The 57,671-nt window shown below is 41.6% G+C and carries 55 protein-coding genes and 2 pseudogenes; 46 read left to right on the plus strand and 11 right to left on the minus strand.

Features of this window, described 5'->3' with window-relative positions; translation table 11 throughout:
* Positions 1-286: 286 nt before the first annotated feature.
* Positions 287-988 carry a phage tail protein gene (locus TI10_RS14785; RefSeq protein ID WP_049584189.1) on the minus strand — a complete coding sequence of 234 codons (702 nt, stop codon included), beginning with the start codon at positions 986-988 and terminating at the stop codon, positions 287-289.
* Positions 989-1,915: 927 nt separating this feature from the next.
* Between TI10_RS14785 and TI10_RS14790 the strand changes: the two genes are divergently transcribed.
* The 5 genes from TI10_RS14790 (at position 1,916) to tadA (ending at position 6,444) form a co-directional block, all read left to right on the plus strand.
* The gene (locus TI10_RS14790; RefSeq protein ID WP_244161608.1) at positions 1,916-3,172 is read left to right on the plus strand and encodes a hypothetical protein; all 1,257 of its coding nucleotides are present in this window, start codon (positions 1,916-1,918) and stop codon (positions 3,170-3,172) included.
* A complete protein-coding gene (locus tag TI10_RS26055) occupies positions 3,163-3,522 on the plus strand; it encodes a hypothetical protein (RefSeq protein WP_074525117.1) in 360 nt (119 codons plus the stop codon). The genes TI10_RS14790 and TI10_RS26055 overlap by 10 nt, the downstream gene beginning before the upstream one ends.
* 21 nt (positions 3,523-3,543) lie before the next feature.
* Positions 3,544-4,560: a hypothetical protein gene (locus TI10_RS14795; RefSeq protein ID WP_040152451.1), complete on the plus strand. Its 1,017-nt coding sequence runs from the start codon at positions 3,544-3,546 to the stop codon at positions 4,558-4,560.
* A 530-nt stretch (positions 4,561-5,090) separates the two neighbouring features.
* Positions 5,091-5,687, plus strand: coding sequence for a gp53-like domain-containing protein (locus TI10_RS26060; RefSeq protein ID WP_244161609.1), 597 nt, complete (start codon positions 5,091-5,093; stop codon positions 5,685-5,687).
* A 247-nt stretch (positions 5,688-5,934) separates the two neighbouring features.
* A complete protein-coding gene (gene tadA / locus TI10_RS14805) occupies positions 5,935-6,444 on the plus strand; it encodes a tRNA adenosine(34) deaminase TadA (RefSeq protein ID WP_074525118.1) in 510 nt (169 codons plus the stop codon).
* A gap of 11 nt (positions 6,445-6,455) precedes the next feature.
* On the opposite strand, the gene TI10_RS14810 is transcribed toward tadA, so the two are convergent.
* Positions 6,456-8,762, minus strand: coding sequence for an Orn/Lys/Arg family decarboxylase (locus TI10_RS14810; protein ID WP_053093454.1), 2,307 nt, complete (start codon positions 8,760-8,762; stop codon positions 6,456-6,458).
* Positions 8,763-8,891: 129 nt separating this feature from the next.
* Positions 8,892-10,304 (minus strand): membrane-bound lytic murein transglycosylase MltF, encoded by a 1,413-nt coding sequence (gene mltF, locus TI10_RS14815; RefSeq protein WP_049584191.1) that lies wholly within the window; start codon positions 10,302-10,304, stop codon positions 8,892-8,894.
* A gap of 266 nt (positions 10,305-10,570) precedes the next feature.
* Here mltF and purL point away from each other — a divergent pair, with 266 nt between their 5' ends.
* Positions 10,571-14,458 (plus strand): phosphoribosylformylglycinamidine synthase, encoded by a 3,888-nt coding sequence (gene purL, locus TI10_RS14820; RefSeq protein ID WP_049584192.1) that lies wholly within the window; start codon positions 10,571-10,573, stop codon positions 14,456-14,458.
* A 345-nt stretch (positions 14,459-14,803) separates the two neighbouring features.
* Here the strand turns inward: purL and TI10_RS14825 are convergent, their stop codons facing one another.
* The gene (locus TI10_RS14825) at positions 14,804-15,403 is read right to left on the minus strand and encodes a short chain dehydrogenase (RefSeq protein ID WP_049584193.1); all 600 of its coding nucleotides are present in this window, start codon (positions 15,401-15,403) and stop codon (positions 14,804-14,806) included.
* A 511-nt stretch (positions 15,404-15,914) separates the two neighbouring features.
* On the minus strand, positions 15,915-16,322 hold the full coding sequence (locus TI10_RS14830; RefSeq protein ID WP_074525119.1) for a hypothetical protein: 408 nt from the start codon (positions 16,320-16,322) through the stop codon (positions 15,915-15,917).
* A gap of 835 nt (positions 16,323-17,157) precedes the next feature.
* Here TI10_RS14830 and TI10_RS14835 point away from each other — a divergent pair.
* The 24 genes from TI10_RS14835 (at position 17,158) to TI10_RS14945 (ending at position 34,907) form a co-directional block, all read left to right on the plus strand.
* A complete protein-coding gene (locus TI10_RS14835) occupies positions 17,158-18,597 on the plus strand; it encodes a sensor histidine kinase (RefSeq protein WP_049584195.1) in 1,440 nt (479 codons plus the stop codon).
* A gap of 3 nt (positions 18,598-18,600) precedes the next feature.
* A complete protein-coding gene (qseG, locus tag TI10_RS14840) occupies positions 18,601-19,443 on the plus strand; it encodes a two-component system QseEF-associated lipoprotein QseG (RefSeq protein WP_049584197.1) in 843 nt (280 codons plus the stop codon).
* Complete coding sequence (gene glrR / locus TI10_RS14845; RefSeq protein ID WP_049584199.1) at positions 19,440-20,777, plus strand: two-component system response regulator GlrR; 1,338 nt, start codon at positions 19,440-19,442, stop codon at positions 20,775-20,777. The genes qseG and glrR overlap by 4 nt, the downstream gene beginning before the upstream one ends.
* A gap of 66 nt (positions 20,778-20,843) precedes the next feature.
* Positions 20,844-22,466, plus strand: a complete 1,623-nt coding sequence (locus TI10_RS14850) for an NAD+ synthase (protein WP_049584200.1) — start codon at positions 20,844-20,846, stop codon at positions 22,464-22,466.
* Between the two features lie 15 nt (positions 22,467-22,481).
* A complete protein-coding gene (gene glnB, locus TI10_RS14855; protein WP_049584201.1) occupies positions 22,482-22,820 on the plus strand; it encodes a nitrogen regulatory protein P-II in 339 nt (112 codons plus the stop codon).
* 668 nt (positions 22,821-23,488) lie between these two features.
* Positions 23,489-23,830: a contractile injection system protein, VgrG/Pvc8 family gene (locus TI10_RS26365; protein WP_053093455.1), complete on the plus strand. Its 342-nt coding sequence runs from the start codon at positions 23,489-23,491 to the stop codon at positions 23,828-23,830.
* Positions 23,820-25,523, plus strand: a complete 1,704-nt coding sequence (tssI, locus tag TI10_RS14860) for a type VI secretion system tip protein TssI/VgrG (protein ID WP_053093456.1) — start codon at positions 23,820-23,822, stop codon at positions 25,521-25,523. Before TI10_RS26365 ends, tssI begins: the two co-directional genes overlap by 11 nt.
* A 2-nt stretch (positions 25,524-25,525) precedes the next feature.
* A complete protein-coding gene (locus TI10_RS14865; RefSeq protein ID WP_049584202.1) occupies positions 25,526-26,023 on the plus strand; it encodes a DUF4123 domain-containing protein in 498 nt (165 codons plus the stop codon).
* Positions 26,020-26,361 (plus strand): hypothetical protein, encoded by a 342-nt coding sequence (locus TI10_RS14870; protein WP_049584206.1) that lies wholly within the window; start codon positions 26,020-26,022, stop codon positions 26,359-26,361. Before TI10_RS14865 ends, TI10_RS14870 begins: the two co-directional genes overlap by 4 nt.
* A 1-nt stretch (position 26,362) precedes the next feature.
* Positions 26,363-27,136: a restriction endonuclease fold toxin 5 domain-containing protein gene (locus TI10_RS14875; protein WP_049584207.1), complete on the plus strand. Its 774-nt coding sequence runs from the start codon at positions 26,363-26,365 to the stop codon at positions 27,134-27,136.
* 12 nt (positions 27,137-27,148) lie between these two features.
* Positions 27,149-27,871, plus strand: coding sequence for an Imm52 family immunity protein (locus tag TI10_RS14880; RefSeq protein ID WP_049584208.1), 723 nt, complete (start codon positions 27,149-27,151; stop codon positions 27,869-27,871).
* A gap of 47 nt (positions 27,872-27,918) precedes the next feature.
* Positions 27,919-28,047, plus strand: coding sequence for a PAAR domain-containing protein (locus TI10_RS26370; RefSeq protein WP_279615326.1), 129 nt, complete (start codon positions 27,919-27,921; stop codon positions 28,045-28,047).
* Between the two features lies 1 nt (position 28,048).
* Positions 28,049-28,822: a restriction endonuclease fold toxin 5 domain-containing protein gene (locus TI10_RS14890; RefSeq protein WP_049584209.1), complete on the plus strand. Its 774-nt coding sequence runs from the start codon at positions 28,049-28,051 to the stop codon at positions 28,820-28,822.
* A 12-nt stretch (positions 28,823-28,834) separates the two neighbouring features.
* On the plus strand, positions 28,835-29,557 hold the full coding sequence (locus tag TI10_RS14895; RefSeq protein ID WP_049584210.1) for an Imm52 family immunity protein: 723 nt from the start codon (positions 28,835-28,837) through the stop codon (positions 29,555-29,557).
* A 47-nt stretch (positions 29,558-29,604) separates the two neighbouring features.
* The gene (locus tag TI10_RS26375) at positions 29,605-29,733 is read left to right on the plus strand and encodes a PAAR domain-containing protein (protein ID WP_279615327.1); all 129 of its coding nucleotides are present in this window, start codon (positions 29,605-29,607) and stop codon (positions 29,731-29,733) included.
* Position 29,734: 1 nt separating this feature from the next.
* Positions 29,735-30,508: a restriction endonuclease fold toxin 5 domain-containing protein gene (locus TI10_RS14905; RefSeq protein WP_049584211.1), complete on the plus strand. Its 774-nt coding sequence runs from the start codon at positions 29,735-29,737 to the stop codon at positions 30,506-30,508.
* A 12-nt stretch (positions 30,509-30,520) separates the two neighbouring features.
* Entirely contained in the window at positions 30,521-31,243 is a 723-nt protein-coding gene (locus tag TI10_RS14910; protein ID WP_049584212.1) for an Imm52 family immunity protein, read from the plus strand.
* A gap of 47 nt (positions 31,244-31,290) precedes the next feature.
* A complete protein-coding gene (locus tag TI10_RS26380; protein ID WP_279615327.1) occupies positions 31,291-31,419 on the plus strand; it encodes a PAAR domain-containing protein in 129 nt (42 codons plus the stop codon).
* Between the two features lies 1 nt (position 31,420).
* Positions 31,421-32,176 carry a restriction endonuclease fold toxin 5 domain-containing protein gene (locus TI10_RS14920; protein ID WP_049584213.1) on the plus strand — a complete coding sequence of 252 codons (756 nt, stop codon included), beginning with the start codon at positions 31,421-31,423 and terminating at the stop codon, positions 32,174-32,176.
* Positions 32,177-32,193: 17 nt separating this feature from the next.
* Positions 32,194-32,916, plus strand: coding sequence for an Imm52 family immunity protein (locus TI10_RS14925; protein ID WP_049584214.1), 723 nt, complete (start codon positions 32,194-32,196; stop codon positions 32,914-32,916).
* 47 nt (positions 32,917-32,963) lie between these two features.
* Entirely contained in the window at positions 32,964-33,092 is a 129-nt protein-coding gene (locus TI10_RS26065) for a PAAR domain-containing protein (RefSeq protein ID WP_336431717.1), read from the plus strand.
* A gap of 1 nt (position 33,093) precedes the next feature.
* The gene (locus TI10_RS14935) at positions 33,094-33,858 is read left to right on the plus strand and encodes a restriction endonuclease fold toxin 5 domain-containing protein (protein WP_049584215.1); all 765 of its coding nucleotides are present in this window, start codon (positions 33,094-33,096) and stop codon (positions 33,856-33,858) included.
* A 12-nt stretch (positions 33,859-33,870) separates the two neighbouring features.
* A complete protein-coding gene (locus TI10_RS14940) occupies positions 33,871-34,593 on the plus strand; it encodes an Imm52 family immunity protein (RefSeq protein WP_049584216.1) in 723 nt (240 codons plus the stop codon).
* 47 nt (positions 34,594-34,640) lie between these two features.
* Entirely contained in the window at positions 34,641-34,907 is a 267-nt protein-coding gene (locus TI10_RS14945) for a PAAR domain-containing protein (protein ID WP_049584217.1), read from the plus strand.
* A gap of 210 nt (positions 34,908-35,117) precedes the next feature.
* On the opposite strand, the pseudogene hmpA reads toward TI10_RS14945, so the two are convergent.
* Positions 35,118-36,311 (minus strand): annotated as a pseudogene (gene hmpA / locus TI10_RS14950) (NO-inducible flavohemoprotein); the annotation flags it as partial.
* Between the two features lie 364 nt (positions 36,312-36,675).
* Between hmpA and glyA the strand changes: the two are divergent.
* From glyA to treC, 5 genes are all read left to right on the plus strand, one after another.
* On the plus strand, positions 36,676-37,929 hold the full coding sequence (glyA, locus tag TI10_RS14955; protein ID WP_049584219.1) for a serine hydroxymethyltransferase: 1,254 nt from the start codon (positions 36,676-36,678) through the stop codon (positions 37,927-37,929).
* Positions 37,930-38,243: 314 nt separating this feature from the next.
* Positions 38,244-39,389 carry a 3-phenylpropionate MFS transporter gene (locus TI10_RS14960; protein WP_049584220.1) on the plus strand — a complete coding sequence of 382 codons (1,146 nt, stop codon included), beginning with the start codon at positions 38,244-38,246 and terminating at the stop codon, positions 39,387-39,389.
* Between the two features lie 72 nt (positions 39,390-39,461).
* Entirely contained in the window at positions 39,462-40,409 is a 948-nt protein-coding gene (gene treR, locus TI10_RS14965; protein ID WP_049584221.1) for a trehalose operon repressor TreR, read from the plus strand.
* A gap of 148 nt (positions 40,410-40,557) precedes the next feature.
* Positions 40,558-41,979: a PTS trehalose transporter subunit IIBC gene (gene treB, locus TI10_RS14970; RefSeq protein ID WP_049584222.1), complete on the plus strand. Its 1,422-nt coding sequence runs from the start codon at positions 40,558-40,560 to the stop codon at positions 41,977-41,979.
* Positions 41,980-42,189: 210 nt separating this feature from the next.
* A complete protein-coding gene (gene treC, locus TI10_RS14975) occupies positions 42,190-43,851 on the plus strand; it encodes an alpha,alpha-phosphotrehalase (protein WP_049584223.1) in 1,662 nt (553 codons plus the stop codon).
* Positions 43,852-43,953: 102 nt separating this feature from the next.
* On the opposite strand, the gene suhB is transcribed toward treC, so the two are convergent.
* A complete protein-coding gene (suhB, locus tag TI10_RS14980; protein ID WP_049584224.1) occupies positions 43,954-44,757 on the minus strand; it encodes an inositol-1-monophosphatase in 804 nt (267 codons plus the stop codon).
* Positions 44,758-44,890: 133 nt separating this feature from the next.
* On the opposite strand from suhB, the gene trmJ reads away from it, so the two are divergent.
* The 11 genes from trmJ to TI10_RS15035 all read left to right on the plus strand — a co-directional run bounded on the left by trmJ (position 44,891) and on the right by TI10_RS15035 (position 53,211).
* Positions 44,891-45,616 (plus strand): tRNA (cytosine(32)/uridine(32)-2'-O)-methyltransferase TrmJ, encoded by a 726-nt coding sequence (gene trmJ, locus TI10_RS14985; protein ID WP_049584225.1) that lies wholly within the window; start codon positions 44,891-44,893, stop codon positions 45,614-45,616.
* A gap of 87 nt (positions 45,617-45,703) precedes the next feature.
* Positions 45,704-46,198 (plus strand): Fe-S cluster assembly transcriptional regulator IscR, encoded by a 495-nt coding sequence (iscR, locus tag TI10_RS14990; RefSeq protein ID WP_049584226.1) that lies wholly within the window; start codon positions 45,704-45,706, stop codon positions 46,196-46,198.
* A 49-nt stretch (positions 46,199-46,247) separates the two neighbouring features.
* The gene (locus TI10_RS14995) at positions 46,248-47,462 is read left to right on the plus strand and encodes an IscS subfamily cysteine desulfurase (RefSeq protein WP_049584227.1); all 1,215 of its coding nucleotides are present in this window, start codon (positions 46,248-46,250) and stop codon (positions 47,460-47,462) included.
* A 24-nt stretch (positions 47,463-47,486) separates the two neighbouring features.
* Complete coding sequence (iscU, locus tag TI10_RS15000) at positions 47,487-47,873, plus strand: Fe-S cluster assembly scaffold IscU (RefSeq protein WP_049584228.1); 387 nt, start codon at positions 47,487-47,489, stop codon at positions 47,871-47,873.
* A 103-nt stretch (positions 47,874-47,976) separates the two neighbouring features.
* Positions 47,977-48,300: an iron-sulfur cluster assembly protein IscA gene (gene iscA, locus TI10_RS15005; protein WP_049584229.1), complete on the plus strand. Its 324-nt coding sequence runs from the start codon at positions 47,977-47,979 to the stop codon at positions 48,298-48,300.
* 37 nt (positions 48,301-48,337) lie between these two features.
* Positions 48,338-48,859 (plus strand): co-chaperone HscB, encoded by a 522-nt coding sequence (hscB, locus tag TI10_RS15010; protein WP_049584230.1) that lies wholly within the window; start codon positions 48,338-48,340, stop codon positions 48,857-48,859.
* Positions 48,860-48,870: 11 nt separating this feature from the next.
* Entirely contained in the window at positions 48,871-50,721 is a 1,851-nt protein-coding gene (gene hscA / locus TI10_RS15015) for a Fe-S protein assembly chaperone HscA (RefSeq protein ID WP_049584231.1), read from the plus strand.
* Between the two features lie 2 nt (positions 50,722-50,723).
* Complete coding sequence (gene fdx, locus TI10_RS15020) at positions 50,724-51,059, plus strand: ISC system 2Fe-2S type ferredoxin (protein WP_036779209.1); 336 nt, start codon at positions 50,724-50,726, stop codon at positions 51,057-51,059.
* A gap of 18 nt (positions 51,060-51,077) precedes the next feature.
* Positions 51,078-51,278, plus strand: a complete 201-nt coding sequence (gene iscX, locus TI10_RS15025) for a Fe-S cluster assembly protein IscX (protein WP_049584232.1) — start codon at positions 51,078-51,080, stop codon at positions 51,276-51,278.
* 179 nt (positions 51,279-51,457) lie between these two features.
* The gene (gene pepB / locus TI10_RS15030) at positions 51,458-52,753 is read left to right on the plus strand and encodes an aminopeptidase PepB (RefSeq protein ID WP_049584233.1); all 1,296 of its coding nucleotides are present in this window, start codon (positions 51,458-51,460) and stop codon (positions 52,751-52,753) included.
* A gap of 35 nt (positions 52,754-52,788) precedes the next feature.
* A complete protein-coding gene (locus tag TI10_RS15035; RefSeq protein ID WP_049584234.1) occupies positions 52,789-53,211 on the plus strand; it encodes an enhanced serine sensitivity protein SseB C-terminal domain-containing protein in 423 nt (140 codons plus the stop codon).
* 951 nt (positions 53,212-54,162) lie between these two features.
* On the opposite strand, the gene TI10_RS15040 is transcribed toward TI10_RS15035, so the two are convergent.
* The 4 genes and pseudogenes from TI10_RS15040 to TI10_RS26500 form a co-directional block, all read right to left on the minus strand.
* Positions 54,163-55,959 carry a DUF2326 domain-containing protein gene (locus tag TI10_RS15040; protein WP_049584235.1) on the minus strand — a complete coding sequence of 599 codons (1,797 nt, stop codon included), beginning with the start codon at positions 55,957-55,959 and terminating at the stop codon, positions 54,163-54,165.
* The gene (locus TI10_RS15045) at positions 55,946-56,197 is read right to left on the minus strand and encodes an ABC-three component system middle component 8 (RefSeq protein WP_049584236.1); all 252 of its coding nucleotides are present in this window, start codon (positions 56,195-56,197) and stop codon (positions 55,946-55,948) included. The genes TI10_RS15040 and TI10_RS15045 overlap by 14 nt, the downstream gene beginning before the upstream one ends.
* Positions 56,181-57,143, minus strand: a complete 963-nt coding sequence (locus tag TI10_RS15050; RefSeq protein ID WP_049584237.1) for an ABC-three component system protein — start codon at positions 57,141-57,143, stop codon at positions 56,181-56,183. The genes TI10_RS15045 and TI10_RS15050 overlap by 17 nt, the downstream gene beginning before the upstream one ends.
* Positions 57,140-57,268, minus strand: a pseudogene (locus TI10_RS26500) (hypothetical protein); the annotation flags it as partial. The gene TI10_RS15050 and the pseudogene TI10_RS26500, both read right to left, overlap by 4 nt.
* Positions 57,269-57,671 lie beyond the last annotated feature (403 nt).

A 57,671-nucleotide genomic window follows, 5' to 3' on the forward strand; every position in this document is an offset into this window, starting at 1 on the left:
GTTATTATATTTGTTTTATGTTATGTTCCATAAGTATAGAGGATATATCCAGTATTAACTTAGTGGTAATATAATCGGGTGTAAACTTGGTCTTCAAATTCTGACTTTCTTCATATTTTTCTTGGCTCATATTATACTTCTCAAGTTAAGTGATAAACTTTATAAATAGCATATGGAATTATTGTGAAAATAATTCCATATCTAATATACTGAATACATGGGGTTTATTGTTTATAATTTTCCGCTAATTTTAATGAAGTAATTGTAGTGGTTTGATTTTATTAAATTAATATCCTACTGCTCTAAAATATGTCAGAACATAAGGTTGGTTGTCATTTATGCCTCTATAACATTTGAACTGCTGTTGATTTTCTACGATTACTGAAAATACGCCTGCTGACTGAGGACCATAACCATAATGAGTTAATGTGACATTAAGACATTGATTTGGAAACGGTATTGGAAAATTATTCAAATATCCACCATAAGAAGCATTACCCATTCCCCACATTTCAATTAAACCTGACGGTAATTTTTGCCAGCCATTCTGAGTTAAATTTGCAGTGAAAGACGACATATTTGGAATCTGATTAATTCTATCATTTATATCGGAGACAAGTTTCTGAGTTGCAGCCAATGTATTACTATTGCCAACCACATTTGTAAGTTGAACAACACCTTTCTGTACTAATGAGGCATCGGGAATTTGTGTTGTAATTTTTTGTTCTAACGCTTTATTTAATTGGATAGTGAGTTTAGCGGTATCGCCATCATCGAGAATATCACTGCCAGATTGTGTCGCGATGAAATTAGCCACAATAGACGCTATTGTTGACGATTGACGTAGTACTTTATTTAATAAATGAGTGGGAACATTATCTGGAGGAAATCCAGAATACAAACTCAGGCTTTCTTCGTATCTTTCTTGGCTCACTACGTTAGCATTACTACTAGTAGAAAAAGCTTTAAAATCATTCTTGGGGCTCATATATTTTCCTCGAGTTAAATGATGTATTTGATGATTTGTACATTGAATTGTTGTAGAAATAGTTTCCTACCATTTATAGTCTAGTTCGTAAAAAGAATAATGAAATACTTTTATAACTCAGAATTCTGACTATTTATGTGTATTATGTGTGGTTGGTAGTAATAAATATTCAATATTTTTTTTGGTCGAAAATATATCAAAGTTATTAATGTCTTATTTCTAAATAAGAATTCAGTAATTTCAGTTTCCGCGTGTTGGTAGTTACTGAGATTGATAACTACAACTTTGTAGAAGTAAACCGGGCTAGGAACTTCTCGGAAAAATTGAGTTTCGCTGGGTTGGATATCAATAAAAGCATACTGATTATAATCCCCAAAGGGAGCGAATCCCCGGGGGCATAGATAACTCTGTGATCGGGGTGAGTGAGCGCAGCCAACAAAGAGGCAACTTGAAAGATAGCGGGTATAATTCATTTTAATGTAACCTATTCAATATATTGAAATTTTCCTCCAAAATCCCTGTTCTTCACCAGAATAAAATATCATTTTTTATAAAAAATAAGTTGATTATTTCTTCCATCTTCTACTCTCCCGCTCATATGTTGAACAGCGAAAAATTTGGTTAATGAATATGCCGGTGAATATGTGCGGTAATCATTTAAGTAGATGAGGCGACATTTATTCAACATAAAACCTTAGCAGAGGATTGTTTTTATTTTTGTCGTGATAATGAAATCACTGATGAACGCGCCATTGGAGGGTTTCTCTATTTACTGATGGAGAGACATATCAATCAGTTTGAGCAAATCCCGCGGGCATGGTTAACCGCACTCAGAGACCCCCAGTGGCCGGGTTATTATCGGATGGAAACATTATTAAAAAGCGAATTGGGTTTTATCCCCGATTAGGTAATTAAAAGGTAATTGATATGGCTGAGCAAACTATTTCATCCCGTGCCGGTGTTGCCTGCATGACATGCGACAACCCGGACCCCTGTATTTATAAAATCAGCGTCACTTTTGGTCAGAATACTCAGATTTGGCCTGAAAAGCCGGCAATTAAGATGAGCCTGATTGATCATGGAAAAGGTCAAAAAGGGACGATACAGATTGAAACTAAATGTAATAATGCGGCTAAACATCATGCGGTGCTAACGGGGGGACAGAAAGAGAAAACGCTAGAATTTAATGCTCCGCAGGAGGTGACATTATTTTATAAAGATCAGTTGGCAGACGCTGAGATTGAAAGTGATTTGGAAAGTGTCTGGTTTTATTTATCTAATCTTGCCAACCCGACAGATATCTACAGTGAACCGCGTTATTATAAGTTAATAACCCAGGGCTGCCTGGATAGTCAACAGTACGCGACGATAGCGGTTTACCCGTCGGTCAGTTTTATGGTTTCGGTTGGATTGAGCTTTGATTTTTCTCATGGAGAACGCACTGTAAAAGAGCGACGTGATGAACAGAAAAAAGCGCGTCAGGCGATGGAAAATGTCAAGCCTAAAAATGGCAATAAACTGCGCAGTGGGTGGACAACCCATACAGACCCATTTTATCTGACCCGACAGACGGCCATTAACGTCGAATATGCTTTAAAGGTTCAGGATATGGATTATTCGGCGAAGTTTGCGGAAATTAATAAGGTGAGGAAAAACCTGCCCAATTTAGAGGCCATCAATCGGGTGGAAAAGTTACTGGGTTATACCAAAGAATACCTGGCCCCCGATCCGGATTCAAAAGGCACCCGCAGTTACCAACTGCTTGAGCTCAAGGTGGACCCCATCAATATTGGACTGGCTTATGCTTATGACCGAACCACTTTGATGGATGACCGTACCCATTTTTTGGGTTTCAGTGCCGCTCCTTTTTTGGGGATGACGGCAAAACTGGATCTTATCCAAATGGGAGCGGCGTATTGCAAGATAGAGCGTGTGGCAGCCAAATTCAGGGAGGCGGTGGCCCGCAGGAATTCAAATGATAAAAACTATTTAGATCTGGAATGTTGCATTATTTTGACATGCAATTTGTCCTTTCAATTGGGTGCCGCTTATAAACAAAAGCAGTGGACTTTTGACGCCGGTAATAAGAATGATTTGAAATTGAGTCTGGAGGGAAAAATGAATGTCGCCTTTAAGACTCATATTATGATAATGGAAGTCGCAATGGGAGCGGCGTGGCTGTAAAAACAGCGGCGGGTTTTGAACTTGATCAACATGATAAAGGGATCGATCTGGCTGGCTACCACAATGGGATTGTTGCGGAATTTGCGGTAGACGTGGATATAAAGAAAAAGAATAAAAAAATGGATAGTACAAAAAACTTATTTAAAGTCAAAAAGAAGTGGGTTATTGCCGATCCATTAAAAGCCAGTGAGTCTCCGTTAAGAATTAATCTGATAGGAGAAGAACGGTCTGTGGTTCGTCCCGAGATTGTTCCAGGCGCTGAAACAGCGTCATGGGAAATGGGTTATGATCCTAACTTTAAACCTAAGATGGATAACCTTCCATTTATTACCGGATTTCCAAGAATGTAAAAACGCATGAAAGGATAAAAAATGAAATTAAAATTGTTATTACTATTGTTAGGAGTGATTGTTATGTCTGATGCTAACGCAAGTGAGCCGCGGTTATATATTCGCAGTTTATTCGATATCCAATATGCCTTTTGTGACATCAAAACCAATGGCGTAACGGGAGTGGATAACCGAGATTCAGCCCTGGAAGGCCGGGGATTTGGTACCTCCAGCACAGCTTCTATGCTATTAATGGCAAATGGTGAAAATGAAGTCAGTCTGGAGTTTGGTGCTCTGGGTTGGTTTTCCTCAGATGCGTTATCAGATAAAGACCGCAATCATTTTAACCCTGAGGCCAAATGTACGCTGGAACTGACGGCTATGCGTGGTAAAAAAAGTGAAGTACTGACGGCAATTGAAGTGGCAATTGATAAAAATGGTCAGCCTGTGGCAACAACACCCGCGAATGAAGCGAAATATGCTGCTATTAGCACACCGGTAGTGCGCCATGTGGTACAGGCTCAAAATATAGAAGATGGGCATGTAGAGAAAAAGTATTTTAATCCGAAAGAATTTCCTCCTAATATGACTTTGTACCGATTTAGCCGTAGTGTAAGAATCAGTGGCTTACCTGATTGGGAATGGGTGAAAGCAACCCCTTACACGGATACACTTGAACAGCGTCAGCAATTGCAACAGGCTTATATGGCGGTCTGGCAGGCTTATAATGCCAAAGATATAAATACTCTTATGGAACAACAAAAAGTTGCGCTCAAAGCTTGGGCTTGGGCTACTAATGAAAGTGAAGAGAGTATTTTTGCTGATCAATCTGCTTACAGTGATATCAACGAAAAAGGTTTCAAAATGAAGCCAATTAATTGGGATGACTATACCGTTAAAATAATGAATCAGGGCAGAATGGTCAGATTGGTGAATAAATCAGATCCAGAAAATTCCCCAATATCCTACTATTATGTTGATGAAGATGGCGATACTATTCTGGCTACCGTCGCACCAATCTTTTCATTAATTAATGGTCGTTTTGTTCAGGTAATTTAATGGGTAGCAATATCGGGTTATTTGGCCCGATATTTTTTCTTGATGGGAAATGCAATAAAAGTCGGTGATATCAGTTCAGCATTGGTTGATTGTAAAGCGACACTGGGATTATGGGGTTGGTTAATATTAAAGTGGGATAGTAATTCCGTTTATCACTGGAAATCCAGAAATGTAATGAAAAAGGGTTAGATAATTTGTTAATTTAACATACATTCATAGATGGTTTTTTATTTTTTGGTTGGGAATAAAACTTTTATTATTTTTCGTGCCGAAGCATCAGTGATATTAAATAAGCCTTTTTATATGCGAAAAATATAGTTAACTCTTAAAATCTTATTTTTAATTAAACTTATGTTCTATCATCATATTGTTTCCTTGTTATTACAATTTTTTAGTGTATTTTCTTTAATAATATAATGGTTAAAATAGATTTATTGATTGTTTGCACGCAGATGTTAGCTTTGTATTTGAAAATTTCTATGTAAGTAAGTTTTTAGTAAATGAAATCTATTATTTTTTAAGGGGAATAAATGAGTAATAAAAATGATTTTAAAGCATTTTCTATTAAAGATGGTGCTAATGTGGTGTCTCAATATTTATATGAAAATAGTCCAGAGTTGCAGACTGGATTTCCCCCAGTAGGTCTTACCACGCATGTATTAAATAAGGCATTACGACAGTCATCGACAATAGCCTCTGTTGTGGCTAATTTTATGTCCACGCAGTGTGGCAAGGATGTTTTGGATAATGGTGATTTGGCAACACTTAATCAGACGTTTACTGATTCATTACAATGCCACATGAATAAACAACTTCCTGGTAATTTATCACCTAATGGTTATCAACAACTGCCGGGTGGATTAATACTTCAATGGGGAAGACATAATTTTACTCCGTTAGCGAGAAACAAGGTTGTTTTACCAACACCTTTTAAGCGTGGTTGTTTGAAGGTTTTTATGTCACCTGTTGGTGATTGGATATTTCCGATGTCAGCAGCGCCTAACGGAACGTTGAATACTTTTGATTCTTGGGTTGCTGCGCGAACAGTTAACGCTTATGGAACTGAAATCAAGTTATCTGCTAATGATACTTATGTATATGGAGATTATTTCGCAATCGGTTTTTAATTAATGTTTTAGAATGAATAATAAGCCGAACTTGTTTCGGCTTATTATTGAAATGGAATATGTTAATGTCATGGAATAGAATGACGTTATATATTTTCCTATTAATTTTTTTGATATTATAGTAATAATGGATATATAAAATTATCTCGAGAGTATATTCCCAATGGATTAATAAGAAAATATATCTGGAAAACAGGTAAAACAAATCGTTATAATTGTCCCTGATGTAATCAAATGAGATACCGCAGTGATTGAGATATATAGTGACGAATATTGGATGCAGCAGGCGATAGAACGAGCAATGAACGCGCAAGAACAGGGGGAAATACCTGTTGGCGCTATATTGGTTGCTGATAATAAAATCGTTGCGGAAGGTTGGAATCAATCTATTATTGCGCATGATCCTACTGCTCATGCTGAAATTATTGCATTGCGCAAAGGGGGAGAGCAGTTACGAAATTATCGTTTGATAAATACCACCTTATACGTCACGCTTGAGCCTTGCACTATGTGCGCTGGCGCCATGATACATAGCCGAATACAGCGGCTGGTTTATGGCGCCAGTGATATGAAAACTGGCGCCGTAGGTTCTTTGGTTGATATATTGCGCCATCCTGGCATGAATCATCAAATTGATATTACCAGCGGCGTGCTTGCTGAGGAATGTTCGACGATGTTGAGCGCTTTTTTCAGACAACGTCGGCAGCAACATAAAGCATTAAAAGCCGCCAGAAAACGGCAGGAAGAAAATCAATAGATATTATTGGTTTACTCTTTTAGTACCCATATATGGTACTCGCCGTTTATCATCTCTGCACCTTCCAGGATTTTTTCAAAGCCTGGGAACTTTTGATTCCATTCACCAATCTGGCGAATATATTGTAATCGGGGCGCATGTTCATCACCAAAACGTTCTCCTGGTAGGATTATTGGTATACCTGGTGGATAAGGAATGACACTAACAGCCGATATGCGCCCTGCCAGTTTATTAAGCGGTATATGTTCAGTACGGCCTGCCATATGATCAAGGTGTGCTTGTCGGGGGAGTTTCACTATCTCAGGTAATTGGCTAAATGATTTCTTTTGCTCAATATCTATTTCATATTCTTTTATATACCCAAATATTTTATCCGAAATATCTTTGAGCCCCATATTTTCATAATATTCAGGGTATTGCTTCGCGAGTTTTGGCAAACATTGTTTAAGTGAAGTATTAGCGTCATAGTGTTTCTTAAAATTCAATAATACATTGATCAACGTTCCCCATTTACCTTTGGTGACGCCGATAGAAAACAGGCAAAGAACAATAAAATCGGTGGTGCGTGCCGGCACAATATCATGCTGGCTGAGATAAGCGGAAAGAATTTCGGCTGGAATGCCATTTTCCAGCAATTCATCATTATCATTCATTCCTGGACATAAAATACCGACTTTTGTTGGATCTAACAGGCACCATTCTTCTGATAGATTGGTAAATCCATGCCATTTATCTCCCTCTTTTAATACCCAACAGGAAGGATCTGTTGCCAATTGTTCTCTGTTTGCTTCATGGAAAGGAATTAATTTACCGCTATCTGCGCTGATAATCTCTCTGGCATTCCAGGGCAAGAAGAACCAATCATCTTTTTGTTTAAATTGATGATGGGTTTTTGCTAATGTCAGACGGAAGTCTACGGCTTCATTGATCGCATTTTGTATCAGTCTTTGTCCCTGCGGGCCATCCATCATGGCCGCGCCAATTTCATTAGTGGCGATCAGCGAATATAGCGGTGAAGTTGTGGAATGCATCATATAAGACTCGTTGAAACGAGAATGTTCAACGGGTTTTTTACCATTGCGGATATGGATATAGGATGATTGTGATAATGCTGCCAGCATTTTATGCGTGGATTGAGTGGCAAATATTGTCGGGCCATGACTGTCAAAATCATTTGGGTCATCACGCATTGAGTGGCGATGTTTATACATAGGGTTAAAACGAGCATAAGCAAACCAGGCTTCATCAAAGTGAATTTGATCAACACTTTTTGCTAGTAAATTTTGTGCTTGTTCTGCGTGATAACATATTCCATCGTAAGTACAGTTGGTCACGACCGCATAAACAGGTTTGCTGTCTATCGCGATTGCTTTTAACGGATGTTCATCAATGATTTGTTGGATATATTCTGGTTGAAATTGATCTCTGGGTATGGGGCCAATAATGCCATAGCGGTTGCGTTGAGGAATAAGATATATGGGCAAAGCCCCAGTCATTATTAAACCTTGTCCAATGGATTTATGGCAATTGCGATCGCATATAACAATCTCTTTCTCGCCAATAATGGCGCCCATGATAATACGGTTAGAACCCGAAGTGCCGTTAAGGACGCAATAACTTTGATGTGCGCCAAAAACCCTTGCTGCATATTCTTCTGACTCTTTAATTGCGCCTGTATGATCTAGCAGCGAGCCAAGTGTTTTTCTTTCTATGCCAATATCACTCCGGAATAAGTTTTCCCCAAAGAAATTAATTAATTCTCTTCCTGCCGCCGTCTTAGTCAGCGCGACACCGCCTTGATGTCCCGGCGCAGTCCAGGAATATTCCGGTGATTCTTGGGTATATTGCAGTAATGCACGCGTGAAAGGCGGTAATAATTGGGCATAATATTTCTTAATGAGCGAACTGGCGCGAGAGGCAATAAATCCAGCCGTGTCTTCAAGCATCCAGACGAATTCATCTGCCAATCCCATGACTTCAAGCGTCAGCGTGTCGATGCTGGAATATTCCGCGGTCAACAATACCGGAATGGTTGTATTGTGTTTGCGTATTTCTTTCAGTAATTCTAGGACTTGTTTATGAGATTCATAGTTATTATCTCCTGAAGTCCAATCAACAAAAATACAGCATAGTGAGGAATCAGAACAAACTGTGGCTATGCCGTCTTGAAATGTCGCAGCCAGGATAACAGCGAAATTGTTCTTTTTTAATGCTTCTATTAACTCTGTAAAGGCACGACCATTCGCCGTCGTCGAGCTAAATACATGGCTGCTGACGACCATAATTTTATTTTGTTCGTTAATATCTAAATTAATCATAATTTATCCTCTGGGAGAGATAGTGTTATGATGAATTTAATATGGTTAGTTGGATTAGCTGTCAAACATAATATAACTGAGGATATATAATGGCTGTAATTGACTCCTTAGAGCCTTATATTTGTTTACTTATTTTGGTTGGTTTTCTTGGGAAATTAATTTTTTCCGGTTTTCTTTGGCCTGTAAATATCCGACTAAACTGAGCTGATAACGGCGAATATTTTCAATATAGCGATAAGCTTCATGTCCACGGGCATAGCCATAGGTGGTATTTGTATAATATTTTTTCTGGCTTAATAGCGGGAGCCGTTTTTTGACGTCGAGCCAACTATCAGGATTTCCTTTCTGTGATGCCGTCAGCTTGCGGGCATCTAACATATGTCCATAACCCATATTGTAAGCAGCCAGTGCGAACCAGATACGCTCATCTTTAGGAATATTTTCAGGTAATCGTTTCATTAGATTTTGCAGATAGATCGCGCCTCCCTTAATACTCTCCTCTGGATCAAGGCGATCAACAACGCCTAACCCTTTAGCTGTCTGGCTGGTTAACATCATCAGGCCGCGTACACCCGTGGGCGAGGTTGCCTGTGGGTCCCAATGAGACTCTTGCCAGGCAATGGCAGCAAGTAGTTGCCAACTGATATCACCAGAATATTTTTCAAATAGCGGCCTATAAGTCGGCAGAATATTATTGATGGCGCTTAAAAAAGAGAGTGTATCGAAATAATCAAATGAGTTGACGTGACCAAAGTATTTCTCCTCTAATCGTGGCATGACATTTTTTTCCGTTAGCTGGCTGAAAAAATCCAGCATGGCAGCATAAAGGCTGTAGTCGTCAATGCGTTTTAAATACCATGTCAGCGGGTTATCTTCGCTAACGTCAAAAGCAACGGCCAGATTAGGGTGAGTACGTTGTTGTAACGCGATATTAATCGAGTCGCCTAACGTATAATCAAGTTTACCTTCTGATACCTGTTCCAGTAGTTCGCGAGTGTTATATTGCTGTGTCTCCTTCCATTCGAGCTCAGGGAAATCTGTATTTAGCTTTTTCAATGTGCTGGCATGAGCAGAACCAGAAGCGACTAGCAGTTTACCTTTTAAGTCTTTAAAAGAGCGAGGGCGTGGAGTTCCTTTGCGATAAATCAGTTGTTGAGAGACAGAATAGTAAGCTGGACCTGCGCGGGTTTGAGCCAATCTTTCTTGATGATAGGTCAAACCGGCGGCCAGAAAATCAGCTTCACCCTTTTCCAGGTCATCGAATAACTGATTGATATTTTTTCTGAATTTAATTTCCAATTTGACGCCAAGATAATCAGCAAAGCGTTGTGCCAGCTCGTAATCAAATCCATTGGGTTCTTTCTTACTGGTAAGGTGAATCAGAGGTGAGCTAATGGTACTAATCCGTAGCTCTCCTCTGGCCATGATCCTGTTGATCTGCTCCTGTTGTTTATTCGGCCAACTGATGTTCAGACTGATGATGGCGGCAGAAAAAAGAGCGATAACAATGATAACGAAATAATTTATTTTTATATTATTCAAACGGTTATCTCTGTATGACGCGGTATGGCACTATGTGGAAACGCGCTATATTGTTATGGTTAAATTTCCAGTGATTGGGTATTTTGCGGAACAAAAACTGGCTGTGCAACTTAATTGATACTATTTTCATGACTTAGCCATAGGATAATTGGCTGTAATAATCGTCACGCAAACGGTTTCGTCATGGGTGACAATCCTCTATAATGGGCTCATTTCCCCTTAGACATCTATTAAGCTTTGCTTCTAAGATGAGAGAATTGATTACTATGAAAATTCTACGTGGCTCACCTGTTTTATCTGCATTTCGTATCGCTAAACTCCTTTCTGTGTGTCAAGAACAGCAACTTCCGGTCAATGATATTTATGCGGAATATGTTCATTTCGCAGAAATTAATGCACCTTTGAGTGATGTTGATTCAGCAAAGTTACAACAATTATTAAAATATGGACCTTCGCTGGCTGAACATGAACCCCAAGGTACATTGCTGTTAGTGACGCCTCGGCCGGGAACGATTTCTCCGTGGTCTTCCAAAGCAACGGATATTGCTCACAATTGCGGCCTGTCCCAGGTTGTGCGTCTGGAGCGCGGCGTGGCTTATTACATCCAAAGTGGTGAAATGAGTGATGCACAGTGGCAAATATTGTCATCATTGCTGCATGATCGGATGATGGAAACGGTCTTTACTCAATTGGAACAGGCGGAAAAATTGTTTTCTCATCAACAACCGGTTCCGTTAAAACGCATTGATATTCTGCAAGCAGGACGCGGTGCGTTAGAAACTGCCAATATTGAACTTGGATTGGCGCTGGCCTCGGATGAGATTGATTATCTGATGGACGCTTTCCAGAAATTAGGGCGTAATCCAACAGATGTTGAGCTTTATATGTTTGCTCAGGCTAATTCAGAACATTGCCGTCATAAAATCTTTAATGCTGATTGGATTATTGATGGTCAAGCACAGCCAAAATCATTGTTTAAAATGATTAAAAACACCTACGAGCAGACACCTGATTATGTCCTGTCAGCCTATAAAGATAACGCCGCAGTGATGGAAGGATCTGCTGTTGGCCGTTTCTTTGCCAGTGCGGAAAACGGTTCATATGACTACCATCAGGAGCAGGCCCATATTCTGATGAAAGTTGAAACCCATAATCACCCGACGGCGATTTCGCCTTGGCCGGGAGCATCGACGGGTTCGGGTGGTGAAATCCGCGATGAAGGGGCGACCGGTCGTGGCGCTAAACCTAAAGCGGGTCTGGTGGGATTTTCAGTATCTAATCTGCGGATACCGGGTTTTGAGCAGCCGTGGGAAGAGGATTTCGGTAAACCGGAGCGTATCGTCAGTGCCTTGGATATCATGATGGAAGGCCCTTTAGGCGGCGCGGCATTTAATAATGAATTTGGCCGTCCGGCGTTGTTGGGTTATTTCCGTACCTATGAAGAAAAAGTAAACAGTCATAACGGCAGCGAATTACGGGGTTATCACAAACCCATTATGCTGGCGGGTGGGATAGGTAATATTCGTGATGAACATGTCAAAAAAGGTGAAATTTCCGTTGGCGCAAAACTAATTGTGCTTGGCGGCCCGTCCATGAACATTGGCTTGGGTGGCGGGGCCGCATCTTCTATGGCATCGGGGCAATCTGACGCGGATCTGGATTTTGCTTCGGTTCAACGGGATAACCCGGAAATGGAGCGCCGTTGTCAAGAGGTTATCGATCGCTGTTGGCAGTTAGGCGAAAACAACCCGATTCTGTTTATTCATGATGTGGGTGCGGGTGGGCTTTCCAATGCGATGCCTGAGTTGGTCAGTGATGGTGGTCGCGGCGGACGATTTGAGTTACGTAAAATTCTCAATGATGAACCGGGGATGAGTCCGCTGGAAGTTTGGTGTAATGAATCACAAGAGCGTTATGTGCTGGCTGTCGCGCCGGAACAACTTCCGTTGTTTGAAGAGATTTGTCGGCGTGAGCGTGCGCCTTATGCCATTATCGGCGAGGCAACAGAGGAACGTCATTTACTGCTTAATGATGAACATTTTGATAACCAGCCAATTGATATGCCTCTGGATGTACTGCTTGGTAAAACGCCAAAAATGTTGCGTAATGTCAATACATTAAAAGCAAGGGGGGAAAGCCTTGAGCGCCGGGATATCGATCTGGCGGAAGCTGTGAAACGCATTATGCATTTGCCGGCGGTGGCAGAAAAAACCTTCCTGATCACGATAGGCGATCGCTCTGTCACTGGCATGGTTGCTCGCGATCAAATGGTTGGTCCGTGGCAGATCCCGGTTGCGGACTGTGCTGTTACCACTGCCAGCCTTGATAGCTACTATGGCGAAGCAATGTCTATGGGTGAACGTGCGCCGGTCGCGCTACTGGATTTTGCTGCCTCCGCTCGTATGGCGGTTGGTGAAGCCCTGACCAATATCGCTTCTGCTTATATCCAGGATTTGAAACGCGTTAAACTTTCAGCTAACTGGATGTCTGCTGCGGGTCATCCTGGCGAGGATGCTGGTTTGTATGCGGCGGTTAAAGCGGTGGGTGAGGAGTTGTGCCCTGCGTTAGGGCTGACTATTCCGGTGGGTAAAGACTCCATGTCGATGAAAACCCGTTGGCATGACCAAGGCGAGGAGCGTGAAATGACGGCGCCTTTGTCACTGGTGATTACCGCTTTTGCCAGAGTGGAAGATGTCCGCCGTACCGTCACGCCGGAGCTTTCCACCGATGAAGATAATGTGTTGTTATTAATCGATCTGGGGCAAGGAAAGAACGCATTGGGCGGTACCGCATTGGCGCAAGTTTACCGTCAACTGGGTAATAAAACCGCAGATGTACGTAGTGCTGAGCAATTGGCTGGTTTCTTCAATGCGATTCAGCAACTGATTTCGGAACAAAAATTACTGGCTTATCACGACCGCTCTGATGGTGGTTTACTGGTAACCTTGGCTGAAATGGCTTTTGCCGGGCATTGTGGCATTGAAGCTGATATCAGCGTGTTTGATGAAGATATTCTGGCTGCGCTCTTTACCGAAGAGTTGGGCGCGGTGGTTCAGATTCGAGCATCGGATAGAGGATTTGTTGAAAGCGTTTTGGCACAACATGGTCTGGCTGATTGCGTGCATTATCTGGGTAAAGCCAAAGCAGGTGATGATTTTGTGATCTTTAGCGGCAACACTGAAGTTTATCGTCAGAATCGCAGTACTTTGCGTTTATGGTGGGCAGAAACCACATGGCAAATGCAGCGTCTGCGCGATAACCCGGAGTGTGCAGATCAAGAACATCAGGCTAAACAAGATAATCAGGACCCTGGACTGAATGTAAAACTGACCTTTGATATTTCAGAAGATATTGCAGCGCCTTACATTTTGCAGCAGGTAAGGCCGAAGGTGGCTGTACTGCGTGAACAGGGTGTTAACTCCCATGTTGAAATGGCCGCGGCGTTCCACCGAGCAGGTTTTGAGGCGATTGATGTTCATATGAGTGATTTGTTGTCTGGACGTATTGGATTAAGCCAATTCCAGACACTGGTTGCTTGTGGTGGCTTCTCGTATGGTGACGTATTGGGGGCAGGTGAAGGTTGGGCGAAATCAATTCTGTTCAATGAGCGTGTTCGTGATGAATTTGCCGCTTTCTTTGCACGACCTGATACCTTGGCGCTTGGTGTTTGTAATGGTTGCCAGATGATGTCTAACTTGCGGGAGTTGATCCCAGGGGCGGAACATTGGCCGCGTTTTGTCCGTAACCGTTCAGAACGATTTGAAGCACGATTCAGTTTGGTGGAAATTACGGACAGCCCATCACTGTTCTTGCAAGATATGGTGGGTTCTCGTATACCGATTGCGGTTTCTCATGGGGAAGGGCAAGTGGAATTCCGTGATAGACAGCATCTTGAGATGCTTGAAAGCAACCAATTAGTGGCGCTGCGTTATGTGAATAACTATGGTCAGGTCACGGAAAACTATCCAGCTAACCCAAATGGTTCAGTGAATGGCATTACCGCAGTGACTAGCCTTGATGGCCGAGCAACCGTGATGATGCCGCATCCAGAAAGGGTATCCCGTACGGTGAATAACTCTTGGCATCCAAATGAATGGAGCGAAGATGGCCCGTGGCTGAGAGTTTTCCGTAATGCTCGTAAGCAGTTAGGGTAATCAGGTTGTTTTTTTAGGCGATAGTATAGATTGGCTTCATTGAGATTCTTTATTTCGTAATTGATATAAGATCACAATTGAAGCCATTTTTTTATTTGTTTTAGCATTCCATCCAGAGGTATAAACGGCTATGTTTGGATGGCCTGGTGATATACCCGTCATCTTTCAAGTTGCCTCTTTGTTGGCTGCACTCACTCACCCCGGTCATATAGTTTGCTATGCTCCCGGGGATTCGCTCCCTTGCCGTCGCGATGCATCTTGAAATCCATTGGGTATATAATAATGAGTTGAAGAAGGCCATGTGTAGCAGAATGATGAAACGTTATTTATATTCTTTTTTCTAAATTAATAAACTTCGTAGTTTTGTCCGGTTTGAGCTCCGTCGATACTTTTCCTAAAAGCAAGAGCTACACGGCTTGCAGGAACAGCGTTAAAACCTGGGAAAAACTCACCGTATTTATCCAATGATTCCTGTAAGACATTAGGGCTAACGCTGTTTATGCGTATTCCCCTTGGCATTTCAATTGCGGCACATTTTACAAATGCCTTGATACCACCATTTGCCATAGCTGCTGATGCTCCTTGTAGGATAGGATCGTCCATTATAATTCCAGTTGTTAAAGTAAAACTTCCGCCATCGTTAATATAGTCCATCCCTAGCAGTACCAAGTTAATTTGGCCTTTAAGTTTACTGTTTATTCCTATTTCGTTTAACTCTGGAGTTAATTCTGCAATTGATCCAAAATGTGCGCTACCTGTTGCGCTGACTACGGCATCAACTTTTCCAATTTTCTCATACATACGCTTAATGCTATCAACGGAAGTGATATCAACTACAACATCTAAACCATTCCTTCCAGCACGAATAATTTCGTGATTTTTTTCTAATTCTTCCGAGATTGCTTTTCCTATTGTACCGCTTGCTCCAATAACAATAACTTTCATTTCTATTTACCCTTTCCAAATTAATAAAAATATCGTTGCATAGTGAATATTACTCATAACTCGATATAGGTGGAAGCCTCCAATAATGCTAGAACATAAAATTAAATTTACAACTCGAATAGTTTAATCAGGCAATAGTGTAAGGTGGAATTTGTATTAAATAAGCTTAATTCGGATGTTTTTAAGACATTTTTGGGGCATTTTTAAGATGTTTTTTAAATAGTATTCATAAAAATATAGTCTAAATTGAGTGTATATTATACATTCTAGTGTTATTTTTATCTAAAAAATGTTAAAAAATAGAATTTTTTAATGATAATTTAAGTTTGAGTATATTTTTTATGGAACGCCAAAATACATTGTCAGAAATTTATAGCATCTAAATGAATGGAACGAAGATGGTCCGTGGCCGCGAATTTTCCGTAATGCTCGTAAGTAGTTAGGGTAATTAAGTGGTTTTTTAACAAAATCTGTGGAATTCTCCCTCCTAGATACTAGAAAATAATATTTCCTAATTCTTCTCAACTGAAAACAAAATAGTACGCTCTGTGTCATTTTGTTTTATATTTATGAAAATATTACCTTTATGCCAATAATCATCTTTATTTTTTAGGAATCCTATATTTTCAATGTAGTTTATTAGTTCTATTTTACGATTTGGATTGACATTAGAAAATACAATTTCATTAATCATTGGTTTTGTTCCATCTGGTGAGTCGTAATAAATAATATAATCACTCGAAATAAATGGCATCCTTTTAATTTCATCAAAAGTAAATATGTTATATTTAATAAAGTCATTTTTCGTATATGAAAAGTTAACATTCACAAATAAAATAGGGATAATTGAAATTACCCCAAAGCAAACCAATATGATGAATGTTCTCTTTAGAAAATTATTCAATTTCAATGCCAACATCTCTTTCTATACCTATGTTATATCTTTAAAGTGTATTAGATGACACAATTCGTCCTGATTTTATATCCTTTTCAGCAAAAGAGAGTAGGCATAGATGGTACATCATTGGCTGATAAAGGCCAGATATATAGGCCAGTGACATGATATTAGTGTTGGTGATTAAGATGTGAAAATTTTGGCTCGGTAAATTGTCACAAATTTAACTCTGTTTTTCATTGTCTCAATTACCCGACAAACACGCGTTATAGATGTCTCAAAAAGGAGACACTTAATTGTTTGATTTTAATCTATTTTTATTTTCATGATTTTAGGTGTCTTTAATTGGCGACAAAAAATAAATTTTACTCATACCGGAAAATAAGCTGTTTGGTTGCTAAAACGTTACGTTTAATTTTTTCTATAGTAAAAACAGCTAGTTATAATTAAATTTTTAATATTGGCATAGAATCTGCATTAAGCTGGCACAGTTGCTCATTCAACTTCTTATGTCGGCCCACATTAGGTGGAGAAATGCCACATAAACTATCGAATGATGCCAAAGTAAGGTGCCTACCGTCCAACTCAGTGATATCGCTTTCGAGCCTTATCAAACATCGGGCGACACGTGGAGTGAGGCACCACCTATGCCTGACTGTAGATAAACAACAGGCATAAGTATCCTCACTGGCGGGATAGTAGCAAAAACTGTTATCCCGCCGTCATCGCTCAGGTGTTTACCTGCCCCTTTGTACTGTTTGCATCTAAACTGATTTTCAGTCACAGCAGAATTTATCAGCCGATGGGTTTTTCTATCCGCCCTTTGTCGGTTAGCATTGGTGTACTGACAGGTTACGAGATGATTTCCTTGAAAAAATGGCGTTTATTTCCGCGCTCATTGCGCCAATTAGTTGTCATGGCCTTCTGGCTGGTGTTATTGCCGTTGTTGGTTTTGGCTTATCAGGCTTATCAGAGTCTTGATCAACTCAGTGAGCAAGCGGCTGATATAAACCGTACCACGCTGGCGGATGCCCGCCGCAGTGAGGCTATGACAGGTATTGCGTTGGAGATGGAGCGCAGTTACCGCCAATATTGCGTGTTAGGGGATAAGACGTTGGAAAACCTCTACCAAAGGCAATATGGGCAATATTCTAAAATGCTGAAAGATCAGATGGCTATACTTGATGATCAAAAATATATTAAGACGCTTAACAGTTTATTATCGCAATTGACAAAGATCACTTGTCTTAATAGTGAACCTACTCAAGCTGCCGCTCAATTACTGGAACAATTCTCCAATGCTAATAGCCAGATGGTACAGGCTACCCGTGATATTATTTTCAGCCGGGGAGAACAGCTACAGAGAGATATCGCTGAGAAAGGGCAGTTTTTTGGCTGGCAGAGTCTTATTTTATTCCTACTGAGTGCGTTATTGGTCGCGTTATTTACTCGCATGATTATCGGGCCGGTTAAAGGGATTGAACGTATGATTAACCGATTGGGAGAAGGGCAATCATTAGGCGTGCGTATAGATTCTTTTAAGGGGCCGCGAGAACTCCGTTCTTTAGCGCAGCGGATTATCTGGCTTAGTGAACGTTTAGCCTGGCTGGAATCACAGCGTCATGAGTTTTTACGTCATATTTCCCATGAACTGAAAACACCGCTGGCAAGTATGCGAGAAGGGACAGAATTACTGGCTGATGAAGTGGCAGGGCCATTAACGGCCGATCAGCAAGAAGTGGTTGCTATTCTTGATAATAGTAGTAAACATTTACAGCAATTGATCGAGCAATTACTGGATTATAACCGTAAACTGGCGGATGGCCCGACGGAGCAACGGCAGGTTTCTCTGCGGGAAATTGTTAATGAAGTGGTTTTATCCCACAGCTTACCTGCGAGATCGAAGAATATTCGGACGGAAACTCAGCTTGATGCTGATATTTTATGGGCAGAGCCTACTCTATTAATGCGGGTTATCGATAATCTCTACTCTAATGCGGTGCACTATGGCGCCGAATCCGGTAACATCTGGGTTTCAAGTCGTCAGGTTGGCAAATATGTTCAGATTAATGTTGCTAATACAGGTACGCCAATTCCTGAATCAGAACGCAGTATGATTTTTGAACCGTTCTATCAAGGAACGCTCCAGCGTAAAGGTGCAGTGAAAGGCAGCGGTCTTGGGTTAAGTATTGCGCAAGATTGTATTAAGCGTATGGGGGGCGAACTGATATTAATTCAGAGCGAATTTGCTGACGTATGTTTTCGTATTAAATTGCCATTAGCTGCTGAGAATGAATAAATAATGCATAACAGGTCTACTTACCGTTTTGTACAAAAGACGGATCGGCAGAATATTGCAGTACAACCTGGGAAAAACGTGTTGGTTGCCAGATTGTTATTACCACGAGTTTCAGTTTGGGGTTTTAGCATGATATTGTTGATCTTCGTCGCTTTCTTATTGGCGGGTTGCGTCAAAAATCCGGTTAATAATAATTTAGCGGCAGTGACGCAAATGGTAATACCAGAGCAACAGATAACGGATTACCGCATTGCAGAGTGTGAGTTAATGTGGGATTTAGAGACGTCGTCGTCGATTGAGAATGCGCTTTACTGGTTGCGATTGATGAGCTGTTCAGATCGCCTGACATCAGCGAAAGCACGTAATATGGCGAAATACACGCTTCCGGTTACTTGGGATATGGCGTTTAAACAAAGTATCTTGCTTAACAGTGCCGGGCCTACGTTGTCTGAGCGTCGGAAAATAGTTGAAAATCTCAACAAATACCGGTTGAAATTCCCAGATTCATTGCGGTCGTTATTACAATTATGGCGCGAACGGCAGGTGCAGCAAATTGCCGTGGCTGAGGAGCGGGCAAGATTCCAAAAATTACAGGCAGATACGGATAATAAACTTGATCGTCTGCGTGAAAGTCGCGCGCGGTTGGAATTTGAGCTACAAGAAACTTCTCGTAAACTGGAAAACCTGACAGATATTGAGCGTCAGCTCTCTTCCCGTAAGCAAAATCAGGGAAGTACTGGATCAGGCAATTCAGATAAACATGTTGAAACGCCAGAGACGACATTACCTAACAAAAACAGTACGCCAAACAATACCTCTGAATCAGATAAAGGAGCAGCACCATGACAGCGCGTAAGCCGGCCCATCTTCTTCTGGTTGATGACGATCCTGGTTTGTTGAAATTGTTGGGAATGCGTCTTACCAGTGAAGGTTTTCGTGTCACAACCGCAGAAAGTGGCGGTGAAGCGTTGAAACTGTTAACTAAAGAAAAAATCGATTTGGTGATCAGCGACCTGCGTATGGATGAAATGGATGGTATGGCGCTGTTCGCTGAAATCCAGAAGCAACAACCGGGCATGCCGGTTATTATTCTGACTGCTCATGGTTCAATTCCTGAGGCCGTGGCGGCCACTCAACAGGGGGTCTTTAGTTTTCTGACTAAACCGGTTGATCGGGATGCGCTTTATAAAGCGATTGATGGCGCATTGGCGTTAACCACGCCCGCCAGTGATGAACAGTGGCGGGAGCAGATAGTTACCCGCAGTCCTGTTATGTTGCGTTTGTTGGAGCAGGCGCGAATGGTCGCGCAATCTGATGTAAGCGTGCTGATAAACGGTCAGAGTGGTACCGGGAAAGAAGTGTTAGCCCAGGCAATTCACCGCGCCAGTCCACGGGCGAAAAAACCGTTTACCGCGATTAACTGTGGTGCTTTGCCGGAACAACTCCTTGAATCAGAACTGTTTGGTCATGCCAAAGGGGCATTTACCGGCGCGGTCAGTAGCCGTGAAGGGCTATTCCTTACTGCACAAGGGGGAACGCTGTTTCTTGATGAAATCGGTGATATGCCGCTGGCTTTGCAGGTTAAGTTATTGCGGGTATTGCAGGAACGTAAAATACGCCCGCTCGGAAGTAACCGCGATCTGGATATTGATGTACGGATTATCTCCGCGACTCACCGTGATTTACCGAAGGCAATGGCAAAAAATGAATTTCGCGAAGATCTCTATTACCGCTTAAATGTGGTGAACTTGAAAATTCCAGCTTTGAATGGCCGGGTTGAAGATATTCCTTTATTGGCGAATCATCTATTGCGTGAATCAGCGAAACGTCACAAACCTTTTGTCCGTAGTTTCTCCGTTGATGCCATGAAATGCCTGATGGCGGCAAGTTGGCCTGGCAATGTGCGTCAGCTTGTTAATGTGATCGAACAGTGTGTGGCGCTAACTACCGCGCCGGTTATTAGTGAAGCCTTGGTTATGCAGGCGCTGGAAGGGGAAAATACAGCGTTACCCACGTTTGTAGAAGCCAGAAATCAGTTTGAATTGAATTATCTGCGTAAATTACTGCAAATGACCAAAGGTAATGTGACCCATGCTGCGCGTATGGCGGGACGTAACCGGACTGAATTTTATAAATTACTGGCGCGTCATGAATTAGATGCGAATGATTTTAAAGAATAACTTCTCTGCTGCTCAGGAAGTTTTTACACTGGTATAAAGATTGGTGGTTTGGGAGAGCCAAATTGTATGAGCCGTACTCTTAATATTGCCCTTGCACAGCTTAATTGGATGATTGGCGACATTGAAGGCAACTGTGAACGTATGTTGCAGACAGTACAGGAACAACAGCAACAAGGTGCTGATTTGGTGATGTTTTCTGAACTGGCGCTATCCGGTTATTCTCCAGAAGATCTATTATTCCGGGCTGATTTTCATCAGCGCTGCCGTGAGCAATTAGCGCGTTTACAGGCGGCCAGTTGTCAAACGGCTATTTTAGTTGGTCATCCTTGGGAGCAGGACGGGGAGATTTACAACGCGCTTTCCTTATTCTGGCAAGGGAAAATTTTGGCCCGTTATTTCAAACAACGGTTGCCAAATTATGGTGTTTTTGATGAAAAACGCTATTTTAAAGCGGGCGATCAAAGCTGTGTTGTGCCATTTAAGGGCTACAATCTCGGCTTATTAATTTGTGAAGATTTATGGTTTGATGAACCGATTGATGCCTTAAAACAGGCTGGCGCAGACTTAATTCTTTCTATTAATGCTTCTCCCTATAATCGTGAAAAACCTTATATTCGTTATGAACTGATTAGAGAACATTGCCAACGTACAGATTTACCTATGATTTATCTTAATCAGGTTGGTGGTCAGGATGAGCTGATTTTCGATGGCTGTTCTAAAGTTTTTAATACAAATGGTGAAGTGACTCATCGGTTAGCCGCATTTAATGAACAAATCCAACAATGCCGCTTTAATGAATTAAAGATTGAACCTATGGTTAATCCGGCGCCTGAATTACCGCCATTGCAGCAGGTATATCAGGCATTAGTCCTTTCAGTGCATGATTACGTGCGCAAAAATGGTTTTCAAGGCGTGCTGTTGGGCTTATCCGGGGGGATTGACTCTGGCTTAACGTTGGCAATTGCTGTTGATGCATTGGGTAAAGATCATGTTCAGGCTGTTATGATGCCATTTCGCTATACATCTGAAATGAGTATAGAAGATGCTAAAGAACAAGCTGACATGTTGGGTGTTGAGTTTAATGTCGTGTCGATCGAACCGATGTTTGATGCATTTATGGCACAATTCGAACCTCTATTTGCGGGTACGGTCAAAGACACCACCGAAGAGAATTTACAGGCGCGTTGTCGTGCCGTTATTCTGATGGCGATGTCTAATAAACGCCATCGTCTGGTGCTGACGACCAGTAATAAGAGTGAATCAGCGGTGGGATATTCCACATTATATGGTGATATGGCGGGTGGTTTTAATGCGCTGAAAGATGTACCGAAAACATTGGTATTTGAATTAGCAAAATATCGTAATACCGTTTCGCCGGCGATACCTCAACGAGTCATTGATCGTCCGCCATCGGCAGAACTGGCGCCTGGGCAGCTTGATCAGGATAGTTTACCGCCTTATGACATTCTGGATGATATTCTGGAAGGTTATGTAGAACAGGATAAGTCGGTTGATGAGCTGGCGGCGGCGGGGTTTGATGAGCAGATTGTACGTAAAGTTGTTCGTTTGGTTGATATCAACGAATATAAACGTCGTCAGGCTCCGGTGGGTCCGCGTATTACGCACCGTAATTTTGGTAAAGACAGACGTTACCCGATTACCTCTGGTTTCGGCCGTAAAAATTGGTAACAACAGGAAAACTTCATGAAAAAGATTGATGCGATTATCAAACCTTTCAAGCTGGATGATGTGCGTGAAGCTCTGGCGGAAGTGGGTATCACCGGAATGACGGTAACCGAGGTAAAAGGTTTTGGGCGCCAGAAAGGGCATACCGAGCTGTATCGCGGTGCGGAATATATGGTGGATTTTCTGCCAAAAGTGAAAATCGAAATTATTGTGCCAGATGATATTGTCGATACTTGTGTTGAAACTATTATGCAGACTGCGCAGACCGGGAAAATCGGCGATGGTAAAATATTTGTATTCGACGTGGCGCGTGTTGTGCGTATCCGTACCGGCGAGCAGGACGAAGAGGCGATTTAGTTTAATTTAAATTTTGGGGGTGGTGATAGGCGGATAAATCTATGGTCACCCTCGATAAAAATCGCCGGAGTTTTCGATAATTAATTTCTAAAGGAAAATAGGATATTTGCATACAGAATTAAAATATTGGCTAATATAGAAAATATTTAGAATGCAGTAAAAATTCTGTCAATATAATATAAGGATTAGATAAATATACTAATTATCCATAACCAGTGATGTGGTTAATTAAATAATTATTTGAAAATACAGTATAAATTAATTATTCTCAAGGTGGCCGTATGCCGTTTTGATAAATAAATTTATCTTTTGTAAATTACTGAATGTGTTTTAAATCAATTATCAATCATTTAACCTCAATGACTATTATCAATTTAAATTTATTGGGAGAATTTAAGGCTATCTTTAAAAAACCGATTAAAGATGATTCTTGAGATAATCAAAGCATCTATGCCACATGGCGCTGTTTGGGATATGGATGATAACAGAGTTGCGGAAAGTTCGTTTGAAAGTTACCAAATTCCACTGTGGCGCCAATGTTGTATTTCATCATATTTTCTTATGATCTTATTGCCTGATTGATTAAAAAATATCATAATTGATTCTTTTGTGATCATTTCGTGTGGGTATATTGCGGACTGACAACTCAATTATAGGTAATAATGCTTATGGTTAATGATCTTAATGTGGAACGAACCGGACTTGTTTTTACTCTCACAGCCGGTAATCTCCCTGTGAAAACTTTTGCTGTGGTTGAATTTACACTGGATGAAGCCTTGTCAACGCTATTCAGTTTGCAAGCCACACTAACTTGTGCCAATCCAGACATTGATTTTGCGGATGTTCTGGATAAATACGCTACATTGACTGTTTATCGTGACGGGCAGCCTGAGCGTTATATCACTGGGATTGTGACTCATTTTGTGCAGGAAACAACGGGCCGTTATCGTAGTTGTTACTACCTGACCCTCCATCCATCCTTCCTTGTGGCGTGCCGGATTGCGGGTTAACTCCCGTATTTTTCAGAATAAATCCGTTACCGATATTATTGATAGGCTATTGAAAGAAAATGGCATTCGTCAATTCTCTTGCCTATTGCGTTATGAACATCCAGCGCGGGAATTCTGTGTTCAGTACGATGAGAGTGATTTGGCTTTTTTACAGCGTCTGTTAGCTGATGAGGGGATCTTTTATTACTATCACTTTGATCAGGGTAAGGGCGAGCCGACAATGGTTTTTGTTGACTCTTATGCCAAGAATGGTTCTCTTTCACTGCCCTACAACCCAGAACTTGATGCCACAGGCAACCAGTGTTGCATCAGCCAGTTTCGTTGGGGGGAAAGGGTGGGCATTGCTGAAGTTTCGGTGAGAGATTACACATTCAAACATCCCCGGTGGTATGCTGATTTTCAATTCCATGAGAGCCATAGGTACATCAATAATCAGCGTTCGGATTTAAATAGCTACTATTACTATGACTTTCCCGGACGTTATAAAGATGGAAATGGACAACGGATAAGTCAATATCGGTTGGAGGCATTGCGTAATGATGCTTTGCTCGGCAGTGGGCAGAGTGACAGTTTTGCTCTCTTGCCGGGCATGTGGTTTACGCTTACTGATCATCCGAAAGAAAAATTTAATGCGCCGTGGCAAATAATCCAAATTACTCACCGTGGCTATCAACCTCAAGCAGATGAATCTCATTTTGATCGCAGAGGGACGACTTTGACGAATGGTTTTACCTTTGGTAGTCCCAACCGGGTATGGCGTCCCTTGCCTTACCCCAAGCCACATATTGATGGCCTGCAAATTGCCACCGTGGTGGGGCCGGAGGGAGAAGAAATATTTTGTGATGAATATGGACGGGTACGGGTGCAATTTGCCTGGGATCGGTATGGCAAGCTTAATGATCAAAGTTCTTGCTGGATAAGAGTTAGCCAAGCTTGGGCTGGACACGGTTGGGGAATGATTACCATCCCGCGTGTTGGTCAGGAAGTGCTGGTTGATTTTATGCATGGCGATCCTGACCAGCCGATTATTACTGGACGAACCTATAATGCCGTCAATATCCCACCGAACCGTTTACCGATGGCAAAAACGCAAATGTTAATCCGATCAAAAACCCATAAAGGGGAAGGGTTTAATGAACTGCGTTTTGACGATGATAAAGGCGATGAAGAAATCTATATTCATGCTCAGAAGAATATGAAAACTGAGATTTTAAACGATGAAATGGTCAATATTGCACATAATCGGACTCATCATATTAAACACGACGCCCACTTACGTGTTGATAATGAATATCGAGTTCTGGCGAAGCATGATATTTCCGTTTCAACCGGGCAAAAACTTCATATCAAAGCTGACGATGCGTTGTTGGTACAAAGTGGAAATGAAATTCATCTCAGTTCCGGGGCGAAGGTGGTTATTGATGCCGGCAGCGAGCTCACCTTACAGGCTGCGGGGCATTTTATTAAAATTGATGCCAGTGGTATCAGTAGTAGTGCCGGGATTAGTTTTGCCAGTGGAACACCGGGCACAGGTTCGGGTTGGGGAGGAAAGTTGCCGGATATGCTGGATAAACTGAAACAGGTCAGTGCTGAAATATCCACTCCTGTTGCTAAAGCACCACTTAAAGAAATTTGTCTCAGTTGTTTGATGAAAGCTGAGCTTGAAGAAGCAATAACCGTTATCCGGGGGTAATTATGACACCTGAATTAAGCGAAAAACTGGTTAATTATCAGAAAGAACATCCCGGCGTTCGGCTTTATGCGTTGGTGAGTGGTTTGCAGTATGAGCGTTGTTTTGGTGAAGAAATTAATTATATCGTGGGTGTCAACAACCCACTATTCCGGCACTATCCAGATTCAAAAGTTGCGTTTGCAGGCCCGTGGCTGTTTGATATGGAATATGCTCATCAGTGGCAAGATAAATTATCAACCCTCGAAGAAACATATCCGGCAGTGTCATGGCTGTTAACCGCTCTATCATTAGATAAGTTGACCCACCATCTTGTACCATATTTGAATATTCAACTGCCGACAAAACAGACGGCACTGCTACGTTTTTATGATCCCCGTATTTTGCATCGCATCAGTGACATTTTTAGCCATGAGCAATTGTCTGCATTTACGCATGGTATTGATAAATGGGTTTATCAATACCATACCACTTATTATTCGGTGTCAGGAGCTCCATTATGATTGAATTGACTCAGGAACAGTTTGATATTATCACCAGATTGGAAAAACAGACGGTGGTTGATCGCATACAGACCGAACTTCTTACCAAACATGCGGATTTAATTCCTTCCCCATCTTCGCTTAACGAACGGCTAATGGCTGCTTATGATTATTTGCTGACATTAAACTTTCAGGATAAATACTTGATTCAATCCTATTTATCTCTGGTCGCATTTAATCCTGATTTTCAGCATGCCTCGTCAATCAAGTCTGCTTTGGAATCTCCTGATCAGAAATCCGAGCAACAGTTTAAAGATATTCTTTGTATTGCAAAAAATAAGATAAACAGGGGACGTTAATATGCCAATACCCTTATTAGTCCCTGTTGCAGTGGGTGCGGCTGAATATGTCGCCAGCGCCTGTGCTGGGGTATTAATTGCAGTCGGCATCATGGAAGCCGGTAAAGATAAATCCGTGATAGACGATGACAACATTCAACATAAAAAAACGGACTTTGTAATAAGCCCTGACATCACGGATGAAGATCGAAATATTGTCTGGAGTGCCGAAGTTCATGCGGATTTTTGGGAGGACGATGATTTAGGGAAAGAATCCGTTGATACCAGTGCAGTTCAGACTAAAGCACAGTCTAAGACGGAAGAGTGTGAAAAAACGGAAACTAAAAAAGAGTGTCAGGCTTGCCTGGCTATTCCGGTGACGAGTGAGAAATATCGTAAAGTTAGTCGCTGGAGCGCCATCACGATTAATTATCAGCGATTTATTGCTAAAACTAAATATGACCCGGCCACACAAATGATCCAGGAGTTTCAGTGCCTGAAAGTCACCTTTGATGGCTGGCGGCCAGCGTATTGCTTATTTCTGGAGGCCAAAGCGCGGTATGACCAATTTTTTAATAGTGAGGGTAGACCCAAAAATTGGTGGAAAGGGATGAAAGCAGGAAGAAAACAAGGTGCTCGACAACAAGCTGTATGTGACGTATTAGATAATACACCCCATGTGGAATGGCATTTTTTGCAGCCCATAAGTTGTGCTTATTTTAAGTCGCTATTTGTTGAACATAAAAACATTAGTGTTCACTATACACCCTGCTACGATTTAGTGGCAACAGTTTAATTCGAGGTAAATATGGCGATAATTCGTATAGAAATAAATGTACGTTATGAACAGCAGGAAACTATTATTGTTAATACTGCGTTAATGGATTTATTTCGTATCACACGACAAGTTGATATATTTTTCGGGCGAAAAAAAACGTGGTATTTAACTGGTTATTCACGAAAAGAAGCACTAAAACACATTGTGTTTGATGAAAAAGGGCCAACAGAAAAGACCGTGAGCTATTTTGAAAAATCTTATAAAAAAGATTTTCCATTACTTATTGAAGATATGTGGGATGGCGAAGAGGACAACCTATCTAGTGGTATTAGCTATAGTAAACAGTCAATAAAACGTCCTAACTGGGTTAAATTAGAACTGAACCTAAAAATTGACAGCAGTCAGTTTAGTATTTTCCGGTTAATTGAACTTGTCGAATACTTAGCGACTAGTCGTGACTTTCCTTATATTCAGGTGGAAACCAACGAATATACATTACGGAATAAACAGGTTTTCCCTGATCGACTCAGCGTCGGTTGGATGCTTTACCAACCCCGCATTATTGATAAATCCTATCTGCCTATAGCGGAAGATGTGCTCCCTGTGTACCAGAATAATGAACAGATAGGCACTCTAATTATCACCAAAAAAGGTATTTTTGATGGTAGAGATCAGGATGATATTGATAAATCCAATGATGTTGAAATTCAATTGGTAAATCTGGGATTACTGCCATTAATTACCGAAGTTTAATGAGGGAATGATGTTATTTACCAATCGAAAAACGAGGGAGAACTTTCATGTCAAAAGCAGTTATTCTGTTAGGCGATACGACAGATCGTGGCGGTAAGGTTATTACCGCTATTGTTGAATATACTCACAATGGTGTTCATATTATTGCAAAAAATAAGATAAACAGAGGACATTAATATGCCAATACCCTTATTAGCCCCTGTCGCTGTGGGGGCGGCTGAATATATCGCCAGCGCCTGTGCCGGGGTATTAATTGCAGTCGGTATCATGGAAGCGGGTAAAGATAAATCCGTGATAGACGATGACAACATTCGACATAAAAAAACGGGCTTTGTAATCAGCCCTGACATCACGGATGAAGATCGAAATATTGTCTGGAGTGCCGAAGTTCATGCGGATTTTTGGGAGGACGATGATTTAGGGGAGGAATCCGTTGATACCAGTGCGGTTCAGACTAAAGTACAGTCTAAGACGGAAGAGTGTGAAAAAGCGGAAACTAAAAAAGAGTGTCAGGCTTGCCTGGCTATTCCGGTGACGAATGAGAAATATCGTAAGGTTAGTCGCTGGAGCGCCATCACGATTAACTATCAGCGATTTATTGCGAAAACTAAATATAACCCGGTCACACAAATGATCCAGGAGTTTCAGTGCCTGAAAGTCACCTTTGATGGCTGGCGGCCAGCGTATTGCCTGTTTCTGGAGGCCAAGGCTCGGTATGATCAGTTTTTTGATATTGAAGGTGAACCTAAAATTTGGTGGAAAGGGAGTAAGTCGGGTAAAAAACAGGCGGAAAGGCATCAAATTGTTTGTGACGCACTAGAGGGTACACCGCATGTGGAATGGCATTTTTTACAACCAATCAGTTATGCTTATTTTAAGGTACTGTTTAGTCAATTTAAAAATATTAGTGTCTACTATACTCCCTGTGCAGATTTAATGGCGAGAGTCTAATTCGAGGTTTAAATGACAATAATCCGTATAAAAATTAATGTGTATTATGAACAACAGGAAACCATTACTGTAAATACAGCGTTAATGGATTTATTTCATATTACACGGCAAATCGATATTTTTTTCAGGCAGGAAAAAATATGGTATTTAACTGGTTATTCACGAAAAGAGGCCCTAAAACACATTGTGTTTGATAAACAAGGGCCAACAGAAAAGACAGTGAGTTATTTTGAAAAATCTTATAAAAGAGATTTTCCTTCACTTATTGAAGATATGTGGGATGGCGAGCGGGATGAGATAGCGAATAGTATTAGTTATAATAAACTGTCTACAAGAGGTCCTAACTGGGTTTGGCTAGAACTCAATTTAAAAATTGACAGTAACCAACTGAATGTATCCCGATTAATTAATTTAGTTAAATATTTAGCGACCAGCCGTGACTTTCCTTATATTCAAGTGGAAACTAACGGCTATACCTTAAAAAGCAGGCAGGTTTTTCCTGATCGCCTCAGTGTCGGCTGGATGCTTTACCAGCCTCGTATTATTGATAAATCCTATCTGCCTATGGCGGAAGATGTGCTCCCTGTGTACCAGAATAATGAACAGATCGGCACTCTAATTATCACCAAAAAAGGTATTTTTGATGGAAGAGATCAGGATGATATTGATAAATCCAATGATGTTGAAATTCAATTGGTAAATCTGGGATTATTACCATTAATTACCGAAGTTTAATGGGGGAATGATGTTATTTACCAATCGAAAAACGAGGGAGAACTTTCATGTCAAAAGCGGTTATTCTGTTAGGCGATACGACAGATCGTGGCGGTAAGATTATTACCGTTATTGATGAATATACTCACAATGGTGTTCCTATTATTGCAAAAAACAAGATAAACAGGAGAAGTTAATATGCCAATACCCTTATTAGCCCCTGTTGCAGTGGGTGCGGCTGAATATATCGCCAGCGCCTGTGCCGGGGTATTAATTGCAGTCGGTATCATGGAAGCGGGTAAAGATAAATCCGTGATAGACGATGACAACATTCGACATAAAAAAACGGGCTTTGTAATCAGCCCTGACATCACGGATGAAGATCGAAATATTGTCTGGAGTGCCGAAGTTCATGCGGATTTTTGGGAGGACGATGATTTAGGGGAGGAATCCGTTGATACCAGTGCGGTTCAGACTAAAGTACAGTCTAAGACGGAAGAGTGTGAAAAAGCGGAAACTAAAAAAGAGTGTCAGGCTTGCCTGGCTATTCCGGTGACGATTGAAAAGTATCGCAAGGTTAGTCGCTGGAGCGCCATCACGATTAACTATCAGCGATTTATTGCGAAAACTAAATATAACCCGGTCACACAAATGATTCAGGAGTTTCAATGCCTGAAAGTCACCTTTGATGGCTGGCGGCCAGCGTATTGCTTATTTCTGGAGGCCAAAGCGCGATATGACCAATTTTTTGATACTGAAGGTGAACCAAAAAGTTGGTGGAAAGGTCAGGTTTCTGCGAGAAATCAGGCAAAAAGACATCAAGTGGTCTGTGATGTACTGGAGGGGACTCCTCATGTGGAATGGCATTTTTTACAACCTGTCAGTTCTAGTTATTTTAAGATGTTGTTCAGTGAATATAAAAATATCAGTGTTCACTATACATCCTGTGTCAATTTGGCGATGACAGCTTAATTAGAGGTCTAAATGGCAATAATTCGTTTGAAAATTAATGTACGTTATGAACAGAAGGAAGTTATTACCGTAAATTCGGCATTAATGGATTTATTTCGTATAACACGGCAAATCGATATCTTTTTCGTGCAAAAAAAGATGTGGTATTTGACTGGTTATTCCCGAAAAGAAGCCTTGAAACACATTGTATTTGATGAAAAAGGTCCTACAAGCGTTGCAATAAAGGACTTTGAAAAAGAGTATAGGGGGAATTTTCCTTCATTTATCAATGGGATGTGGGATGGTCAAAAAGATGAGTTATCTTGTGGCATTATTTATGATAAATCAAAATCGGGGCATCCTGACTGGGTTAGGTTAGAACTCAATTTAAAAATTGACAGCAACCAACTGAATGTATCCCGATTAATTAATTTAGTTAAATATTTAGCGACCAGCCGTGACTTTCCTTATATTCAAGTGGAAACTAACGGCTATACCTTAAAAAGCAGGCAGGTTTTTCCTGATCGCCTCAGTGTCGGCTGGATGCTTTACCAGCCTCGTATTATTGATAAATCCTATCTGCCTATGGCGGAAGATGTGCTCCCTGTGTACCAGAATAATGAACAGATCGGCACTCTAATTATCACCAAAAAAGGTATTTTTGATGGAAGAGATCAGGATGATATTGATAAATCCAATGATGTTGAAATTCAATTGGTAAATCTGGGATTATTACCATTAATTACCGAAGTTTAATGGGGGAATGATGTTATTTACCAATCGAAAAACGAGGGAGAACTTTCATGTCAAAAGCGGTTATTCTGTTAGGCGATACGACAGATCGTGGCGGTAAGATTATTACCGTTATTGATGAATATACTCACAATGGTGTTCCTATTATTGCAAAAAACAAGATAAACAGGAGAAGTTAATATGCCAATACCCTTATTAGCCCCTGTTGCAGTGGGTGCGGCTGAATATGTCGCCAGCGCCTGTGCCGGGGTATTAATTGCAGTCGGCATCATGGAAGCCGGTAAAGATAAATCCGTGATAGACGATGACAGCATTCACCGTAATAAAACGGGTTTTGTAATCAGCCCTGACATCACGGATGAAGATCGAAATATTGTCTGGAGTGCCGAAGTTCATGCGGATTTTTGGGAGGACGATGATTTAGGGGTGGAATCCGTTGATACCAGTGCGGTTCAAACTAAAGCCCAGTCTGAAACGGAAGAATGTGAAAAAACGGAAACTAAAAAAGAGTGTCAGGCTTGCCTGGCTATTCCGGTGACGAGTGAGAAATATCGTAAAGTTAGTCGCTGGAGCGCCATCACGATTAACTATCAGCGATTTATTGCTAAAACTAAATATGACCCGACCACACAAATGATCCAGGAGTTTCAATGTTTAAAAGTGACCTTTGATGGCTGGCGGCCAGCGTATTGCTTATTTCTGGAGGCTAAAGCGCGATATGACCAGTTTTTTAAGGATAATAAACCTAAAAGATGGTGGACGGGCAGTTATTCAGCTAGGAATCAAGCAGAAAGGCATCAAATGGTTTGTGATGCGCTAGAAGGAGCACCTTTCGTGGAATGGCACTTTTTACAGCCCATCAGTTATGGATATTTTAAGGTACTATTTAGTAAATATAAAAATATCAGTGTCCACTATACCCCTGCGATAGTTTAGTTTAATCCGAGGTCAACATGGCGATAATCCGTTTAGAAATCAATGTATATTATCAACAGCAGGAAACCATTACCGCTAATACGGCATTAATAGACTTATTTAATATCACACGGCAAATTGACATCTTTTTTGGGCAGAAAAAGACTTGGTATTTAACTGGTTACTCCCGAAAGCAGGCTCTGCAACATGTTGTGTTTGATGAGCAGGGGCCAACTGGAGTTGCTATAAAAAGTTTCGAAAAAGATTACAAGAAAAATTTTCCGGCTCTTATTACTGGTATATGGGATGGTGAAAAGGATGAATTATCTAGTGGCATAGATTATAGCAAAATGCCAAGTGTTCGTCCTAACTGGGTTTGGCTGCAATTGAATCTAAATATTGACAGTCATCAGCTTGATATATTGAGGTTAATTAATTTGGTTAGCTATTTGGCCTTGAGCCGTAATTCATCGAATATTCAGGTAGAGTCGAATGAATATACCTTAAAAGGCAAACAAGTTTTCCCTGATCGCCTCAGCGTTGGTTGGATGCTTTACCAACCCCGCATTATTGATAAATCCTATCTGCCTATAGCGGAAGATGTGCTCCCTGTGTACCAGAATAATGAACAGATAGGCACTCTAATTATCACCAAAAAAGGTATTTTTGATGGAAGAGATCAGGATGATATTGATAAATCCAATGATGTTGAAATTCAATTGGTAAATCTGGGATTATTACCATTAATTACCGAAGTTTAATGAGGGAATGATGTTATTTACCAATCGAAAAACGAGGGAGAACTTTCATGTCAAAAGCGGTTATTCTGTTAGGCGATACGACAGATCGTGGCGGTAAGGTTATTACCGCTATTGATGAATATACTCACAATGGTGTTCCTATTATTGCAAAAAATAAGATAAACAGGGGACATTAATATGCCAATACCCTTATTAGCCCCTGTTGCAGTGGGTGCGGCTGAATATGTCGCCAGCGCCTGTGCTGGGGTATTAATTGCAGTCGGCATCATGGAAGCCGGTAAAGATAAATCCGTGATAGACGATGACAACATTCAACATAAAAAAACGGACTTTGTAATCAGCCCTGACATCACGGATGAAGATCGAAATATTGTCTGGAGTGCCGAAGTTCATGCGGATTTTTGGGAGGACGATGATTTAGGGGATGAATCTGTTGATACCAGTGCGGTTCAAACTAAAGCCCAGTCTGAAACGGAAGAATGTGAAAAAACGGAAACTAAAAGAGAGTGTAAGACTTGCCTGGCTATTCCGGTGACGAATGAGAAATATCGTAAGGTTAGTCGTTGGAGCGCCACCACGATTAACTATCAGCGATTTATTGCTAAAACTAAATATGACCCGGCCACACAAATGATCCAGGAGTTTCAGTGCCTGAAAGTGACCTTTGATGGCTGGCGGCCAGCGTATTGCTTATTTCTGGAGGCTAAAGCACGATATGACCAGTTTTTTAATAGTGAAGGAAATCCTAAAAATTGGTGGCAGGGAATTTATTCCGCTAAAGGCCAAGCACGCAGACATCAAGTAGTTTGTGATGCATTGGAAAATACTCCCCAGGTGGAATGGCATTTTTTACAACCTGTCAGTTCTAGCTATTTTAAGATATTGTTCGGTGAATATAAAAATATCAGTGTTCACTATACCCCTTGCGACAGTTTAGTTTAACACGAGGTTAACATGGCAATAATTCATATAAAATTTAATGTACGTTATGAGCAACAAGAAAACATTACTCCTAATATCGCATTGATAGATTTGTTTCATATTACTCGACAAATAGATATCTTGCTGGGACAGAAAAGAAACTGGTTCTTAAAGGGATATTCCCGTAAAGATGCCTTGAAACATATTGTATTTGATGAGCAGGGGCCAACTGAAGTTGCCATAAGAAGTTTTGAAAAAGATTATAGGAAAAATTTTCCGGCTCTTATTACTGGTATATGGGATGGTGAAAAGGATGAATTGGATAGCGGAATTGATTACTTTAAATCATCAACTTTTCGTCCCAATTGGGTTTGGTTAGTATTAAATTTAACGACTGATACTAGTCAGCTTAGTCTATCCCGATTAATTGATTTAGTTAAATACTTAGCGACCAGTCGTGATTTTCCTTATATTCAAGTAGAAACTAACGGCTATACCTTAAAAGGCAAACAAGTTTTCCCTGATCGCCTCAGTGTTGGTTGGATGCTTTACCAGCCCCGCATTATTGATAAATCCTATCTGCCTATGGCGGAGGATGTGCTTCCTGTGTACCAGAATAATGAACAGATCGGCACTTTAATTATCACCAAAAAAGGTATTTTTGATGGAAGAGATCAGGATGATATTGATAAATCCAATGATGTTGAAATTCAATTGGTAAATCTGGGATTATTACCATTAATTACTGAAGTTTAATGGGAAAATGATGTTATTTACCAATCGAAAAACGAGGGAGAACTTTCATGTCAAAAGCGGTTATTCTATTAGGTGATACAACAGATCATGGCGGTAAGGTTATTACCGCTATTGATGAATATACTCACAATGGTGTTCCTATAGCAGGTCAAGAAGATTTGGTCGAGTGTCCTCAATGTAAAGGTGTATTTCCTATTATTCAGGGTTCTGGCTCTTTAAAATATAAAGGAAAACCTATTGCGCTTGAAGGAATGCAAACAGCTTGTGGAGCAAAATTAATTGCTAGTCAGAGTAAACTTACCCATGACTTTTGAAATCAATGGAGCTGACGTCCAATAGGACGGGCTCCATGATAAATAAACGCCATAAAGCCATCTAAAATAGTGATGAATTGGTTTTTTCAGTCACATTAAACACATTCAATACACATGAATATTAGAGCCTTTAAGTTAAATATAGTTTTTGTTTAATTCACTATATTGGCTATTATCGCCGTATAATATTTTTAATATTAAGCTGAAAATTTAAATCACTTTATGTGGGCCAAAACATTCATAGTGAATAAATTGCTGATCAATTCCCATATCCAATAACTGTTTCGCTACATATTGCATAAAGGGAACTGGACCACAGAAATAGAAATGCATTCCTTTTGTTTTCAACGCTTCATTCAGAACTGTCAGATCCATAAAACCTTGGTGTTGATAATGAATACCTTGTTGATCTTCATCCCTTGGTTCGCGGTACCAAATTGTGCTAGCAAAATTTGGCATTGTTTGCGCCATTGTTGCGACTTCATCGCTAAACGCGTGATGGCCGCCATGTTCCGCCGCATGTAACCAGTTAATCTGGCTATTATGGTTTTGCTGGTGGAGGTAATGCAGCATACTCATCATGGGAGTCAGGCCAACGCCCGCAGAAATCAATGTAACCGGCGTTTCTGATGTAATATCAAGGAAAAAATCACCGCGTGGAGCGGCCAGCCAGACGGTATCGCCTTCTTGCATCTTATCGTGCATATGGTTGGAAACAGTTCCTTGCGGCTCACGTTTAATTGCAATCTGGTAGCTGGAGCCGTTTGGCGCCGCCGTCAATGAATACTGGCGAATTTCTCGGTTGTCAAAACTATTATCTTCCAGATAAATGCTCAGATACTGGCCAGGTTTGTAATCCATCACTTTCCCGCCATCTCGTGGTACAAATTCAAAGCTGCAAATGACATCGCTTTTTAGCTCTTTCCTGCTGATACGGAATGGACGCAAACCACGCCAGCCGCCATCGGTTGATTCGCCGCTATGATAGATTTGCTCTTCACGATTGATAAAAACATCAGCAAGCACGCCATAAGCTTTTCCCCAGGCATCCAGAATTTCATTTCCCGGCTGGAACATTTCATCCAATGTTGCCAACAGATGAGTACCGACAATCTGATAATGCTTTGGTTGAATATTCAGGCTAGCGTGTTTATGCGCGATTTTTTCCACTGCCGGTAGTAGTACCTCTAAATTGTCAATATTGGCGGCATAGGCGCAGATCGCGTTGAACAGGGCTTCACGCTGATCGCCATTAAGTTGATGGCTCATATTAAAAATATTTTTCAACTCAGGATTATGTTTAAACATCCGTTCATAGAAATGTGCTGTCAGTCGTGGACCAGTAGCAGAAAGTAATGGAATCGTTGATTTGACAGTTGCAATAGTTTGGCTATCCAGCATGGTGAAGCTCCTGAATTTCTTTCAAGTGGGTAATGAAAGTTATAACATGTATTTTAAATACAACTTATACCCTTTTGGGGGCTTTGTAAATATAGAAGGCGGTCTTTATGGTGAGAAAAACATGTCTAAAAGATATTTAACCTAAGTAATTGTTTATTTTAGGTCATAAATTCCGACGAAGAGGAAAAATACAGCGTGATTTTCATTACGTTATTTAGCGCAGATACCTTGCTTGCAATAGATATGCAATCGTTTGCGTAAAATATTTTGTCAAGACTATCTCATTCGGTGAAAAGGGTTTACACTGTGTGCCATTCGGCCCCTTGGGGTGTTTTTGAAGAGAAGTTAGCTGAGTCAGGAGAACCCAATGTTAAAGCGTGAAATGAATATTGCTAGTTATGATCCCGAACTATGGCAGGCGATGGAGCAGGAAGTTGTTCGTCAGGAAGAACATATCGAGTTAATTGCTTCTGAAAACTATACCAGCCCAAGAGTTATGCAGGCTCAGGGCTCTCAACTCACTAACAAATATGCTGAAGGTTATCCGGGTAAACGCTACTACGGCGGTTGTGAATATGTAGATGTTGTTGAGCAATTAGCTATCGATCGTGCTAAAGCGCTGTTTGGCGCTGATTATGCCAACGTGCAGCCACACTCTGGTTCTCAGGCGAACGCGGCAGTTTATATGGCTTTGTTGCAACCAGGCGATACGGTTCTGGGGATGAATTTGGCGCATGGCGGTCATTTGACTCACGGCTCTCCGGTTAACTTCTCCGGTAAGTTATATAACGTTGTGCCTTACGGCATCGATGAAAGCGGTAAAATCGATTATGACGATATCGCGGCACAAGCTCAAAAACACCAGCCAAAAATGATTATCGGCGGTTTCTCGGCTTACTCCGGTGTGGTTGACTGGGCAAAGATGCGTGAAATTGCAGACAGCATTGGCGCTTATCTGTTCGTTGATATGGCACATGTTGCTGGCCTGATCGCCGCAGGCGTGTACCCGAACCCGGTTCCTCATGCTCACATCGTCACGACCACGACGCATAAGACACTGGCCGGCCCACGTGGTGGTTTGATTCTGGCGAAAGGCGGCGACGAAGAGCTGTATAAAAAACTCAATTCTTCTGTGTTCCCTGGTTGTCAGGGTGGGCCGCTGATGCATGTTATTGCAGGTAAAGCGGTGGCATTGAAAGAAGCAATGGAACCAGAATTCAAAGCGTATCAACATCAGGTGGCTGATAACGCGAAGGCTATGGTTGAAGTGTTTTTGGCACGTGGTTACAAAGTGGTTTCTGGCGGTACGGAAAATCACCTGTTCCTGCTGGATCTGGTTGATAAAAACATCACGGGTAAAGATGCCGATGCAGCGTTGGGCCGCGCAAATATCACGGTAAACAAAAATAGCGTACCTAATGATCCGAAGAGCCCATTTGTGACTTCTGGTGTGCGTATCGGTACGCCTGCGATTACTCGCCGTGGTTTTAAACAAGCTGAAGCACGTGAATTGGCTGGCTGGATGTGTGATGTATTGGACAACATCAATGATGAAGCGACCATTGAAACAACTAAGCAGAAAGTTTTGGCTATTTGCGCAAAATATCCGGTTTACGCATAAATTAAAATTTCAATAAGTCATTATATACCCAATGGATTTCAAGATGCATCGCGACGGCAAGGGAGCGAATCCCCGGGAGCATAGGGAACTATGTGACCGGGGTGAGTGAGCGCAGCCAACAAAGAGGCAACTTGAAAGATGACGGGTATAAAACCTGCTCCGGCTAACATTGTTTGCTTAAGTGAGAGATTGAAGAGTGATGCGTGGATATTCCCTTGGGAATATCCATTTCAAGATAACTCTCAATATCTAATTTCTTGAGCTAACTAAGTTAGTTAAGGGCGGGTTTTTTGCATTTTTTACCAGGGGGACTAATGGTTATTCGATCGACGCGCTGGCTGGCGTTAGATTACTTCACATATTTCTTTTCTTACGGGATATTTTTACCTTTCTGGGCGACCTGGCTCCAGGGTGAAGGTATAGAGCACGATATGATAGGGATGATATTAGGCGCAGGCTTGATTTCCCGTTTTTTAGGTAGTTTATTAATTGCGCCTACAGTTAAAGATCCCGCAAAACTTATTCTTGCACTGCGTATATTGGCATTGCTGACGATGATTTTCGTTGTTGGTTTTACATTAGGAAATCATTGGGCATGGCTCTTATTCGTCATGATTGGTTTCAACCTATTTTTTTCGCCGATGATGCCATTGAGTGATGCGCTAGCGGGAACATGGCAAAAGCAATTTCCTCTTGATTACGGCAAAATACGGGTTTGGGGTTCAATTGCCTTTATTATCAGCTCAGCATTAACCGGGGAATTGATCTCTGTCTGGGGACATCGTGCCATCCTCATCACAATATTGTTTAGCGTTTTCTCTACGTTGTTGGTGACATTACTTAAGCCCTCTATCATGCCGGTTGGGCAAGCTAAATCTGCTAAAGTGGATGTCGTGTCATTTAAACAGTTGTTGTCTGAAAAATCGGTACGCCGATTCCTGTTATGTGTGGGGTTATTGCAGGGCGCCCACGCGGGATATTACAGTTTCAGTGCAATTTATTGGGAAAACGTGGGTTATTCTGCCTCGGTAGTCGGTTATCTCTGGTCATTGGGCGTAGTGGCTGAAGTGATTATTTTTACTCTGAGTAATAAATTATTTCGACGCTGGAGCGCCCGTAATCTTCTGCTGCTTTCTGGTATCTGTGGTGTTGTTCGCTGGGGATTAATGGGGACATTCACTTCATTACCGGTGTTGATTATCGTTCAAATCTTGCATTGTGGTACGTTCACTGTCTGTCATTTGGCGGCGATGCGTTTTATCGGCGCGAGAAAGGAAGGGGAAATTGTGCGTTTGCAAGCGGCTTATTCCGCATTGGCGATGGGGGGCGGTATCGCTGTTATGACGGTAATTGCCGGATTTATGTATGATTATCTGCACAGTGGCATTTTCTGGATGATGGCTTTGGTTGCTTTTCCTGCTATCTTCTTACGACCACAGGTTAAAGCTCATAATTATTAACAATATAAATTTAGTTTCTTACAATATTTTTGTAAGAAACTAAAGACCTCAATAATATTTTTATGAGATATCATGTCGAATAAATTAACAATAAAAGATATCGCCCGCTTGGCTAATGTTGGTAAATCAACAGTCTCGCGGGTATTAAACAATGAAAATAGCGTCAGTCCACAAGTACGTGAAAGAGTTGAAGCGATTATCCAACAAAATAACTTTATTCCATCGAAGTCAGCAAGAGCGATGCGAGTAAAGAGTGACAAAATTATTGCGTTAATTGTGTCGCGTCTGGGATCTTTTTCGGAGAATTTATCGATAAGTACTATGTTGCCTCTGTTTTACCGGCATGGTTACGATCCGATTATTATGGAAAGTAATTTTGATCCACGACTTTTACAGGAGCATCTACGTCAGTTAGCGTTACGTCATGCAGATGGCATTATTTTGTTCGGTTTTACTGGCTTGTCAGAAGAACTTCTTTGCCCTTGGCGTGACAAAATAGTGGTATTTGCCCGTGAATATACCGGTTTTTCTTCTGTATGTTATGACGATATCGGCGCTGTCCGTTTATTGATGAATGAATTCTATCGGCGGGGGCACAGAAATATTAGTTTTCTCGGCGTAGACGATTGTGATACCACGACAGGTTTGCTTCGCCATCAATCCTATCTGGCTTGCTGTGAACAGAAAGATTTGCTCCCGCTTTCTGTTCAATGTGATTTAAGCTATCAGAGTGGATTTCAGCATGTTAATAAGGTATTGAGAGAGAAAACAACAGCTTTAATCTGTGCAACCGATAGCTTGGCGTTAGGGGCATATAAATATTTGCAGCAAAATAATCGGGAAGATATACAAATAGGTAGCATTGGTAATACACCTTTATTGAACTTTTTATACCCTAAAACTCTTTCTATTGATTTGGGTTATAGTGAAGCAGGTAAATATGCAGCCGGTCAATTAATCGCGCAAATAAATCGCCAATACGCCAAACAACAAGTAATCATTCCGAGTAAGTTGGCTTAAAAATAAGAAATATTGCCGCCTCAATGTGATCTTCAACCCATTTTTGGGAACGTTCCCATGACAAGCATAACCAAATGATATTAGGATGAAATTAGTTTACTAAGCATGCTAATTAGTAATTGATATTCACTTATGATGACTGGCTATTATGAAAAACAAGATAAATTCTAAAGATATAGAAAAACTAATTACATTAATCGGTGGTTGTGAAAATATAGCCAGTGTAACTCATTGTATTACCCGATTGAGGTTTATATTAGTTGAACCAGTTAAAGCCAAGCCAGATGAGATAAAGAATTTACCGATGGTTAAAGGCTGTTTTACCAATGCGGGACAATTTCAGGTAGTGATAGGCACGAATGTTGGTGATTATTATCAGGTTTTAAATAGTTATCTTGGTCAATCTGAATTGAATAAAAAGGATAAACAACAGGTTGAGAAGAAAAATATGAAATGGCAAGAGCGCTTCATTTCTAAGTTTGCGGAAATATTTTTTCCTCTCTTGCCAGCATTAATTAGCGGCGGGCTTATTCTAGGCTTCCGTAACATTATTGGTGATATTCCTTTTAGCGAAGGTAAAACTTTAGCTCAAATGTATCCCGTTTGGAAAACAATATATGATTTTTTATGGCTGTTAGGAGAGGCGATATTCTTCTATCTGCCAGTGGGTATTTGTTGGTCGGCGGTTAGGATGATGGGTGGAACACCGATATTAGGCATTATATTGGGAGTAACACTGGTTTCGCCGCAATTAATGAACGCTTATAACTTAGGGCAACAAATCCCTGAGCTATGGAATTTTGGCCTGTTCACAATTGGAAAAGTGGGTTATCAGGCGCAGGTTATTCCGTCACTTTTGGCGGGTATTACTTTGGGGTGGATTGAAGTTCAGTTAAAACGGGTGGTTCCTAGTTATCTCTATTTAGTTATTGTTCCAGTCGTCTCGTTAATATTGGCGACCTTTTTAGCACATAGCCTTATTGGGCCATTTGGTCGGTTACTTGGCGATGGAGTAGCTTGGGTTGTTAAGGCATTGATGACCGGAAGTTTTGCTCCTGTTGGGGCGGCTTTATTTGGGTTCTTTTACGCGCCGTTGGTGATTACCGGTATTCATCAAACCACGTTAGCCATAGATATGCAGATGGTTCAAAGTATAGGTGGAACACCGATCTGGCCTATTATTGCGCTATCCAATATTGCTCAGGGATCAGCGGTTGTTGGTATTATTTTAGTCAGCAAAAAGCATAATGAACGTGAATTATCCATACCTGCGGCTATCTCCGCCTATTTAGGCGTCACTGAGCCGGCAATGTACGGTATTAATATTAAATATCGATTTCCTATGCTCTGCGCCATGATTGGTTCTGGTTTAGCCGGGTTAATTTGTGGATTGAATGGTGTATTGGCAAACGGTATTGGTGTGGGTGGTTTGCCAGGCATTCTTTCGATTAAACCGCAATTTTGGCTAATTTACGCATTAGCTATGCTTGTCGCCATTATTGTTCCGTTGATTCTCACGACCGTTGTTTATCGAAAGAAGAATATGACCGGTATGTTAGCTGTTGAATAATGCTATTAAATCTTTACAAATAACGGATATAAAAATAGCCAATTGGGTTATTTATACCTAATAGATTTCGAGTTGCAGCGCGGCGGCGAGTGAACGAATCCCCAGGAGCATAGATAACGATGTGACTGGGGTGAGTGAAAGCAGCCAACAAAGCAGCAGCTTGAAAGATGAAGGGTATAATTCAGGAAATATATTGATAAGGTGTTTTTGATGAACAAAATCATTCCGTGGTGGTTACAAGGCGTCATCTATCAGATATATCCTAAGAGTTTCCAGGATACGACGGGTAGCGGAACGGGCGATCTTAATGGCATTACTTACCGGCTTGATTATTTGAAGAAACTGGGCGTAGATGCTATCTGGGTAACGCCTTTTTACCTCTCGCCGCAGGTAGATAACGGTTACGATGTTGCTGATTATTATGCGATTGACCCGGCTTACGGCTCAATGGATGATTTTAAGCGTTTGGTTGATGAGGCGCATCAACGCGATATCCGTGTCATTGTGGATATTGTTTTCAACCATACCTCAACTCAACATCCTTGGTTCAAACAAGCGCAGAATATTGATAGCCCTTATCGGCAATATTACATCTGGCGGGATGGGGCACCTGAAACCCCGCCTAATAATTGGCTGTCGAAATTTGGCGGCAATGCTTGGGCGTGGCATGAGGAGAGCAAACAATATTATTTGCACCTGTTTGCTGTCGAGCAGGCCGATCTAAACTGGGAACATGAACCAGTACGGGCTGAGTTGAAAAAGATTTGTGAATTCTGGGCTGGCCTTGGCGTTGATGGCTTCCGTCTGGATGTCATCAATCTGGTTTCTAAGCAGCAGGATTTCCCTGAGGCAACGCAGGGAGATGGGCGTCAGTTCTACACCGATGGCCCACGTATTCATGAGTTTCTACAAGAAATGAACAGAGAAGTATTCCAGCCAGCCGGAGTGATGACGGTTGGGGAGATGTCTTCTACTTCATTGGAACATTGCCAGCGTTATTCTTCATTGGATGGTGAAGAATTGTCGATGGTTTTTGCTTTTCATCACTTAAAAGTCGATTACCCCAATGGTGAAAAATGGGTTGCAGCACCGCCCGATTTTATTGAATTGAAGAAAATTTTTGCCAAGTGGCAGCAAGGCATGCATCAACAAGCATGGAATGCGCTGTTCTGGTGTAATCACGATCAGCCGCGTATTGTTTCACGCTTTGGTGGTGAAGGTGTTTGGCGGGTGCCGTCCGCTAAAATGTTGGCAATGGTACTGCATGGTATGCAGGGAACCCCTTATATCTATCAAGGGGAAGAGCTGGGAATGACTAACCCTCATTTTTCCCAAATTGAAGCGTATCGGGATATAGAAAGTTTAAATATTTATCAAGAGAAGATTGCTCAGGGCAGTGATAAACAGCAAATCTTATCGGTCTTGGCAAAGAAATCCCGTGATAATGGGCGAACGCCGATGCAATGGGATGCGACTGCCAATGCTGGATTTACTCAAGGGGAGCCGTGGATAGCGCTGAATAGCGATTATCAGGAAGTGAATGCTGAAAACGCTATGCAAGATGATGATTCAGTTTTCCATTGTTATGCACGTTTAATCAAGCTGCGTAAGGAGTATCCTGTATTGACTTATGGCAGCTATGAAGATTTGTTGCCGTCTCACCCTTGGCTATGGTGCTATGTTCGTCGTTGGGAAAATCAGACGCTATTGGTTATCGCCAATCTCAGTGCAGAAACGCAAGAGTGGTCGCTGGATGCTTCTTTATCCGATTGCTCATGGGTTAAATTGATGGGGAACTACCCTGAAAACCAATTGCCGGCAAAAAATATGCAGCTACAGCCTTATGAAGCTGTTTACTGGTTAGCGGAGTAATAACGGTTTTTGCTGTTGGTTAAATGAATCGTAGGGTAGACCGCACTTTTTGCGGTCTACCTAAATTACCGTCTTGCAATTCTTATTTACAATTAACTGGAATTAACGTTTTAATGCTTCTGATAATTCATCACGCATTTCAGCCAGAATATCTTTAACAACGCGTGGATTACCTGCAACAAGGTTGCCGGAATGAACATAATTATGACCGCCGACGAAATCAGTTACGATACCGCCAGATTCGCGAACTAACAGCTCGCCACCCATAAAATCCCACGGTTTTAGGCCAATTTCAAAGTAACCATCTACCCGGCCAGCCGCAACATAAGCCAGATCCAGTGCAGCCGAGCCGGTACGACGGAAATCAGCGCAACGAACAAATAATTTACCCAAAGTATTAATGTAAACAGTGGAATGATGTTTTGCTTTGAATGGGAAACCTGTTGCCAGAATAGTGCCATCCAAGTCGCGGGCATTAGTGCCACGCAAACGGTAGCCATTCAACTGCGCCCCTTGACCGCGGGTTGAGGTGAAAAGCTCATTACGCATTGGATCGTAAACAACTGCAACTTCGGTACGGCCTTTAATGCGTACTGCAATGGAAACCGCGAAGTGCGGGAGGCGTTTGATAAAGTTGGTCGTGCCATCCAGTGGATCGATTACCCATTGAATATCAGCTTCTTCGCCTAGCAGCTCGCCACTCTCTTCGGTAATAATCGAGTGTTTAGGATAAGATTTGCGAATAACGTCGATAATGAGCGCTTCTGCGGCTTTGTCAACGTTGGTAACAAAGTCGTTGCTGCCTTTTTGGCTAGCTTCAACCGCATCGGGAGTTTCATAATTTTTGGCAATTAGATTGCCGGCTTTACGCGCTGCGCGTATGGCGATGGTCAGCATCGGATGCATGGGATATCTTCCACCAGGATGTTAAAGAACGGGTAATTAATCGGCGCACAGTATAGCAGTAGTTCGGAAAAATGACTAATGCTGTGTTAAGATATTTGGCTCTTATAACTATCCAGACTATTCAGAAGTTGTCATGTTAGAAAATATCCGCATTATCCTGGTTGAAACTTCCCACACTGGAAATATGGGATCAACCGCCCGGGCAATGAAAACAATGGGATTAACCAACCTTTATTTAGTGAATCCATTGGTTCAGCCAGATTCTCACGCAATTGCGCTTTCTGCGGGCGCCAGTGATGTTATTGGTAATGCGACGGTTGTCGATAGTTTGGATAAAGCGCTGGCGGGTTGTGGATTGGTGATTGGCACCAGCGCCCGCTCAAGAACGTTATCATGGCCGATGGTCGAACCTCGTGAATGTGGTGAACGCAGTGTTCAGGAAGCTGAGTATGCGTCAGTCGCCATTGTTTTTGGCCGTGAGCGGGTAGGGTTGACCAATGAAGAATTGCAGAAGTGCCATTATCATCTAAATATCCCAACTAACCCGGAGTACGGTTCGTTAAATCTGGCGATGGCGGTTCAACTTGTCAGTTATGAAATCCGTATGGCCTATTTGGCGCGTCAGGATAAAAATGAGCAAAAAATCGATGAGACGGAATATCCATTAGCTGATGATATAGAACGCTTTTATCATCATCTCGAATCTGTGTTAAATGATTCAGGTTTTATTCGAAAAGCGCATCCAGGCCAAATAATGAATAGATTAAGGCGGCTTTTTACCCGTGCCCGGCCTGAAGCGCAGGAACTGAATATTCTGCGTGGTATCTTGTCCTCCGTTGAAAAATGGGCGAAGAAATAGTTGAGTAAATTACTAGGTTAAATAGTTGACTAAAATACTCAGGAATGACACAATTTCGCTCATATTTCACCACGGGGTAATTCATTTATGAGATTGACATCTAAAGGGCGTTATGCAGTAACTGCCATGCTTGATGTGGCATTACACTCACAAGAAGGTCCGGTACCGTTGGCCGACATTTCTGAACGTCAAGGTATTTCCCTCTCCTATCTTGAACAACTATTTTCCCGCTTGCGCAAAAATGGTTTGGTTTCAAGTGTCCGTGGTCCGGGTGGTGGTTACTTATTGGGCAAAGATTCCAGTGAAATTGTTGTTTCCGAAGTGATTTTCGCAGTTGATGAATCAGTAGATGCTACCCGTTGTCAGGGTAGAGAAGGGTGTCAGGGCGGCGATCGTTGCCTGACTCATGCTTTATGGCGCGATTTAAGTGATCGTATTACTGGTTTCCTGAGCAGTATCAGTTTAGAAGAATTAGTCAATAACCAAGAAGTATTGGACGTTGCTGGTCGCCAGGATAACGATAAACGCCGTGCGCCTAACGGCAGAGCACAAGAAACAATTAATGTCAATCTGCGCCCATAAGCAGAACTTGTGATGAATTGAAGTATTAGAAGTAGGGAGCATGTGAGCAATGAAATTACCAATTTATTTAGATTACTCAGCAACGACGCCGGTTGATCCGCGCGTTGCTGAAAAGATGATGAACTATCTGACCAGGGACGGGATATTTGGTAATCCCGCTTCTCGTTCACACCGTTTTGGCTGGCAGGCTGAAGAAGCGGTTGATATTGCCCGTAATCAGATTGCTGACTTGGTGGGTGCAGATCCGCGAGAAATTGTTTTTACTTCTGGCGCAACGGAATCTGACAATCTTGCCATCAAAGGCGCAGCTAATTTTTACCAGAAAAAGGGTAAGCACATCATCACCAGCAAAACTGAACATAAAGCGGTGTTGGATACTTGCCGTCAATTAGAACGTGAAGGGTTTGAAGTCACTTATTTGGCGCCTCAGAGCAACGGGTTGATTGATTTAAACGATCTGGAAGCCGCGGTGCGTGATGACACCATTCTGATTTCTATCATGCATGTTAACAACGAAATTGGCGTGGTGCAGGATATTGCCGCCATCGGTGAAATGTGCCGCAGTCGCGGTATCGTTTTCCATGTTGATGCCACCCAGAGCGTGGGCAAGCTGCCGATTGACTTAACCAAGCTGAAAGTCGATTTGATGTCTTTCTCTGCTCATAAAATTTACGGGCCGATGGGGATTGGCGCGCTGTACGTTCGCCGTAAGCCCCGTATTCGTATTGAAGCGCAGCAACATGGCGGCGGTCATGAACGCGGTATGCGTTCTGGTACTTTGCCTGTTCATCAGATTGTGGGCATGGGTGAAGCTTACCGTATCGCCAAGCAGGAAATGGAGAGTGAATCTCAACGTCTGCGCGGTCTGCGGTTGCGTCTGTGGCAGGGTATTAAAGATATCGAAGAGGTCTTCCTTAACGGGGATTTGGAGCACGGCGCGCCGCATATTCTGAATGTCAGCTTCAACTATGTTGAAGGTGAATCACTGATGATGTCATTAAAAGATCTGGCGGTCTCTTCGGGTTCTGCATGTACTTCCGCCAGCCTGGAGCCTTCCTACGTACTGCGTGCGTTAGGGATGAATGACGAACTGGCTCACAGCTCTATCCGTTTCTCTTTAGGGCGCTTTACGACAGAAGAAGAGATCGACTACGCCATTGAACTGATTCACAAATCTATTGGCCGCCTGCGTGAACTTTCTCCACTGTGGGAAATGTTTAAACAAGGTGTGGATCTAAACAGTATCGAATGGTCTCATCATTAATCAGACGGTTTCAGGAGTAACAACATGGCTTACAGCGAAAAAGTAATTGATCACTATGAAAATCCACGTAACGTCGGTTCTTTCGATAGTGAAGATCCAATGGTTGGCAGCGGCATGGTCGGCGCCCCTGCGTGTGGTGACGTGATGAAACTGCAAATCAAAGTCAATAATGAAGGCATTATTGAAGATGCGCGTTTCAAAACTTACGGTTGCGGTTCTGCGATTGCTTCCAGCTCTTTAGTCACTGAGTGGATGAAGGGCAAATCTCTGGAGCAGGCGGAAGCGATTAAAAATACTGAAATTGCAGATGAATTAGAACTGCCGCCAGTGAAAATCCACTGTTCTATTTTGGCAGAAGATGCGATTAAAGCAGCGATTGCGGATTACAAAAGTAAACGCCAGGCCAGATAAACGGCCCTTAATAATAAGAAGATAGAAAAAAATTTGGTGGATACTGGCTGTTACATACCATCCGGTATCCGCCTTTGCTGGTTTTAATAAGTGAGGTTGTTGTATGTCAATTTCCCTTACAGAAAGTGCTGCACAACGCGTTTCATCATTCCTGAGTAACCGTGGAAAAGGTGTTGGTTTGCGTCTGGGGGTCAGAACCTCTGGCTGTTCAGGTATGGCTTACCTGCTTGAATTTGCCGATATGATTAACGAAGACGACACCGTGTTTGAAGATAAGGGCGTCAAAGTTATCATAGATGGTAAAAGCATGGTCTATCTCGACGGTACAGAACTGGATTTTGTTAAAGAGGGCCTTAACGAAGGCTTTAAATTCAACAACCCAAATGTTTCCAGTGAATGTGGTTGTGGAGAGAGTTTTAACGTTTAATTCCGTTTTTCGGCCAAATCCAGAGTAAGTTTAGATTATGGACTATTTCACTTTATTTGGGCTGCCGGCTCGTTATGCTGTTGATCGTGAACAACTGGCAAGCTGTTATCAAGAATTGCAGCGTCAGTTTCATCCGGATCGCTTTGCTAATCAGCCAGAGCGTGAAAAAACGCTGGCGTTGCAGCAAGCTGCGACTATCAATGACGGTTATCAAACGCTCAAACATCCACTGAAACGCGCTGAATATATGCTCTCTCTGCATGGTTTTGATTTAGCCAATGAACAGCACACCATGAATGACAACGCTTTCCTGATGGAACAGCTTATGTTGCGGGAGGAGTTGGAGTGTATTGCCGGCAAAGCTAATCCAGAAGCGGCATTGGCTGATTTTGCTGCTCGTGTAAGTGGGATGATTAAAACTCGTAGTCAGCAAATGGCGCAGCAATTGGATGAACAGCAGTGGGAGCAAGCCGCTGATACGGTGCGTAAATTACGTTTTCTGGATAAATTGCAACAGCAGGTTGAGCAACTGGAAGAACGTTTACTGGACGACTTTTAAGGAAAGCGTATATGGCCTTATTACAAATTAGCGAGCCGGGGTTATCCGCTGTACCACATCAACGTCGTTTAGCTGCCGGTATTGATTTAGGCACGACACATTCGTTAGTTGCCACTGTTCGCAGTGGGCAAGCGGAAACATTGATGGATAGTGAAGATCGTTACTTGCTTCCCTCGGTTGTTCGCTACCATGAAAAGGGGCCTGAAATTGGTTGGCAGGCCCGTCAACAGGCTGCGTGCGATCCTGCGAATACCATCAGCTCAGTAAAACGTATGATGGGACGCTCTTTGGCTGACATTCAGCAGCGTTATCCAAATCTTCCTTATCAATTTCAAGCGAGTGAAAACGGGTTGCCGTTAATTAACACCGCAGCGGGTTTGGTCGATCCTATTCAGGTTTCTTCTGACATTCTTAAATCGCTGGCGCAGCGTGCAGAAGAAACACTGGATGGTAAGCTTGATGGTGTTGTGATCACTGTTCCTGCCTACTTTGATGATGCTCAGCGTCAGGGAACAAAAGATGCGGCGCGTTTAGCCGGGTTACACGTTCTGCGCTTGCTGAATGAACCGACTGCGGCTGCGATTGCCTACGGACTGGATTCTGGTCAAGAAGGTGTGATTGCGGTTTATGATTTAGGCGGCGGTACATTTGACGTTTCTATTCTCCGGTTAAGCCGTGGTGTCTTTGAGGTGCTGGCGACCGGTGGCGATACCGCGCTGGGTGGTGATGATTTTGATTTGCTACTGGCTGATTGGGTCCGTGAACAGGCGGGAATTGGCGATCGAGATGATCATCGTCTGCAACGGCAGCTATTAGATATGGCTACTCAGGTAAAAATCGCCTTGAGTGATACTGATGTTGCAGAGATAAACATTGCCGGCTGGCAGGGTAAAATCACCCGTTGCGAATTTGAAGCTTTGATAACGCCATTGATAAAACGGACTTTACTGGCAAGTCGCCGGGCATTGAAAGATGCAGAAGTCTCTGCGGATGAGGTTTTACAGGTGGTTATGGTGGGTGGTTCAACCCGTGTACCGCTGGTTCGTCACATGGTTGGCGAATTTTTTTGCCGCGAACCGCTCACTTCCATTGATCCTGATAAAGTCGTTGCGGTGGGCGCTTCGATTCAGGCGGATATTCTGGTGGGTAACAAGCCAGATAGCGACATGCTGCTGTTGGATGTGATTCCGCTTTCACTGGGGCTGGAAACGATGGGGGGCTTGGTTGAAAAAGTTATCCCACGTAACACGACCATCCCGGTTGCCAAAGCGCAAGAATTCACCACCTTCAAAGACGGCCAGAGTGCAATGAGTATTCATGTAGTGCAAGGGGAAAGGGAATTGGTAAGTGATTGCCGTTCACTGGCCCGTTTTACCCTACGTGGTATTCCGCCATTGCCGGCTGGTGGGGCCCATATCCGGGTCACTTTCCAGGTAGATGCTGATGGCTTGCTGAGTGTCAGCGCGTTGGAGAAATCTACTGGCGTCGAAGCTTCGATTCAGGTGAAGCCTTCCTATGGCTTATCTGATGAAGAAATTGCTCGCATGATAAAAGATTCTATGGCGAATGCTCAGGAAGATATCAGTGCGCGTAAACTGGCGGAACAAAAAGTTGAAGCGGCGCGAGTACTGGAAAGTGTCACCGGTGCGTTAGAAAAAGATGCCGATCTACTGAATGAACAAGAACAGGCGGCAATTGATGCTGCCGTGGAAATACTTATAACAAGCGTTCAGGGCAATGATCCTGAAATTATTGAAAACGCGATTAAACAACTGGATAAGCAAACGCAGGAATTCGCTGCACGCCGGATGAATTCATCTATTCGCCGGGCGTTGGCGGGCCATTCTGTGGATGAGATTTAATTATGCCGAAAATTGTATTTTTACCTCATAACGATCTTTGCCCTGATGGCGCAGTTTTAGAAGCCAAAGAGGGGGAATCCATTCTGAATGTTGCATTGCGCAATGGGATTGAAATTGAACATGCTTGTGAAAAATCCTGTGCTTGCACAACTTGTCATTGTATCGTTCGAGAAGGTTTCGATTCACTGGAAGAAAGCTCGGAACTGGAAGATGACATGCTGGATAAAGCTTGGGGGCTGGAACCGGAAAGTCGTCTGAGTTGTCAGGCTAGAGTTTCTGACGAAGATTTGGTGGTAGAAATTCCAAAATACACCATCAACCATGCCCGTGAGCACTGATTGGCAGGAGAAAAATAAATGAGCCTAAAATGGTCTAACAGCCGTGAAATCGGTGAAGCGCTATATGACAAATTTCCTGAGATAGATCCAAAAACCGTTCGCTTTACTGATATGCACCAGTGGATTTGTGAGCTGGATGATTTTGATGATGCGCCTGAAAAATCCAATGAAAAGATTTTGGAAGCAATCCTGCTCGTTTGGTTGGATGAATTTGAATAACAAATAGCATTAATTTGTTATTTATCTGTCATCGTTTTAGGTTAGGCTGAACTTTTGAAAAACTGGCTTTGGCCGGTTTTTTTATAGATTAATATCTGGCAGACGAAGAATTATATCGGTAGAAGCTTGAATAAGCTCCTCGTTGCCATCAAGCGGTAATAATAAGAGGTGAGAAAAGAATGACTAAACAAATCATGCCAATAACACTGTCTTATGAACCAGCAGCAGCTTGCTGGGGTGAAAAAGCGCTGATTAGTTCGAGTGATCAAGGGGTGACGATTCATCTGGTTGGCAAAGGTAAACTAGGGGCAGTACAACGTGCCGGGCGTAAAATTGACGGACAGGGAATTCGTCATGTAGCTCTGGTTGGCGAAGGTTGGGATTTAGAGAAAAGTTGGGCTTTCTGGCAAGGATTCCGTGCGCCAAAAGGCAGCCGTTCTATTGAATGGCCTCAATTGCCTGCGGCTGAAAAACAGGAATTGGAAAGCAGAATTAAAATTATTGATTGGGTGCGTGACACCATCAATATGTCAGCGGAAGATCTTGGGCCGGAACAATTGGCGAAGCGTGCGATTGACCTGATGTGTAGTATGGTGGGTGAGTCAGTCAGTTATCGCATTATTAAAGGCGAAGATTTACGTGAACAGGGTTATGCTGGCATTCATACCGTTGGCCGTGGTTCTTCTCGTGATCCGATTCTGTTGGCGTTGGATTACAACCCAACAGGCAACCCGCAAGCGCCGGTGTTTGCCTGCCTGGTAGGTAAAGGCATTACATTTGATACCGGCGGCTACAGCCTGAAACAATCTTCCTTTATGGATTCCATGAAATCGGATATGGGGGGAGCAGCAACCCTGACAGGCGCGTTGGCGCTGGCAATCAGCCGCGGCTTGCAACAACGGGTTAAACTGTTCCTCTGCATCGCGGATAACATGGTCAGTGGTAATGCCTTTAAACTGGGTGATGTTATTCATTACCGTAATGGCAAATCTGTTGAAGTAATGAATACGGATGCGGAAGGTCGTCTGGTTCTGGCTGATGGTTTAATTGACGCCAGCAAAGAGAAAGCGAAATTAATCATTGATGCGGCAACCTTGACCGGTGCAGCGAAAACGGCTGTGGGTAATGACTACCATTCTGTACTCAGCTTTGATGACAAACTGGCGGCTGATCTGTTGGCGGCGGCTGCATCCGAGAATGAACTGTTCTGGCGCTTACCATTAGCTGAATTCCATCGTAGCCAACTACCATCAAATTTTGCTGACTTGAACAACGTTGCTGCGTCACCGCATACTGCGGGCGCCAGTACTGCGGCGGCTTTCCTGTCTCACTTTGTGGAAGAATACCAAAAAGGTTGGGTTCACATTGATTGCTCGGCGACTTATCGTAAATCTGCGGTAGAACATTGGTCCGCTGGTGCAACAGGTTATGGGGTTCGTTCGATTGCTAATTTGTTGTTGGCGAAGGCAAAATAAATTTATTTTATCTAAAAAACTGATTGGAGATTTTTATGAGTTCATTAAGTGAATTAACTTCGGTTGAGATTGATGTTCCAAGTGGTAGTAAAATAACACTTAGCCAACCGGAAGAATATCCTTCGCAGCTCATTGAAGCTTTGGTCAGTTTATTTAGCCAACGTAAACCGGTTCGCCGTGCTTTTATCATTCAAGCCCATGATAAAAATGTGGATGAAAACCCTAATTTGTTAATTGGACTGGAAATAAATGGCGCCGCAGATGAAATTGAACAACTGATCCATGAAGCGGGCAGTATTGCCTGTGAATACACATCGGAAGAAGAACCGATTGATTTCTGTTTAGTTGATGAAAAAGAGCGTGGCATCAGCCATTATTTGATGCAGCATACGCAGCCATTCTATCAGCGTAAATTAGGTAGTTGGTTGCGGGGAAGTATTCCGGTAATGAATAAGTGATTATTTAGCAGGTGATAAATGGTTGTCGGTAGAATTGGAGGCTTCCATTTATTACCCCATTACCGAATCAAGTAGAAATTAAAGAGTCTGAGTCCAGTAAAATATCGGGCTCAGATCTTGATGATCGAGTGATTTAAATTGCTCAATTTTTTTGGAATAATTCACAAGGTTGGGGTAGTTTTGGCTGTTATATTTTTTGAATAAGTATTAGTTACAAAAATTTTAATTACTCTTATTGAATTTTTTTTGCAAAATAACTTACTTTTGTTTCATATATAATGAGATTATATTAAATAATTGATTGAAAATGATAAAATAAAAACCAAGTTAATATATGATGGAGATATTAAGCTATTTACAGTCTATCAGAATCTTAGTTTATTTTTTTGTTATTATCTTTGACATTGAATTTTACTGTTTTTTTATTTATAAAAAAGACACTTTTATTTTACATTAAATTTTTTAATTTTAAATAAATGAAATTATTCATAATTGCCATTTCCATTTTAGATAATAAGTCTAATTTAATTCTCGCAGAAAAAAACTTTATAGAATAAGTGTGTGGGAGTAATGAAGTTTGTATCCTTGGGTTAATGAGCTAACTTCTTAACCTTGGTGAATAATATGGCTTAAATTATAAAACACGCTAGAAGACCTTGTCTCGCTTGGCTTAGTGCATGTTCTCTCAGTCGTCATAATTTATGTCATAAAATATTGAGTTTATCAGTTAAAATACAGACAAATAAGTTATAAAATTACTGCCTTCGATGACCGCTTTGTAGTAACCAAAATTCATGCTGCTAATATTTTGTTCAATGTATGTACCAGCTTTTGTGTTGATGCATAATTGTTTAATTTAAAGTGTGAAACAAAGATAGTTCAAAGATTCCTTTCTAGCACTCTAAGCAACTAGCAGCCTTATCTGTATTTGGTAGTAAAACTCAATAACTTTTACCAGGTTTTTAACTTAAAAAGCCGACCAGACTCTCCTTCGTCATGCAGTTGAAGAACAATTTCTGTACTGTCAAACACTGGCAGTTCTTTAGGAGATCTAGCAGGAAGATCTGAATCTATTAGTGTGATAACAGACTGAATACCTAGTTCAACGTAATCACGTAAAATAGCCAATAAATTCTCTTTCTTTCTATTATCCAAAGACTCGAATACTCCATCGTGAAAGGCAAAATGAGGAAATTTTTCATCTTTATGAACTCTTAGTACTGCTAAATCAAAAGCGATACATAGCAGCTTTCTATAAGTATGTCCTAAGTCTGCACTCGTTGCGTTGCCTGATTCATCAAGGATTTCCGCTTTAAATTGCAAGTGTCCCTCTCGATTCGGAGATACACTAAGTAATGCCTTACGGCTAATGACAGTATCAACAATTTCACTAAAATAGAGCCGGATTTGAGAGAAAACGCTAGATTGATCTGAATTCTGAGACTCAACATTATCCTCAATTTTGGATTGTAAATGACTACACTCTTCGGAAAGTGCTCGAATTTCAGTTCTAAGCTCTTGCAACTTGTGTAGATGTGCCTTTTGTCTCTCTAGAGTCTCAATATCCGCACGTAGAGAAACTAGTTCTTTTGAGAGAGTTTTATATTTGGAAAAAACCTCTGTGTCACTTAAGAATGACAAATTTTTCGAGCGACGTTTTCCCAGTTCGTTTAGTCTGGTATTTATACTTCTCAATTTGTCTTCAATTTCTAACTTTTCTTCAGTCAGATATCCAAATCGTTCTTCAGTTATAGCTTTGTTAAATCCTAACAACTGTTCGAAGTCCTTTTTTATCTGACCGCTAAAAAGCACCCCTGCTTCATTGAAAAGCTTTTCAGCTTCTTCAGTATTGAATAAAATTTTATCCTCCTCTAAGGATTTTAGGATTTTCTTTCTACTCTGATTTAATGAATATCTTTCTTGATTAAGACTAGCGATCTCTTCATCTATCTCTTCAACAAGTACTTTTGTTTTCTCTTTGTCTTGTTGTCGGAAATCAAATATATCAAGAAGTTCCTGCTTCTTCTCCGCATCTTTCTTCTTTAATAGCAAAATACCTTCAATTTTGCTGATGTCTTCGAGCGACCCCCCCAACTCTTTCTTTACTGCTTTTTCAGTTGTCTGTTTCTCTTCCAGAGCTTTTTCTTTTTCATAGTGTTCTTTTATAAGCTCTGCATTAAACCCGAGTATATGAGAGAGATAGGGCTTCCATGATGCATCTTTGGAACGAAACTTTCTCAATTGGAAGACATCGCTATAATCATCCTGAGATCGAATAAGGTATCCAATACTATTGCGATAACTCCAAGGTTTTATCACGCTAAGATCAAGTAAACTATCTAACAGCTCTTTGGCTTTATCAAAGGAAACATCTTCATGATCCCATTGCTCTGTAGGCAAAAGAGAGTAATCTTGATTTTTTTCTTGATGTTTCTTAAAACGTATCTTTGAGGCTTGGGCGACATCCCTACGGATAGTCAAGAAACTTGAATCTTTTAGTTCGACCTCAAGAAAAAAGACAAACTGATTAAATATATCAGGGTGTTTAAATAGGAAGAAGTTTGGATTTCGCTTGGATAATAGTGTGAAGTCTATCACACGACCCAATGTACTTTTCCCTAGATTATGTGTGTCTTTTTCTTTGTTTTCTGGGAGCCGAATTTCACCATATATAACATTAAGCCCTTCGTAAAAAGTAACGGGCTCAAAAAGAGATGGCTTGTTTGAATAAATCTTAGACAGTTTCATTGTTATTAGCTACATATTCAATGGCATCAGTTTTAGGACGATATTCAATGATACCCATAATAAATAAAAAGTTTAGAGCTGGGAGAAATAATACATCACCACCGGAAACTGCTTTCTTTGTATAGCTCAACAGGTCGCTATAATTCTCGATTCTCAGTCCCTTAAGACGTGAAAGAATAATCAAAGCTACATTGATTACTGTCTTGTCTGGATGAGAATGTTTAGTTGGTCGCAGCATATTCTTCTTCACTACCGATGTCGCAATTCCAATACATGTAAAAAAGCATTATTTTAGTAAGCCGTCTATGCTTTTTTAGAACAGGGTCCCTTCCAAAAAGAAGATCGAAAAGGTAATTCATTACGCTATCAAAGTTTTGATATTCCTTTCTTTTTGCAATTATTTTCAGTTGAAACTCCTCAACTACATTTTCATAGAGCTGCATAATCTCTGCATTTTCTGGTGCAGCCAGAAAAGCTTTAATCTGAGCTGTTTCTTTCAAATATCTCCTTCTTAATATTTCAGCATATTCGCTGCTCATGTTGTTAATTTGGTTTTTCTGGCTATAGGGTATCCTAGGAGTGGGTGGATCGTCTTTCGTAGATAAACCTTTCTTTTGCTGAGCCGCTAAAGCGTATACAACATCAGAAAGATCGTCGGGGCTTACGATTAAAGGGGAGTCTACCGGATCAAGAGCTGCTCTCCCAGCAACTTTCGGAAAAGATTTAAGCCATGTTTCCAATAATTCTATACCGCAAAGGCAAATAGAGGATTCGGGTATATCGCACTCTTTTGCTAGATAGGATCTTATCTCGCTTTCTGCATTACCTGCCAGTCGCCTGTTAGAAAACAACATGTAGTGATCTAATTGTTTCGCACTTCGTAGCTTTTTAATCCTGACAATTTCTTTACTTAATACACTTGAGTCGCCATCAGGGCTGTAGAAGTCAGATTCCGAAAAAAGCCTGTTGTACCCGTTAGTATGTTTTGCTTGGATAATGGTGGTACCACTCCAAGGTGCAGATGTACTGGGATAAAGAGCACTGGTACCTACAAACTTGGCATCTCTGCCTCCATCGGGGCCTTTCGAGAAGCCTTGTACGGCAATTCCATGTAGTTCTTGGCATAAAAAAACAATCAGTTGCTCAAATTGGTCGTCACTTAAGTCTTCATAAGCATACTTCATTTATCTATACATTCTCTTGTTGGTTTAATAGGGGTAATTTTAAGCTGCATTCCAACTGCATTTAATGATGAACACAGAGTTCTTATGGTCGGATTTCCAGTTGTTGAGAGCGCTCTGTAGAGAGATTCTCTAGATAAACAGTCTCTTTAGCAATAGAAGGATAATCCACCATGAGCCCCGGCAACTTGTCTTGCAGTTTTCAGTAACAAGCGAACATCTTGAGTTTTTCTGTCCTCATTCAATTCTGGGCTAAGGTGTCTAATAGCACTCTCGTTTTTTACAGATTTACCCAATTTTCTTACCCCCCTTTAACCAGCTATCAGAAGTTAGAATACTGTAGCTTAAAAGAGATAAAGTATAAATAGCAACCTTAGCTAAGCAACTGGAAGAGTCTATTTATCAACAGGCTATTTAACCATTGCACGGAAAATACTCTTTGACCATGATGGCGATATGAGCTTTTACTTTATGATCACATAGCATGTAAGTAGATCCAGTTCACTTGGTCTTTACTACTTTTTTGAGCTT

Source organism: Photorhabdus luminescens subsp. luminescens, from assembly GCF_001083805.1.
Lineage (GTDB): Bacteria > Pseudomonadota > Gammaproteobacteria > Enterobacterales > Enterobacteriaceae > Photorhabdus > Photorhabdus luminescens.

Coding starts and splice junctions, on each gene's coding strand:
- TI10_RS14785 (WP_049584189.1), bottom strand. CDS start 988: ATGAGCCCCAAGAATGATTTTAAAGCTTTTTCTACTAGTAGTAATGCT.
- TI10_RS14790 (WP_244161608.1), top strand. CDS start 1,916: ATGGCTGAGCAAACTATTTCATCCCGTGCCGGTGTTGCCTGCATGACA.
- TI10_RS14795 (WP_040152451.1), top strand. CDS start 3,544: ATGAAATTAAAATTGTTATTACTATTGTTAGGAGTGATTGTTATGTCT.
- TI10_RS26060 (WP_244161609.1), top strand. CDS start 5,091: ATGAGTAATAAAAATGATTTTAAAGCATTTTCTATTAAAGATGGTGCT.
- TI10_RS14810 (WP_053093454.1), bottom strand. CDS start 8,762: ATGATTAATTTAGATATTAACGAACAAAATAAAATTATGGTCGTCAGC.
- purL (WP_049584192.1), top strand. CDS start 10,571: ATGAAAATTCTACGTGGCTCACCTGTTTTATCTGCATTTCGTATCGCT.
- TI10_RS14825 (WP_049584193.1), bottom strand. CDS start 15,403: ATGAAAGTTATTGTTATTGGAGCAAGCGGTACAATAGGAAAAGCAATC.
- TI10_RS14830 (WP_074525119.1), bottom strand. CDS start 16,322: ATGTTGGCATTGAAATTGAATAATTTTCTAAAGAGAACATTCATCATA.
- TI10_RS14835 (WP_049584195.1), top strand. CDS start 17,158: ATGATTTCCTTGAAAAAATGGCGTTTATTTCCGCGCTCATTGCGCCAA.
- qseG (WP_049584197.1), top strand. CDS start 18,601: ATGCATAACAGGTCTACTTACCGTTTTGTACAAAAGACGGATCGGCAG.
- glrR (WP_049584199.1), top strand. CDS start 19,440: ATGACAGCGCGTAAGCCGGCCCATCTTCTTCTGGTTGATGACGATCCT.
- TI10_RS14850 (WP_049584200.1), top strand. CDS start 20,844: ATGAGCCGTACTCTTAATATTGCCCTTGCACAGCTTAATTGGATGATT.
- glnB (WP_049584201.1), top strand. CDS start 22,482: ATGAAAAAGATTGATGCGATTATCAAACCTTTCAAGCTGGATGATGTG.
- TI10_RS26365 (WP_053093455.1), top strand. CDS start 23,489: ATGGTTAATGATCTTAATGTGGAACGAACCGGACTTGTTTTTACTCTC.
- TI10_RS14865 (WP_049584202.1), top strand. CDS start 25,526: ATGACACCTGAATTAAGCGAAAAACTGGTTAATTATCAGAAAGAACAT.
- TI10_RS14870 (WP_049584206.1), top strand. CDS start 26,020: ATGATTGAATTGACTCAGGAACAGTTTGATATTATCACCAGATTGGAA.
- TI10_RS14875 (WP_049584207.1), top strand. CDS start 26,363: ATGCCAATACCCTTATTAGTCCCTGTTGCAGTGGGTGCGGCTGAATAT.
- TI10_RS14880 (WP_049584208.1), top strand. CDS start 27,149: ATGGCGATAATTCGTATAGAAATAAATGTACGTTATGAACAGCAGGAA.
- TI10_RS26370 (WP_279615326.1), top strand. CDS start 27,919: ATGTCAAAAGCAGTTATTCTGTTAGGCGATACGACAGATCGTGGCGGT.
- TI10_RS14890 (WP_049584209.1), top strand. CDS start 28,049: ATGCCAATACCCTTATTAGCCCCTGTCGCTGTGGGGGCGGCTGAATAT.
- TI10_RS14895 (WP_049584210.1), top strand. CDS start 28,835: ATGACAATAATCCGTATAAAAATTAATGTGTATTATGAACAACAGGAA.
- TI10_RS26375 (WP_279615327.1), top strand. CDS start 29,605: ATGTCAAAAGCGGTTATTCTGTTAGGCGATACGACAGATCGTGGCGGT.
- TI10_RS14905 (WP_049584211.1), top strand. CDS start 29,735: ATGCCAATACCCTTATTAGCCCCTGTTGCAGTGGGTGCGGCTGAATAT.
- TI10_RS14910 (WP_049584212.1), top strand. CDS start 30,521: ATGGCAATAATTCGTTTGAAAATTAATGTACGTTATGAACAGAAGGAA.
- TI10_RS26380 (WP_279615327.1), top strand. CDS start 31,291: ATGTCAAAAGCGGTTATTCTGTTAGGCGATACGACAGATCGTGGCGGT.
- TI10_RS14920 (WP_049584213.1), top strand. CDS start 31,421: ATGCCAATACCCTTATTAGCCCCTGTTGCAGTGGGTGCGGCTGAATAT.
- TI10_RS14925 (WP_049584214.1), top strand. CDS start 32,194: ATGGCGATAATCCGTTTAGAAATCAATGTATATTATCAACAGCAGGAA.
- TI10_RS26065 (WP_336431717.1), top strand. CDS start 32,964: ATGTCAAAAGCGGTTATTCTGTTAGGCGATACGACAGATCGTGGCGGT.
- TI10_RS14935 (WP_049584215.1), top strand. CDS start 33,094: ATGCCAATACCCTTATTAGCCCCTGTTGCAGTGGGTGCGGCTGAATAT.
- TI10_RS14940 (WP_049584216.1), top strand. CDS start 33,871: ATGGCAATAATTCATATAAAATTTAATGTACGTTATGAGCAACAAGAA.
- TI10_RS14945 (WP_049584217.1), top strand. CDS start 34,641: ATGTCAAAAGCGGTTATTCTATTAGGTGATACAACAGATCATGGCGGT.
- glyA (WP_049584219.1), top strand. CDS start 36,676: ATGTTAAAGCGTGAAATGAATATTGCTAGTTATGATCCCGAACTATGG.
- TI10_RS14960 (WP_049584220.1), top strand. CDS start 38,244: ATGGTTATTCGATCGACGCGCTGGCTGGCGTTAGATTACTTCACATAT.
- treR (WP_049584221.1), top strand. CDS start 39,462: ATGTCGAATAAATTAACAATAAAAGATATCGCCCGCTTGGCTAATGTT.
- treB (WP_049584222.1), top strand. CDS start 40,558: ATGAAAAACAAGATAAATTCTAAAGATATAGAAAAACTAATTACATTA.
- treC (WP_049584223.1), top strand. CDS start 42,190: ATGAACAAAATCATTCCGTGGTGGTTACAAGGCGTCATCTATCAGATA.
- suhB (WP_049584224.1), bottom strand. CDS start 44,757: ATGCATCCGATGCTGACCATCGCCATACGCGCAGCGCGTAAAGCCGGC.
- trmJ (WP_049584225.1), top strand. CDS start 44,891: ATGTTAGAAAATATCCGCATTATCCTGGTTGAAACTTCCCACACTGGA.
- iscR (WP_049584226.1), top strand. CDS start 45,704: ATGAGATTGACATCTAAAGGGCGTTATGCAGTAACTGCCATGCTTGAT.
- TI10_RS14995 (WP_049584227.1), top strand. CDS start 46,248: ATGAAATTACCAATTTATTTAGATTACTCAGCAACGACGCCGGTTGAT.
- iscU (WP_049584228.1), top strand. CDS start 47,487: ATGGCTTACAGCGAAAAAGTAATTGATCACTATGAAAATCCACGTAAC.
- iscA (WP_049584229.1), top strand. CDS start 47,977: ATGTCAATTTCCCTTACAGAAAGTGCTGCACAACGCGTTTCATCATTC.
- hscB (WP_049584230.1), top strand. CDS start 48,338: ATGGACTATTTCACTTTATTTGGGCTGCCGGCTCGTTATGCTGTTGAT.
- hscA (WP_049584231.1), top strand. CDS start 48,871: ATGGCCTTATTACAAATTAGCGAGCCGGGGTTATCCGCTGTACCACAT.
- fdx (WP_036779209.1), top strand. CDS start 50,724: ATGCCGAAAATTGTATTTTTACCTCATAACGATCTTTGCCCTGATGGC.
- iscX (WP_049584232.1), top strand. CDS start 51,078: ATGAGCCTAAAATGGTCTAACAGCCGTGAAATCGGTGAAGCGCTATAT.
- pepB (WP_049584233.1), top strand. CDS start 51,458: ATGACTAAACAAATCATGCCAATAACACTGTCTTATGAACCAGCAGCA.
- TI10_RS15035 (WP_049584234.1), top strand. CDS start 52,789: ATGAGTTCATTAAGTGAATTAACTTCGGTTGAGATTGATGTTCCAAGT.
- TI10_RS15040 (WP_049584235.1), bottom strand. CDS start 55,959: ATGAAACTGTCTAAGATTTATTCAAACAAGCCATCTCTTTTTGAGCCC.
- TI10_RS15045 (WP_049584236.1), bottom strand. CDS start 56,197: ATGCTGCGACCAACTAAACATTCTCATCCAGACAAGACAGTAATCAAT.
- TI10_RS15050 (WP_049584237.1), bottom strand. CDS start 57,143: ATGAAGTATGCTTATGAAGACTTAAGTGACGACCAATTTGAGCAACTG.